This is a genomic window from Sphingobium sp. Leaf26, from assembly GCF_001421665.1.
Lineage (GTDB): Bacteria > Pseudomonadota > Alphaproteobacteria > Sphingomonadales > Sphingomonadaceae > Sphingobium.
This window is the reverse complement of sequence record NZ_LMKV01000028.1, coordinates 281,048-338,718: the sequence shown is the minus strand read 5'-3', so window position 1 is coordinate 338,718 and position 57,671 is coordinate 281,048. Positions and strand designations below refer to the sequence as shown.

Annotated in this window: 48 protein-coding genes and 1 pseudogene (1 of these 49 cut by a window edge); 19 read left to right on the top strand and 30 right to left on the bottom strand. The window is 61.3% G+C overall.

Going from position 1 to position 57,671, the window contains the following annotated elements; genetic code table 11:
* Positions 1 to 306: 306 nt before the first annotated feature.
* The 6 genes and pseudogenes from ligD to ASE85_RS17260 form a co-directional block, all read right to left on the bottom strand.
* Complete coding sequence (gene ligD / locus ASE85_RS17295) at positions 307 to 2,811, bottom strand: DNA ligase D (RefSeq protein ID WP_056691184.1); 2,505 nt, start codon at positions 2,809 to 2,811, stop codon at positions 307 to 309.
* A complete protein-coding gene (gene ku, locus ASE85_RS17290; protein ID WP_056691180.1) occupies positions 2,811 to 3,683 on the bottom strand; it encodes a non-homologous end joining protein Ku in 873 nt (290 codons plus the stop codon). The genes ligD and ku overlap by 1 nt, the downstream gene beginning before the upstream one ends.
* Before the next feature lie 78 nt (positions 3,684 to 3,761).
* On the bottom strand, positions 3,762 to 5,978 hold the full coding sequence (locus ASE85_RS17285) for an amylo-alpha-1,6-glucosidase (protein WP_056691177.1): 2,217 nt from the start codon (positions 5,976 to 5,978) through the stop codon (positions 3,762 to 3,764).
* Between the two features lie 8 nt (positions 5,979 to 5,986).
* Positions 5,987 to 7,081, bottom strand: coding sequence for a glycosyltransferase family 4 protein (locus tag ASE85_RS17280; RefSeq protein WP_056691174.1), 1,095 nt, complete (start codon positions 7,079 to 7,081; stop codon positions 5,987 to 5,989).
* Between the two features lie 621 nt (positions 7,082 to 7,702).
* Positions 7,703 to 8,659 carry a hypothetical protein gene (locus ASE85_RS17275; RefSeq protein WP_056691171.1) on the bottom strand — a complete coding sequence of 319 codons (957 nt, stop codon included), beginning with the start codon at positions 8,657 to 8,659 and terminating at the stop codon, positions 7,703 to 7,705.
* 1,242 nt (positions 8,660 to 9,901) lie between these two features.
* Positions 9,902 to 10,288: pseudogene (locus ASE85_RS17260) on the bottom strand (hypothetical protein); the annotation flags it as partial.
* A gap of 33 nt (positions 10,289 to 10,321) precedes the next feature.
* Between ASE85_RS17260 and ASE85_RS17255 the strand changes: the two are divergent.
* On the top strand, positions 10,322 to 11,032 hold the full coding sequence (locus ASE85_RS17255; RefSeq protein ID WP_056691157.1) for an IS6 family transposase: 711 nt from the start codon (positions 10,322 to 10,324) through the stop codon (positions 11,030 to 11,032).
* 213 nt (positions 11,033 to 11,245) lie between these two features.
* Here ASE85_RS17255 and ASE85_RS17250 read toward each other — a convergent pair whose 3' ends face one another.
* The 5 genes from ASE85_RS17250 to ASE85_RS17230 form a co-directional block, all read right to left on the bottom strand.
* Positions 11,246 to 12,559 (bottom strand): oligogalacturonate lyase family protein, encoded by a 1,314-nt coding sequence (locus tag ASE85_RS17250; RefSeq protein ID WP_056691349.1) that lies wholly within the window; start codon positions 12,557 to 12,559, stop codon positions 11,246 to 11,248.
* Between the two features lie 16 nt (positions 12,560 to 12,575).
* A complete protein-coding gene (locus tag ASE85_RS17245) occupies positions 12,576 to 15,278 on the bottom strand; it encodes an exo-rhamnogalacturonan lyase family protein (RefSeq protein ID WP_056691154.1) in 2,703 nt (900 codons plus the stop codon).
* Positions 15,279 to 15,300: 22 nt separating this feature from the next.
* Positions 15,301 to 15,966, bottom strand: a complete 666-nt coding sequence (locus tag ASE85_RS17240; RefSeq protein WP_056691345.1) for a DUF6250 domain-containing protein — start codon at positions 15,964 to 15,966, stop codon at positions 15,301 to 15,303.
* A gap of 26 nt (positions 15,967 to 15,992) precedes the next feature.
* Positions 15,993 to 18,713 (bottom strand): TonB-dependent receptor, encoded by a 2,721-nt coding sequence (locus ASE85_RS17235; protein ID WP_056691151.1) that lies wholly within the window; start codon positions 18,711 to 18,713, stop codon positions 15,993 to 15,995.
* Between the two features lie 429 nt (positions 18,714 to 19,142).
* Positions 19,143 to 20,045 carry a LysR family transcriptional regulator gene (locus tag ASE85_RS17230; RefSeq protein ID WP_056691147.1) on the bottom strand — a complete coding sequence of 301 codons (903 nt, stop codon included), beginning with the start codon at positions 20,043 to 20,045 and terminating at the stop codon, positions 19,143 to 19,145.
* Between the two features lie 115 nt (positions 20,046 to 20,160).
* Between ASE85_RS17230 and ASE85_RS17225 the strand changes: the two genes are divergently transcribed.
* The 8 genes from ASE85_RS17225 to ASE85_RS23185 all read left to right on the top strand — a co-directional run bounded on the left by ASE85_RS17225 (position 20,161) and on the right by ASE85_RS23185 (position 26,297).
* Positions 20,161 to 20,961 carry a type 1 glutamine amidotransferase domain-containing protein gene (locus ASE85_RS17225; RefSeq protein ID WP_056691342.1) on the top strand — a complete coding sequence of 267 codons (801 nt, stop codon included), beginning with the start codon at positions 20,161 to 20,163 and terminating at the stop codon, positions 20,959 to 20,961.
* The gene (locus ASE85_RS17220; RefSeq protein ID WP_235523595.1) at positions 20,958 to 21,326 is read left to right on the top strand and encodes a putative quinol monooxygenase; all 369 of its coding nucleotides are present in this window, start codon (positions 20,958 to 20,960) and stop codon (positions 21,324 to 21,326) included. Before ASE85_RS17225 ends, ASE85_RS17220 begins: the two co-directional genes overlap by 4 nt.
* A gap of 10 nt (positions 21,327 to 21,336) precedes the next feature.
* On the top strand, positions 21,337 to 21,471 hold the full coding sequence (locus ASE85_RS24235) for a hypothetical protein (protein WP_268795137.1): 135 nt from the start codon (positions 21,337 to 21,339) through the stop codon (positions 21,469 to 21,471).
* Between the two features lie 122 nt (positions 21,472 to 21,593).
* Entirely contained in the window at positions 21,594 to 22,742 is a 1,149-nt protein-coding gene (locus ASE85_RS17215; protein ID WP_235523594.1) for an alkene reductase, read from the top strand.
* Between the two features lie 50 nt (positions 22,743 to 22,792).
* Positions 22,793 to 23,551 carry an alpha/beta fold hydrolase gene (locus ASE85_RS17210; RefSeq protein WP_056691142.1) on the top strand — a complete coding sequence of 253 codons (759 nt, stop codon included), beginning with the start codon at positions 22,793 to 22,795 and terminating at the stop codon, positions 23,549 to 23,551.
* Positions 23,552 to 23,606: 55 nt separating this feature from the next.
* Positions 23,607 to 24,347 carry an SDR family oxidoreductase gene (locus ASE85_RS17205; protein WP_056691139.1) on the top strand — a complete coding sequence of 247 codons (741 nt, stop codon included), beginning with the start codon at positions 23,607 to 23,609 and terminating at the stop codon, positions 24,345 to 24,347.
* Between the two features lie 39 nt (positions 24,348 to 24,386).
* On the top strand, positions 24,387 to 25,802 hold the full coding sequence (locus ASE85_RS17200; RefSeq protein ID WP_056691135.1) for an NAD-dependent succinate-semialdehyde dehydrogenase: 1,416 nt from the start codon (positions 24,387 to 24,389) through the stop codon (positions 25,800 to 25,802).
* Positions 25,803 to 26,111: 309 nt separating this feature from the next.
* Positions 26,112 to 26,297, top strand: coding sequence for a hypothetical protein (locus ASE85_RS23185; protein ID WP_156358405.1), 186 nt, complete (start codon positions 26,112 to 26,114; stop codon positions 26,295 to 26,297).
* Positions 26,298 to 26,301: 4 nt separating this feature from the next.
* Here ASE85_RS23185 and ASE85_RS17195 read toward each other — a convergent pair whose 3' ends face one another.
* Together ASE85_RS17195 and ASE85_RS17190 are read right to left on the bottom strand one after the other, a co-directional pair.
* Complete coding sequence (locus ASE85_RS17195; RefSeq protein WP_056691133.1) at positions 26,302 to 27,288, bottom strand: MBL fold metallo-hydrolase; 987 nt, start codon at positions 27,286 to 27,288, stop codon at positions 26,302 to 26,304.
* Between the two features lies 1 nt (position 27,289).
* Positions 27,290 to 27,916 (bottom strand): TetR/AcrR family transcriptional regulator, encoded by a 627-nt coding sequence (locus ASE85_RS17190; protein ID WP_082462897.1) that lies wholly within the window; start codon positions 27,914 to 27,916, stop codon positions 27,290 to 27,292.
* Positions 27,917 to 28,023: 107 nt separating this feature from the next.
* Between ASE85_RS17190 and ASE85_RS17185 the strand changes: the two genes are divergently transcribed.
* Positions 28,024 to 29,001, top strand: coding sequence for an NAD-dependent epimerase/dehydratase family protein (locus ASE85_RS17185; protein ID WP_056691128.1), 978 nt, complete (start codon positions 28,024 to 28,026; stop codon positions 28,999 to 29,001).
* Here ASE85_RS17185 and ASE85_RS23180 read toward each other — a convergent pair.
* Positions 28,968 to 29,141 carry a hypothetical protein gene (locus tag ASE85_RS23180; protein WP_156358404.1) on the bottom strand — a complete coding sequence of 58 codons (174 nt, stop codon included), beginning with the start codon at positions 29,139 to 29,141 and terminating at the stop codon, positions 28,968 to 28,970. The genes ASE85_RS17185 and ASE85_RS23180 overlap by 34 nt on opposite strands.
* 41 nt (positions 29,142 to 29,182) lie before the next feature.
* Between ASE85_RS23180 and ASE85_RS22640 the strand changes: the two genes are divergently transcribed.
* Positions 29,183 to 29,671, top strand: a complete 489-nt coding sequence (locus ASE85_RS22640; protein ID WP_162237479.1) for an SDR family NAD(P)-dependent oxidoreductase — start codon at positions 29,183 to 29,185, stop codon at positions 29,669 to 29,671.
* 584 nt (positions 29,672 to 30,255) lie between these two features.
* Here ASE85_RS22640 and ASE85_RS17175 read toward each other — a convergent pair.
* Both ASE85_RS17175 and ASE85_RS23590 read right to left on the bottom strand, forming a co-directional pair.
* Entirely contained in the window at positions 30,256 to 30,834 is a 579-nt protein-coding gene (locus ASE85_RS17175; RefSeq protein WP_200928394.1) for a hypothetical protein, read from the bottom strand.
* A 72-nt stretch (positions 30,835 to 30,906) separates the two neighbouring features.
* Entirely contained in the window at positions 30,907 to 31,113 is a 207-nt protein-coding gene (locus ASE85_RS23590) for an SDR family oxidoreductase (RefSeq protein WP_200928393.1), read from the bottom strand.
* A gap of 61 nt (positions 31,114 to 31,174) precedes the next feature.
* On the opposite strand from ASE85_RS23590, the gene ASE85_RS22635 reads away from it, so the two are divergent.
* The gene (locus ASE85_RS22635; RefSeq protein WP_327196630.1) at positions 31,175 to 32,173 is read left to right on the top strand and encodes an AraC family transcriptional regulator; all 999 of its coding nucleotides are present in this window, start codon (positions 31,175 to 31,177) and stop codon (positions 32,171 to 32,173) included.
* On the opposite strand, the gene ASE85_RS17165 is transcribed toward ASE85_RS22635, so the two are convergent.
* Positions 32,104 to 33,000 (bottom strand): LysR substrate-binding domain-containing protein, encoded by an 897-nt coding sequence (locus ASE85_RS17165; RefSeq protein ID WP_056691336.1) that lies wholly within the window; start codon positions 32,998 to 33,000, stop codon positions 32,104 to 32,106. The two genes, ASE85_RS22635 and ASE85_RS17165, sit on opposite strands and share 70 nt — an antisense overlap.
* 110 nt (positions 33,001 to 33,110) lie before the next feature.
* Here ASE85_RS17165 and ASE85_RS17160 point away from each other — a divergent pair, with 110 nt between their 5' ends.
* Both ASE85_RS17160 and ASE85_RS17155 read left to right on the top strand, forming a co-directional pair.
* Positions 33,111 to 34,256: an alkene reductase gene (locus ASE85_RS17160; protein ID WP_056691120.1), complete on the top strand. Its 1,146-nt coding sequence runs from the start codon at positions 33,111 to 33,113 to the stop codon at positions 34,254 to 34,256.
* Between the two features lie 73 nt (positions 34,257 to 34,329).
* Positions 34,330 to 35,532, top strand: a complete 1,203-nt coding sequence (locus tag ASE85_RS17155; RefSeq protein ID WP_056691117.1) for an MFS transporter — start codon at positions 34,330 to 34,332, stop codon at positions 35,530 to 35,532.
* Here ASE85_RS17155 and ASE85_RS23175 read toward each other — a convergent pair.
* Entirely contained in the window at positions 35,454 to 35,906 is a 453-nt protein-coding gene (locus ASE85_RS23175; RefSeq protein WP_156358403.1) for a hypothetical protein, read from the bottom strand. The two genes, ASE85_RS17155 and ASE85_RS23175, sit on opposite strands and share 79 nt — an antisense overlap.
* Before the next feature lie 407 nt (positions 35,907 to 36,313).
* Here ASE85_RS23175 and ASE85_RS17150 point away from each other — a divergent pair, with 407 nt between their 5' ends.
* Positions 36,314 to 36,586: a hypothetical protein gene (locus ASE85_RS17150; RefSeq protein ID WP_056691114.1), complete on the top strand. Its 273-nt coding sequence runs from the start codon at positions 36,314 to 36,316 to the stop codon at positions 36,584 to 36,586.
* A gap of 7 nt (positions 36,587 to 36,593) precedes the next feature.
* Here the strand turns inward: ASE85_RS17150 and ASE85_RS23170 are convergent, their stop codons facing one another.
* Positions 36,594 to 36,941, bottom strand: coding sequence for a hypothetical protein (locus ASE85_RS23170; protein WP_156358402.1), 348 nt, complete (start codon positions 36,939 to 36,941; stop codon positions 36,594 to 36,596).
* A 275-nt stretch (positions 36,942 to 37,216) separates the two neighbouring features.
* Between ASE85_RS23170 and ASE85_RS17145 the strand changes: the two genes are divergently transcribed.
* A complete protein-coding gene (locus ASE85_RS17145) occupies positions 37,217 to 37,462 on the top strand; it encodes a helix-turn-helix domain-containing protein (RefSeq protein WP_056691333.1) in 246 nt (81 codons plus the stop codon).
* Positions 37,463 to 37,507: 45 nt separating this feature from the next.
* On the opposite strand, the gene ASE85_RS17140 is transcribed toward ASE85_RS17145, so the two are convergent.
* From ASE85_RS17140 to ASE85_RS17120, 5 genes are all read right to left on the bottom strand, one after another.
* The gene (locus ASE85_RS17140) at positions 37,508 to 39,064 is read right to left on the bottom strand and encodes a site-specific integrase (RefSeq protein WP_082462893.1); all 1,557 of its coding nucleotides are present in this window, start codon (positions 39,062 to 39,064) and stop codon (positions 37,508 to 37,510) included.
* Between the two features lie 397 nt (positions 39,065 to 39,461).
* Positions 39,462 to 40,601, bottom strand: coding sequence for a DUF3800 domain-containing protein (locus ASE85_RS17135; RefSeq protein WP_056691108.1), 1,140 nt, complete (start codon positions 40,599 to 40,601; stop codon positions 39,462 to 39,464).
* 90 nt (positions 40,602 to 40,691) lie between these two features.
* Positions 40,692 to 43,418 (bottom strand): DEAD/DEAH box helicase, encoded by a 2,727-nt coding sequence (locus tag ASE85_RS17130; RefSeq protein ID WP_056691105.1) that lies wholly within the window; start codon positions 43,416 to 43,418, stop codon positions 40,692 to 40,694.
* A 36-nt stretch (positions 43,419 to 43,454) separates the two neighbouring features.
* Positions 43,455 to 46,094 (bottom strand): tetratricopeptide repeat protein, encoded by a 2,640-nt coding sequence (locus ASE85_RS17125; protein WP_056691102.1) that lies wholly within the window; start codon positions 46,092 to 46,094, stop codon positions 43,455 to 43,457.
* A complete protein-coding gene (locus ASE85_RS17120; protein WP_056691099.1) occupies positions 46,067 to 47,266 on the bottom strand; it encodes a hypothetical protein in 1,200 nt (399 codons plus the stop codon). The genes ASE85_RS17125 and ASE85_RS17120 overlap by 28 nt, the downstream gene beginning before the upstream one ends.
* Positions 47,267 to 47,544: 278 nt before the next feature.
* Between ASE85_RS17120 and ASE85_RS17115 the strand changes: the two genes are divergently transcribed.
* From ASE85_RS17115 to tnpC, 3 genes are read left to right on the top strand one after another with little or no spacing between them, the layout of a single operon-like run.
* Positions 47,545 to 47,928 (top strand): transposase, encoded by a 384-nt coding sequence (locus ASE85_RS17115; protein WP_056691096.1) that lies wholly within the window; start codon positions 47,545 to 47,547, stop codon positions 47,926 to 47,928.
* Entirely contained in the window at positions 47,925 to 48,272 is a 348-nt protein-coding gene (tnpB, locus tag ASE85_RS17110; RefSeq protein WP_006957496.1) for an IS66 family insertion sequence element accessory protein TnpB, read from the top strand. Before ASE85_RS17115 ends, tnpB begins: the two co-directional genes overlap by 4 nt.
* Before the next feature lie 24 nt (positions 48,273 to 48,296).
* Positions 48,297 to 49,886: an IS66 family transposase gene (gene tnpC, locus ASE85_RS17105; protein ID WP_443018542.1), complete on the top strand. Its 1,590-nt coding sequence runs from the start codon at positions 48,297 to 48,299 to the stop codon at positions 49,884 to 49,886.
* A gap of 60 nt (positions 49,887 to 49,946) precedes the next feature.
* Here the strand turns inward: tnpC and ASE85_RS23165 are convergent, their stop codons facing one another.
* The 6 genes from ASE85_RS23165 to ASE85_RS17080 form a co-directional block, all read right to left on the bottom strand.
* Positions 49,947 to 51,155 (bottom strand): hypothetical protein, encoded by a 1,209-nt coding sequence (locus ASE85_RS23165; protein WP_156358401.1) that lies wholly within the window; start codon positions 51,153 to 51,155, stop codon positions 49,947 to 49,949.
* A complete protein-coding gene (locus ASE85_RS17100; RefSeq protein ID WP_235523593.1) occupies positions 51,152 to 52,726 on the bottom strand; it encodes an AAA family ATPase in 1,575 nt (524 codons plus the stop codon). The genes ASE85_RS23165 and ASE85_RS17100 overlap by 4 nt, the downstream gene beginning before the upstream one ends.
* Before the next feature lie 83 nt (positions 52,727 to 52,809).
* The gene (locus ASE85_RS17095) at positions 52,810 to 54,318 is read right to left on the bottom strand and encodes a DNA cytosine methyltransferase (protein ID WP_200928391.1); all 1,509 of its coding nucleotides are present in this window, start codon (positions 54,316 to 54,318) and stop codon (positions 52,810 to 52,812) included.
* Positions 54,319 to 54,336: 18 nt separating this feature from the next.
* Positions 54,337 to 56,301 (bottom strand): relaxase/mobilization nuclease RlxS, encoded by a 1,965-nt coding sequence (gene rlxS, locus ASE85_RS17090; RefSeq protein ID WP_056691326.1) that lies wholly within the window; start codon positions 56,299 to 56,301, stop codon positions 54,337 to 54,339.
* Positions 56,302 to 56,552: 251 nt separating this feature from the next.
* Complete coding sequence (locus ASE85_RS17085; RefSeq protein WP_235523592.1) at positions 56,553 to 56,924, bottom strand: hypothetical protein; 372 nt, start codon at positions 56,922 to 56,924, stop codon at positions 56,553 to 56,555.
* Positions 56,925 to 57,156: 232 nt separating this feature from the next.
* Positions 57,157 to 57,671 carry the 3' portion of a lytic transglycosylase domain-containing protein gene (locus ASE85_RS17080; protein ID WP_056691083.1) on the bottom strand. 121 nt of this gene lie beyond the right edge of the window, so only the last 515 of its 636 coding nucleotides appear in the window; its start codon lies beyond the right edge, outside the window; it ends in the stop codon at positions 57,157 to 57,159.

The window sequence follows — 57,671 nt, the reverse complement described above, 5'->3', positions numbered from 1 at the left end:
AGCGATTGTGGGCTTCGGCAGTGTAGTCACATCAGTGATGCGGTCAACGTCACGGCTTTTGCGCGCTATTGATATACGGCGGCCCTAGGAAACGCCTCTGGCGTGGCAACGTCATGAATTGAGCGCTTTGCCACCCGGATGGTTTGCACGAGGCGAATGGCAGTTCCCAGCACGAGCGGTCGTTCACGGCCCGGCCAGTGAACGTCGCAAGTTGGTCGACACCTGCCAGATTGCGGACCGTCCGAACCTGGAGCGCTGAAAACGGGTGCTGAGCGTCTTACAAGGGTCGATTGCGTCGGATTCGGGTTAAATTTCAGGCAGAGCCTGCGTTGCGAACCCCCAGCCTTTTAGCCCTGCATTTCGCTTCAGCAGTGTTTCGATATCCTCGATCGAGAAGGGATGGGCGTCCTTCATTTTGCCCAATTCGTCCCAGCCGATCGGGACGGCGACGGGTGCGCCGGGGCGGGCGCGGGCGGAATAGGGAAGGATGGCGGTACTGCCGCGCTGGTTGCGCAGCCAGTCGATGAAGATGCGATCCTTGCGCTTGGCCTTGCTCATCGTCGCGATGAAGCGTTCAGGCTCGGCGGCGCTCAAGGCCTGGGCGAAGCGGGACGCGAAATCCTTGTGTGTGTCCCAGTCGTGGCCGGGTGTCAGCGGCACGACGACATGCACGCCCTTGCCACCCGAAAGCATAGCGAAGGAGACAAGGCCGATATCCGTGAGATGATCGCGTATATCGATAGCTGCCCGCTTCACCGTATCGAAGTCCAGCCCCTCGTCGGGGTCGAGGTCGAAGACCATCCGGTCGGGCTGTTCCACATCGTCGGTTCTGCTGGCCCAGCCATGAAATTCTATCGTCCCCATCTGGACGCAGGAAAGCAGGCCGTCGGTGTTCTCGACATAGATATAATCTTCTGATCCGCCATCCTTTTCCCGGATCGGCACCTGACGCACCGCCTTGCCGAAGGCGCCGCTGTCATGTTTCTGGAAAAAGCATTTCTTCGCACGCCCCTGCGGGCAGCGGACCAGGCTGATCGGCCGATTGGAGACGAAAGGCAGCATCAGCGGCGCCATGCGCATATAATAGTCCGCCAACTCCCCCTTGGTCTGGCCGCTTTCGGGGAAGATGATGCGATCACGGTTGCTGATCTTGACTGCGCTTTGGGGAGCGGGGACCGGTGCGGGCTTTTCAGGTTTCACCGTCCCGGCCGGCTTGTCTGCGCGCAGGCCAAGAAAGCTGCCATGACGGACGCGACCATCGCCGGTAAATTCGGCGAAGGAGATTTCGGCAACAAGCTTGGGCTTGATCCAGTTCACCCCGCGCGCCTCCGCGCTCGGTACGCCGGCTGTGGGCTTGTCCGTAGCCAGCGAGGCCATCGCCTTGGCCAGTTCGTCCATCGTCGCGCTGTCGAAGCCCGTCCCGACCTTGCCTTTGTAGGTCAGCGTCCTGCCTTCATGCTGCGCCAGCAGCAGGGATGCAAAAGGGCGTCCCTTGGCATTGCTCTTTGTCCACCCGACAAAAACAAACTCCTGCCGCCGGGTGCATTTGACCTTCACCCAATTGCGCGTCCGAGCGCTACGATAGGGCGCGTCGGCCCGCTTGGAGATGATGCCTTCCTGCCCCGCCTCGCAGAGTGACCGGAACAATGTCTCGCCGGCACCCAGAATATGATCGGAGACATGGATAGGCGGCTCGGCCATGTTTAGCAGCGCGGCGAGTCGCTCCTTGCGTTCGATGGTGGTCAGCCCTTTAAGATCCTGTCCGTCGAGCGAAAGGAGATCGAAGGCGAACAGGTGCAGAGGCTGTTCCGCATCCTCCTGACCCTGCCCACGCTTCAGCATGGTCTGGAGCGTCGAGAAATCGGGATTGCCGTTCCCGTCCAGCGCCACCACTTCGCCATCTATCAGGCAAGGGGGCAGGTCGAGCGCCGCGATCGCCTTTGTCAGCGGCGTAAATTTTTCGGTCCAGTCCAAGCCATTGCGCGTAAAGAGCGTCACCTTGTCTCCGCGCGCGGCGATCAGCGCGCGATAACCGTCATATTTGATCTCGTGCAGCCAATCATTCCCGGTCGGCACTGCATCGACTAAAGTGGCCAGTTGTGGTTTCACGAAGTGGGGCAAGGCCGTGGCGCCCGCCTTCCGCTTGCCGCCGACCTTGGCATTATGATCCTTCGCCGCCGCCATCTTGGCCACGAAGCTTTTGCCTTCCACCCCGGCGAGGGACTGTTCGCCGCCTTTGCCAGCTTCGATCTGCGCCATGGAACGATCCGTTAGCACGCTGGTCAGCGCACGCTCGACCAGCGCGTCACCCGATCCGGCCTCCTTGTCTTCGATCTTGCGCAACAGCCAATTCTCGCGCTTCTCCTTGGGACGCCCTTTCATCCGCACCAGCAGCCACTCTCCCTTCATCCGCTCTCCATGCAGGATGAAATGCAGGTGTCCGTCTTTCATGTCGGCGGCGCTCTTGCCCGCAATCGGTTCCCATGTCCCGCGATCCCACAGCATCACCGTGCCGCCGCCATATTCTCCCTTGGGAATCGATCCCTCGAACGTGCCATAGTCGAGCGGATGATCCTCAGTCCGCACTGCCAGCCTTTTGTCGGCCGGGTCGATGCTTGGCCCCTTTGTGACGGCCCAGCTTTTGAGGACGCCATCAATCTCCAACCGGAAATCCCAATGCAGCCGGGTCGCTGCATGTTTCTGTACGACGAAGCTGTTGCCCTTGCCTTTCGCAACCTGGCCCTTGGGTTCGCGGGTGCGGGCGAAATCGCGTTTCGCGTTATAGGTGGCAAGGGCGTCCTTGCTGGCCATCAGGCACTCTTGCGCTTTGCTGGGGTCACCTTCCTACTTTTCGTTCCCTTCGGATCGACCGTTTTCGACGTCGCGCTCTGGCCCGCCCCTGCGGATTTTTTCAGCGCGGCCATCAGGTCGATGACATTGCCCGCCTTTCGCCCCGCAGGTTCATCATCGACATCCTCAATGATCCGCTTGCCCTTGGCCTTTTTCTTCTTCTCGATCAGGCGGTGGAGCGCATCGACATAACGGTCGTGAAATTCCTCCGGCTTGAAGGGCGCGGTGCGCTTGTCGATGATGCTGACGGCCAGTTCCAGCATGTCGGGATCAGCCTCTTCGCCCGGAAGTCCGCGAAAATAGCTCTGCGCCTTCGTCACCTCGTCGGCATAGCGCAGCACTTCCAACACCAGCCCGCGCCCGCACGGCTTCAACGACACCAATTGCTCGCGCCCTCGCACTGACAATTGACCGAGGCCGACTTTCTTCGTTTCCCGCAATGCGTCGCGCAGCACGGCATAGGCTTCCTCAGCCAGATCGTCGGCGGGCAGGACGAAATAGGGCTTCTCATAATAAAGCACATCGATCGCATCGGCATCGACAAATTGGACGAGATCCAGCGTCTTGCGGCTCTCAATCTTGACCGACTCAATCTCATCCTGCTCCAGCAGGACATAATTGCCTCTGGAAATCTCATAACCTTTGAAGATCTCGTCCCGGTCGACCGGACCGACTCCGCTTACCACCTTGTCATAATGTATCGGTTTGCCCGTCGGCTCGTGGATCTGGCGAAAGGATATGGCAGGGCCGGATTTGGTAGCCGGGTAAATTTCGACCGGAATCGAAACCAGCGCCAGCTTGATTTGACCCTGCCAATATGCGCGTGCGGACATGAACGACCTCCGCCCTATCAGCGTATGGCCACAAGGTTGGTTCCCATCATGGGGTTTGTACAAGGGCGCGCATTGAAATCAGGCGATCGTTGCTATTCGAGCGTTGCTGCCATGCGGCATCGGCTTGACGACGGCCTGATCGCCTATCCGGTCAAACGCGATATCGACCTTCGCGGCGCCGATGCCCAGCCTCCTTATGGTGAGGCTTTGGAGGAAATGCGGCAGGGTGGGTTTGTGGAACGAGATTTGCGCCGCCGGGACGTCAAACCACAGTCCGAGACTCGATTGGATCAGTGCCAGCGGCGCGGCGGCTGACCATGCCTGCGGACTACAGGCAACCGGATAGAAGGTCGGCCCCTGAGAGCGGCGACGCGGGAAGCCGCAAAACAGTTCGGGCAGGCGCATCATGTCGACATAGGTGGCCGCGGCGAACAGCCCCTCGAATATCTGGGCAGCTTCGCGCTGATAGCCATAGCGGGAAAAACCACCCGCAATCAGGGCATTGTCATGCGGCCAGATCGACCCATTATGATAGCTCATGGGATTATACCGCTTTTCGGTCGAAGCGATCGTCCGTACGCCCCAGCCAGAAAAGGAGGCTGGTGCCATTAGCGTACGCACCACGGCTTCGGCGCGCTCCTCGCGTGCCAGCCCGGTGTAGAGGACGTGCCCGGCGTTGGAGGACCGCACCCGGCACGGCTGCTTATCGCCATCAAGCGCCAGCACATAGGTGCCAAGTGTCGCGTCGAAAAAGGCAGCGTCGAACCGGTCGATCAACTGCGCGGCACGATCCCGATAGACCGCTGCGCGTTCATCTTCGCCAACTGCGCCAAATAGCGCCTCAGCCGCTTTCCACGCGCCGTACACATAGGCCTGAACCTCTACGAGAGCGATGGGGCCGCGTGCGATGCTGCCGTCAGCATGGAAGATGGAATCATGGCTGTCCTTCCAGCCCTGATTTTGCAGGCCCTGGTCGGTCAGGCGACCATATTCGACAAATCCGTCGCCATCGCGGTCGCCATGCGTGTCGATCCAACTGAGCGCCGCATCGATATTCGGCAGGATCCTTTGCAGAAATGCAATGTCGCCAGTGCGTTCCAGATAGGCACCCGCCAGCATCACGAACAATGGGGTGGAATCGATGCTGCCATAATAATGACGGAACGGTACTTCGCCCAACTCGGCCATTTCCCCATGGCGCACCTCATGCAATATTTTCCCCGGTTCGGCGTCGGCCGCCGGATCAAAGCTGGTTGCCTGGTGCGCGGCCAGATAGCCCAGAACGCCACGGCTGATCGCCGGGTCCATCCATAGGGTTTCGAGCGCCGTGATGATCGCGTCACGCCCGAATATCGTGCTGAACCAGGGGATGCCGGCATAGGGATAGGGGCCAAATTCGGTATCGGTGGACAGCATGGATATGTCCGCGACGGATCGACGCGTGACTTCGTTGAACAGATCGTTGGACGAATGCAGGGCTGCCGCCCGCTTGCGCGCGGCCCCGAGCGCATGCATCGCTTCGCGCAGAGACTTAAGAAACTGCTTGGGCAGTGCATCACTGGTTTCCACCCGGCCGCAGCCTATGCGGGTGAACAGCGCGCAGCGCTGGCCAGGCAGCACCGTAACGTCGAAGCGTGCATAGCTGTCCGTAAGTTCGCTGGGTACAGGATCAAAATGCAGATGGGTCTGTCGTTCACGATCGTCTCGTCCAAGATAGCCCAATAGCACATCTGCCGTCCCGACCTGCGCCTCGCGCATGGCTCCGTGACGCAAGCGCGTCATGCCACGTATCTCGAACAGGTCGGCAAAGTCCGCCGCAAAGCTCAGGTCGATTCTAATCTGGCGCGCTTCGGTATCGAAATTGCGGATTGTGATCCGTTCGTACAGGGCATCCTTCCACAGGAAGCGGGTGCGGCGCAGGTGGATCAGGTCATGCTCCACGGCAACCTTGCCATCCTCCCCGAAGAAATCGGGATTGGCGAGATCGCATGTCAGCATGGCATTGTCGTCGCGCAGCGCCGAACTCAGCAGGATGGGCCGCATCCCGTTGATCGTAAGATACAGGTGCGAGAGATAGCGCGTGTCCCGATGGTATAGACCCTCCGGGCTGCCCGGTCCGGAAATCGCGTCACCGCTATGGTCGAACACGGCAAAGCTGTCGCCATGTTTGAGCGTGCGTGGCCTGCGTTCATGGAGCGAGGCGGTCGCAGGGATGAAGAACTGGGTCTGCCCCTGGGAGAGCGCCTGCCCGCCTGCAATGCCGTGCAGTTCGGGCTGGGGCTGGATCAGCGTCATGGCGGCTCCTATGCGACTATCTGAAGTTCGGCATCTTCTCCGCGCCGACGGCGCAGCCGGGCAGCGTCGGTGCGCGCGCCGGGCAGATCACGATATAGCGCGACATAGTCAGTCGCCATGCGCTCCGCCGTGAAGCGTGCGTCAAATGCGCCGCGCACCCGTGCGCGGTCCAGATGCGACAAGGCAGCGACTGCCGCCACCGCTTCATCTTCACTTTCGACGATATAGCCAGAGACGCCGTGCTGGATGACTTCGGGAACCGAACCGCAGCGGAAAGCGATGACCGGCGTCGCGCAGGCCATCGCTTCGATCATCACCAGACCGAAGGGTTCGGGCCAGTCGATGGGGAACAGCAAAGCGCTCGCCTGCCCCAGAAACTGGGCCTTTTGCTGCTCGTTAATCTCGCCAATATATTCGACATTGGGATAGCGATCGACCAGCGGGGCGATTTCGTCTTGCCAGTAGGCCCGGTCGACATTGTCGATCTTGGCCGCGATCTTGAGTTTCCGGCCCGATCGTGCAGCAATTCGTATCGCCCGATCGGGCCGCTTTTCGGGAGATATACGGCCCAAAAACGCCAGATAATTCTCGCCCGCGCTCAATCGTGGTGTCAGCAGGTCAGCGGGCAGGCCATGATAGATAGTCCCACCCCAATTGACCGGGGGCATGGTGAATCGTTGATGGTCGGAAATCGACACCAGACTATGATCGGGAAATGCGCGATAGAAAGGCGGCAGATCGGGCAGATCTAGCCGACCATGCAGCGTTGTAACGGTACGTCCGATAAAGTTTTGAACCATTGGCAGATGCAGCATGTCGATGTGGAAGTGCAGCGCGTCGAACTCGTCGGCGCGACGGCGTACCTCTTCCAGCATGACCATATGATAGGGAATGGTATCGACCACGGCAGGATTGAGCCGAAGCGCCATCTCGGTGATCGGCACCAGTTCAGCGCTCGTTTGAGAATCACCACTGGCAAACAGTGTGACATCATGACCCTGACGAACAAGCTCTTCGGTCAGATAAGAAACAATACGCTCGGTGCCGCCGTATAATTTGGGCGGCACGCTTTCAGCCAAGGGGGCAATTTGCGCGATCTTCATGCAGGCGGTCCTCTCAATCGAGTGGAGCCCTCCGTTCCCCGACCAGCGGCAGGCTGCATCGGTATAAGCGTTCAGACACCGTCTGGTTTCATCAGCGGGAAACGCTTCGTCTCAAATGCTTGTGGCCATATCTTTGCTGGAGAGCATAGATGAAACATCATCCCGTCCAGTGATGTCTCATCCACCATATGGCCAGCCTTACGCCGCAAGAGGTCGGCAACAGAACGAGCCTTGTCTGCGCAGCTGGCCGGACTTCGTGGCGGACTAAGCCACTCAAAACTTTGCTCAACCATGTCTGCGCATCAGGTCAAATGCTGGACATGACAGATGCGTATTAGCGTAACGCTGCCCGGCGGGTGGGCGTTAAACGGGGCAGATCGGCAAAAGTGGAGGTCCCACTGCGGTAGATGGACGGAGAGTTGAACGCGGCTGCCCGAACCGGACCTTCCAAAGCCGAGCAATCAAGATCTTGGGCTGAACGGCTGCAAAGGGTCGATAGCAGGGTGTCCCTTGTGCCTCTAATCTGACATAGCGCACATCAGAACCGCTGATCCTCGTATTCGCAGAGCCCAGAGGACCAGGTCAGTGCGATGTGGCCATCTCACCCGAGGCCAGCGATCGCTATTTTGTGGCGCTCTCCGATAATTGAAGCCCACAGCCCTTGAGCACGGACACGACCAGCTTCGGCTTATCGGCAGCATCCGCCAGGGCCACCATCTTCTCGCCCATTTGCATGCAAACTGCTTTGTTGGCGGGATTGGTGCTGTCTTTTACACCCTGCGCCATTTGCTGCGCCGCAACTCCTGTCGCAAAAACCTTGCCCAGCCCGAGCGTCGCCCCGTCACTCTTCCCACCTGCGCTGCCGTTGAAACTGCCGTAGAGCGACAAAGCATCCTGTTTGGCGTCCCCGGAACTCAAGTGCTTCTCTTCGATCAGGCGCTTACGGTCGGCTAGCGCCGCGTCGATGCGCTGATTGGCCGTTTCGATTTCACCAGATAGCGTTTTGCTGCGGGCGTTGAGCACGATGATATCGAGCGCGTTGAGCGATGCTAATTCAGTAATCAACACAGTTTTGCGGCCTTTGTCATTCTCCGAAAGAACCCGAGGGCCGTCCGTGACCGGGTCGTGTGCTGGATTTTTCAAGGCTTCCAGCTCGGCTTCCTTATCTTTCTTCGACTTCATCTGGTCTATCAAGTCATTCACACCCGCCAACTCGGTCTGCTTAGCGTTGCGTTCAAGCTTGGCTGTTTCGATGCTTTTTTCGAGTTCGTCGATTTGCCGTTCGCTGGCTTGAGATTTGCCCGTAATATTGTTCTGGCCAGTGATGACTTGAACCTCGTGCAGCCTCGCGTCGCATTGACCCGTTTTGGCGCAGCGCTTGGCGACAGCTACGGGCACGAATGCAGAGTCCAGCGCTTTGAAGCCAATGTTGACGTCGAGGCCTGGACTGTCGGGGGTTCCTGCCGCGACGGTGACGCCAAACTGGTTTTTCGAAGCATAAACAAGTGGTGCCTGCTCCATGGGATAGCAGCCGGCCGACAAAAAACACATGGCGACAGCCATTATCTTGCTATTCATTTAGACCCCCCGTTTATCGCGCAAATACTAGAATTCCCCGCCAACAACTTGTTCCAGAAGTCCTTTTCGCGTTGTCCGCCAGATGGGTTGAACAGGACGACGCGACAGTCTTCAGCACCGCGCACGATGGCGACTTGTTCGGAGCGGTACCCCAAGGTGGCGCCACCTTGGCCGGGCACTAATCCAAAGCCTTTGAGCCTGTACGCAACGATTGGGGCGTCGGGCCGAGCATTAATTGACAAGATGCCAAAGCGGCTCACCGTCACACCCTCGGCGCCTTCAACGTGAATCATCGTACAACCGCTGCAAAGCAGCGACAACGCAGTCGCAAAGCGAGTAGTCAAACTTGACATGTGGCCCCCACCATCCCGCAAACATAAGCAACGAGACATGTAGGTTAAATATGTACCCCTATAAATACCCTAAGTGCAATAGATTAATTATGCGAGATATGATTCGCAGTATAAAATGCTTCACATAGGTACGGCATCCGAAACTCACAACTCTGTATTTGGGCGTACGCAACGCCGCTAATTGAACGGCACGTTTTTGCATTTCTCCGCTGCTCACTCAAAGTCTGGTGTAGGGGGCGTAATTAGCCGGCTGCTATCAGCGTGGCGAATGGCGGGTGCCGGCGTGAGCGAACATTCCCACTACCGCTTCGGCACGGCATATGTTGGTCGCGAACTCCTTGTGAGTTCTCCGTTGGCGATCAGCAACTTTCGCCTTCGCCTTCCACAGTCGGCCGGCTCCGTGCTTTCGAAAGCCGACGTGCCCATTAAAAAAAACCCGCCGGAGCGAACACTACGACGGGGCCGAAGTTCAGGGAGGCTGTCGCTCCAAAGGGGAAGAGTGACAGAGGCTGATAGAGCGCTGACGCACACCCTTTCAATGGCCCGTTGTTGGCGCAATCGGCCATGCCGCCCGTTCATGGGCATCACCCCCCGCCCAGCAGTTCCCTCTCCTGCCCCCGCCAACCAGGCACGACCACACCTCTGGCCAGCAATGCGGCGCTGCTCAGACCGGCCGACTGCTCGCCGCGCAAGATGGCGTCGGACACCTGCTCGCGCTCGCACAGGCGGGTGATGTTGATCTCGCCCTGCCTAATCTCCGCCCACCAGCGATGTGCCTGGACGATAAGCTTCGTCAGCGCCGGATCGACCCGGCGAGAGGCATGCTGGCCATTGCTCTGGATCAGCCGCATCGCCCGGCCCGACCGGGTCAGGCGGATGGCGGAAGTGNGGCGTCGGACACCTGCTCGCGCTCGCACAGGCGGGGGATGTTGATCTCGCCCTGCCTAATCTCCGCCCACCAGCGATGTGCCTGGACGATAAGCTTCGTCAGCGCCGGATCGACCCGGCGAGAGGCATGCTGGCCATTGCTCTGGATCAGCCGCATCGCCCGGCCCGACCGGGTCAGGCGGATGGCGGAAGTTAGGGTCAGTTCGGCTGCGGCGTCGAGGTCTGCGTCGATGTTGAGCAACGCCGCTATCTGGATGAGCGAACAGAGGATCGTTACCCTCCCCTTCTCAACCTGCGCCCTGATCGCGATGTCCCGGACCGGTTCATGGCCCCCGAGCCGGATGCGAGCGGCAACTTCGGCGGACCGCTGTTCGATATGCGCCAGCATAGCGGGCTGTCAAAGCAAGCGGTATCGGCAGGCATGACAAAGCCCGCTGGCAACCCGTTCCGCTATTTCAATTCGTCGCCCGAGGTGATCCGCCGCGTCGTGATGATGTACGTCCGCTTCCCCTTGTCTCTGCGGAATGTCGAAGACTTGCTGTTCGAGCGCGGTATCGACATCTGCCATGAAACGGTGCGGCTCTGGTGGAAAAGATTTGGTCCGCTGTTTGCGGGCGATATCCGCAGGCAGCGGATCAGCCGCATTAAGGGCTTTCGTCACTGGCGCTGGCATCTTGATGAGATGTACGTCAAGATCAACGGCGAGATGGTCTACCTCTGGCGTGCCGTTGATCATGAGGGCGAAATCCTCGAGAGCTACGTCACGAAGACCCGCGACAGGAAGGCCGCTCTGATCTTCATGAAGAAGGCGCTCAAGCGGCATGGCTCACCTGAAGCGATCACCACCGACGGGCTGAGATCCTACGGCGCGGCGATGAACGAACTTGGCAATCGCGAGAAGCAGGAGGTCGGTCGCTGGGCGAACAACAGGGTGGAGAACAGCCACGTCTCCTTCCGACGACGAGAGCGCGCAATGCTGCGCTTCAGACAGATGAAGGCACTACAAAAATTCGCCTCCGTCCATGCCAACCTGCACAACCACTTCTCGCTCGAGCGTCACCTCATAGATCGAAAAACATTCAAGGAGAGACGCTCTGCCGCTCTGGCAGAGTGGCGGGTAGTCGCGAACTAGCCCCCTACCCGTCTCAGCCGGAATGCATCTGGTGGAGACGAGTTCGCATTAGACTGACAACACCCCTCGGAATCATATCGAAACCCGATCGTCCACCATTACGAAACCGTTCTGACACAGCCTCTAAGAGAATCAATGCTTGCCATCACCGCAAAATGGTGAATTTTCAACCGCCATGCGAACTTCAATGTTGACCTTCCGATAGGGTCTATTTCATCTTGTAACACGAGCGGCATAGACCTGATTACTGCCGTCCATGTTGGACCGGAATATCATCCACTTGCGGTCCGGCGTGAAGGTGATGTTCGGTTCTAGCCGATAGTCGTGGCGCCGCATGTCGACGATCTTTTCTGTCTCGACCGTGCCCGGCGCAATCAGATTGGCGGCATTGTCGGCATGGATGCCCGCGACATCGGGAATTGCCTTTGGTGTGAAGAGATAGAGATATTTGCCATCAGGGGCATGGGCGACCATTTCGCTGTCACCGCCATCGCCAGAAAAGCGCTTCATGTCCGGCGACTGATTATAATGGACCGACCACATGTTGCGGTCGACATGATACCATGCCCGCTTGCCGGTCGCGATCTCATATCCCGCCAGCCAGAATACTTCGCCGCGCGGCGTCTGAAGATCGTACCAGATCCATTTGCCGTCAGGCGAGAAGAACTCGTGTCCGGCAATTTCCATGTTCATGGTGCGCTTATGCACCTGCCTCTGGTCGCTGCCATCGGTGCGGATCGTCCAGATGCGGTCGACCTTGTGCCACGGACCTTCATGGCAATACATGATCAGGCCGGGGTCGGTGGGCGAAAACTGGACATGGTTGAGCCAGTCGGTGGAGGCGACCACAACCTTGCGCACGCCGGTGCGGATATCGACGGTGAAAATCTCCATCGGGATCTTCGCCTCCAGCCGTTCATTGAGGCGCACTTCCTTCGCCTCGGCAAAGCTCAGCGCTTTGCCATCCGGACCGTTGGCGGCATAATTGGCCTGACCGAACTGCTGCTTGATTTCCGGTGCCTTGCCCTTCGCGGTGCCATCGGGCTGGAGCGGCTTGTCGCTCGCCGCCCATTGACCCAGCAACAGCGTTTCGTCGGCATTGATCGACCCGATTGATCCCTGCGCCACGGTCGCGATCCTGCGGACCTTGCCGCTGTCGATGTCGGCGGCGAAGATCGTGGTCGCCCCCGCCCCGTCATCGCGGCGACGACCGGAATAATAGACGCTGCGGGTCTTGCGGCCGGTAAAGAGAAGTTGCAGTTCCGCGCCCTTGACCAGCGGCCTGACGCTCCAGTCCGCCAGGGTCACGACGCTGATCCCCTCAGGCGTGGAGATGACCATCTTGTCGCCCTGCGGCGTATAGCCGTTCTGGTGGAAATAGAGGCTGGCCGCGCCGCCGGGCTGGTCCGTGATCTGGACTATCTCATGCCCCGTCAGCGCGTCGGTCCATTGTCTCACCGGCTTTGCCATCGCCGTGCCGCCCCAAGCCAGCGCCACGAGCGCCAGAGCCGAAATGCTGTTTTTCATCCGCTGATCCTTTTCGTCAGTCTTGCGCTGGCAACGCATCGGGGATGAGCGCCAGATTCTCGATCGCGGCAAGCCCCCATTGCGCTGCGGCATTGGTGGACACATCCGGCCATTCGACCGTGGGCGCGACGACCTTCGCCCCCGTCAGCGTCACGCGCGGGTCGCCCTTGGAAAGGCCCTGACCTGCTTCTCCCGACAGAAATTCCTCCCAGGCCCGGCGTGCCGTTGCTGCGTCTCCCGTCTCGCGGGCCAGGTAGGCAGTCAGGCGCGAATGGCCTTCCTTCAGATTGCGGCCCTTATATGGCTCAGGAAATTCCGCTTCCCATTCCGCCTTGGGGGCATTGAACCAGCGGCAATAATCCAGCCATGCCTTGCGATAATGCGGCACGTCCAGCAACTGTAGTAGTTCCGCATTGACCTCCAACGCGCCGAACACGGCATTCAGGTGCGATAGGCTGATCTTGTCCCCCGTCCCCATGAAGCGCCCGGTCGCCAGATCATAGGGCGCGCTGCCCGCCAGCCAGCCACGCTTCAGCCGACCGATACTGTCCATGCCCGCCACCAGCCGATCGCGCCATTTCCGCTCGCCCGTCCGCTCCCATTCGGTAAGCCAGGCCGATGCAAGGGAACACCACATGGTGCCGAAGCTGAGGTCGATCACGCCATCGGGCAGCGGTTTGCGGTCCGCGCCCGGCACCTTGCGGCCGATTTCGACATGGCGCAGCGCCTGATCGGAATCGAGCAGGTCGCGCATCAGGTCGCCGACCCGCTCATCGGCGGTCAGATAATAATAGATGCGGCGATAGATGGCGTTGCTGACGCGCGGTTGCTTGCTGCTGTCGCTCCAGTGCTGGACGCCATGACGCGTGCCCAGCCCCTTGAAGCGCCCCATATGATAGACGTCGACTTCGCCGGTGTGGCGCGTCATCGCCTCGGCAAAGCGGAACAGTTTCGGATCGCCCGATCGCAACACACTCAACCACAGCCACAGGTCGGGCGACAATTCGCTATTATCCCAGGCATAGCCGCCAATGTCATAGCGCCATTGATGCCGGTCGGCATCATATGTGTGCATGACATCGCCATGGTTCCAGAAACCATACCAGCGGCGGCGATCCACTTCGCTTTCGTAAAAGGCAGCAAGATTGCTGATCTGATCCTCGATCCGTGCCTTCATCGGAGAGGAGCGGTCGGGCAGGCCCCACGGACCGAACACCCCCGCCACATGAATCCGCTCTGGCGTCGCCATGATCTGCGGCGGCACGGCGTTCGCCTGCGCCATGGCCGACAGACGCTCGGCCTCCGGCGTGGCGGCGCATACCCATAATGTCAGTTCGCTGGTACGCGCCACACCGGTCGCGCTGTCCCAGCCCGGTTCATAATCTTCATAGGTGATGGCCAGTCCTTCATTCTGGGCATCATAGCCTTCCATCCCCATCACCCCGCGATAGGGGCGCATGTCCATGGGCTTGGCGTCCGGCGACCAGAGCCACAGGCTGAGCGCCGCCGCGTCACCCGCCGCGCCGCGAATATCGATCTGGGCGGGGTGCCGCTGCCAGAAATAGCGCGCCGCCATCGCCACGCCACCCTGTGGCGATCCGACATAGCCCAGCCCCAGTGCACGGGTGCCGGCGGTGGAATCGACCCAGGCATGGCCTGGCTCGGTGCGCTTGGCGATGGAAAAACCGTCAGCCGTAATCTGGCTGAGGGTGAAGTCTCCCCATGTCGGGATGCGATCCAGCAATGGGCGGACGCCGGGCGCGATGCTCTCCATCGCCACCGTCTTGCCGGCGATCTGCGCCGCGCGAGCCGCCGCCCCCGGATCGCGGCGCAGGCCGGTGAGCGGGCGGACGGCCTCGGAAAAGAGGTGGCCGTCGGCCGTCGCGATGCGGACATGCCGGTCGTGCGGCGCGGCGGCCATGGGCACGGTGGCGGTCAGGCCGATGCTGCTGACGAAATCCTTCGCCGGATCACCGTCGAAGACGAAGCTGTGTACGATGCGCAGATGGTCGCCGCCCGCATAGGCATAGAGGCGCAGGGTAAAGGGCAACATCGTTCGCCCTGCTGCTTCATGCACGCCGTCCAGCTTCACGACGGCACGGACCGGCCCCTTCTGTTCGACCGTCAGCTTGTCGATCCGACCGACAAGACCGGTGCTCCTGCCATCTTCCGGCGCATCGTCGACGCTGGCGACGAGGGAGAATGCGCCCATTACCTGCCGTTCACCCGACCATGCGCCGGCTATGGCGACCTGCCCCGAACGGGGGATGCGCCAGCGCGTCGTTCCGCTGACGATCTCCACCGCGTCGCCGCTTTCGCGGACCAGCACGGGGGTGGCGGGTGTCTGCGGTTTACCGGGCACGACCTCAAGCCCTGAGGGCTGTTCCACGCCCGCGGGAAGAGCGTGGGCCGACCATTTGAGCGACCCGTCCGGCCAGGTCGCCAGCGTCCAATGCTGCGACGCCATCGACGCACCATCCGTCCCGCGCAGGCTGAGCGGCGCGTTGGCCCGTACCGCGCCGCGCGGCCATGGCACGCCAAAGGTCTGGCCAAGGCTGAGCGCGGGGGCGTCGCCATCGATCCAGCGCAGCGGTGTCGGTGGCGCGCCGCGCACCGGGCGAGCAGCGGTTAGCACATCGACCGGCAACAGGGCGGCCGCTCCACCCAACAGGCCCAGACGCACCATGTCGCGCCGCTTGACCATCACATGTCCGTTCATGTCTTCATCCTTGGCAGGGCGTCTATGGTCGGCCGATAGAGAAATTGCGTAGCTGGACATGGCTTTGCGTCGTGCGCACGCCAAAATGTCCATGCCGATATGGCGCGTCGTCCGTCATGCTGAAAAGCGTGGCGCCGTCCCGTTCCACCGCTATACGCTGTCCGTCGGCGATCAACCGCAGACGAAACCATCGGTTCGGCTCCAGCATGTCTGCCGGGTCGACCCGATCATGCTCTGGCAGCAGCGGGCGTGCTCCTGCCTTGCCGACATAGCGGCGCATGCGCGTGGTCGTGTTGCGATTGCCGCCGATGCCGACATAGTAGGTGCGCAGAAGGTCATATTCCTCGAATACCCCGCTGCGCTGTCTGGCCAGCACCGATCCGCCCGGAACGCTATCATCGGTCGCCATCCAGAAGGCGTTGACGTCGCTGACATGATCATTCGGCCGACCGGCGGACACGGCCCGGACCTCATAATCGATTGCGGTCGGTCCGCTCAGGGCGGGCATGAACCACAATGTCAGCCCGGTCGGCGTATCGATATCCAGCACGCCGCCCTGCGCGGCGACCCGCGCATCGCCCGCCACCTCCAGCCGCCATTGGCCAAGGCCGTGACGGAAATCGTCGCGGTGGAGGATGCGGCCGGGCGCGCGCGCCGCCACTGGCAGGGCAGCCAGTGCGGCGATCATCGCCCGACGATCGAATCCGATCGGGATCACAGTTTCAGGCGGACGCCGCCATAGACCCTGCGTCCGAAGGTTTCGATGATGGTCCGGCGATAGACGCTGTTTGCATTCTCCTTGCGCGTGGCGTCGAGCAGATTGACGCCTTCTAGGAAGAAGGACACGCCCGGCATCACCGTGATGTTGAGCGATGCGTCAAGCTGGCCATAGGCTTCGCCGAACTCGGGATTATTGCCGCGGCCCTGCGCCACGATCAGATATTTGGACCGCCAGTTATAGGCGCCACGCAGGCTGACGACATCGTCTTCATAATAGGCCGACAGGTTGTAGCTGTGGCGGGACAACCCCTGGAACGGCAACGCGCCGCCCGTGAAGAAGTCCTTCCCTTCGTACCCGCTGTCCTTCGAATAGGTGTAGTTGGCGATCACACCCATCTGCTTGAGGACGGGCACATTGATGAAATCGAACGCCAGCTGCGCGCCGCTTTCGACACCGTTGATCGTCACCTTCTGCGTGCCGTTGGTGGGCACCAGGATATTGTAGGTGACGCCGGTGCCGTCGGTGAAGGCTTCCGTCGTATTCTGGATGAAGGAACTGATCTCCTTGCGGAAATAGGTGACGGACGCGAAGCTGGTTTTGTTGATATAATATTCCAGGCCCGCATCATATTGGCGCGCGCGGAACGGCTGAAGCCCCGGATTGCCCCGCGAACCCGACAGCCCCACGACGTCCAGCGTGAAGCGCGGCGCCAGTTGCTGCGGCAGCGGGCGAGCCATCACTTCTGTTGCGGTGACGCGCGCCTGCAACGTATCGGGGATCAGGTCCGCCTTCAGGTTGATCGACGGCAAGAATTCCGTGTTCTTGCTGCCATAAGACACCGGAGAGATGACCGGGAGCGCGCCGCCGCCCGGTGACGTGCTCTGGAAGCCCGACGTTTCGACCTTGGTATTGACGACGCGCGCGCCGATCACGCCGCTGACCGGCACGGGGCCGACGTCGAATGCGAAGGCCGCCTGCGCGAAGCCGGCGAAATTGCGTTCGCCGACTTCCCATGTGTCGGTGAACACCTGGCAAGTGCCGCCCGAACGCTCGGGACAACCGCCTGCCTCAAACGGATCGGGCACGCCGACCGCATCGGCCACGCCCTGTGTCATGTTGAGCCAGCCGGTATAGCCGTCCGAAAAGCCCAGATTCCCGGTATTGAAAAATTCCGACGTGCCAAGTGCCGCATTACCGCCGACAATGCTTTGAATACGGGACTGGACTGCGGCGTCGGAGAAACCGTTGAGGGTCGTCGTCCGCGTGAAGAATTTGCTGTCCACGGTAAGGTCGCGATACTGGCCGCCAACCTTGAACGATGTGAAGACGCCGCCGTCCGGCTTATATTCGGCGTCCAGCTTCGCCATCTTTTCCGACTGTTCGTCATACCGCGGACGGCGCAGGACGGTCAGCTGGTTGATGCCGGAAATCGTGGTCGGATCATTGGGCAGGATGATTTTGGGCGCCTGCTGGCCGTTGCCGTAATCGACTTCCAGCCATGGCATCCCGACGACTGCAGCCGTCGCGTTGATCTCGTTATTATAGGCCTTGGCCTTGGAATAAGAGATTTTCGGCGTCAGCGTCAGATTGCCGGTCGTCCATTCGGCACCCAGCGCCAGATTGTAGGTGGTGCGGCGGATGTCGCCCAGAATATTGCGATAGGATACGCCAAGCTGGCTGGTCCGCGCCAGCGCGGGGTTATTGACCATGCGCAGATATTGGACGGTATTGTCCGGGCCGACGATGGTGTTGGCGGCATCGATGATCCCGCCGCTGGTGCCGGTCTGAAGATATTGCGACGTGACCGACTGGTTCGACCGGGTCCAGTTGCTTTCCAGATAGGCCTTGAAGTCGTCGCTGGGCCGCCATTCCAGGATGCCGTTCAGTGCATAGCGGCGGGTTTCGAGACGATCGATCACGTAACGCGGAATATCCGGGATGAAATCCCTTACCCCATCGCCGTCGATGTCCCTGCTTTGCACCCATCCGGTGGTGCGCGCCTGATGTGCCTCGACATTGCGGTTTTCGAAGGTGCCGGACACCAACAGACCCAACGTACCGTTGGCAAAAGTGTCGCTGCCGATCAGCGCCAGGCGCGGGTCCATATGGTCGCCGATATCGGAGTAGATGGCCTGCGCCGACCCTGCGAGATAGGGCTTCCCGCCATTGTCGAACGGTCGGCGCGTGATGACGCGCACAGTGCCGCCAACGCCGCCTTCGGTCATGTCGGCGGTGGCCGATTTCACCACTTCCAGACGATTGACGAATTCGGAGGGCAGATCACGGAAATCGACGTCGCGGCCGCCGCCCACAGTAGTGGACAGGGCAGTGGTGCCATTGATTTCGACGCGGTTCAGCGACGGATCGGCGCCGCGAATGGTGACGCCAGCGCCTTCACCGCCACTACGGTTGATCTGTACGCCAGTAACGCGCTGCAAGGCTTCCCCGACATTCTTGTCGGGAAACTTGCCGATATCCTCTGCCGAAATGGCGTCCAGCACCTGCGGCGCGTTGCGCTTGGCGGTCAAGGCGCCCTGAAGACTGCTGCGGATGCCGGTCACGACGATGTCGGCGGCTTCCCCATCCTTGGCCTTGGAGGCATTTGCCTCAGCCCGGTCGGATGCGGACGAGTCTTGCGCAGCAGCGGCCGTCGACGCGACAGCGAGCAGGCCAAGGTAAGAAATCGAAGCCAGTTTGGCACAACGCAGACGCATCAGCTTCCTCTCCTGTTCCACATATTGATACTATGTTGCTTTATATGGAGATATCGCGCCGGAGCTCGATGGGCAAGCGTAAAATCCCCCTAAATGGGATACAGTTTCAAATTGAGATATTTAAGCTCAGCGGGGTACAAAAGTTGACAACTTGCGCTTGGCGCACCTGCGGATTCAACCCGTGCCAAAGGCAGGTTAGGATATGATGGACTATTCGAACGGCTCGGCAGAATAGCTGACGGTCTGCACTTGGGGAGCGAAAATTAATTGCTCATCGGCCGACTGGGGTCGACATCGGTAGACGGGAAGTGGGACTTTGCCGTCATTCCCACCATGATCGGCGGATGTCGGCTTCCGCTAAGAGCCGACACCCGCACGATTAGCCGTCCCATTGACCAGACTGGAGAGGAGCGCGGGGAGGGGGCAACCCTAGGCCGACAACTCCCGCACGATCTCGGCGACCAGCCCTCTCAACCAGCGATGGGCCGGGTCCTGTCGGTATCGCACATGCCAGGCCATCTCGACCGGGAACGTGCCCAGATCTACCGGTGCGGGAAGGATCTTCAGGCGATGATCCTGTTGCAGCCGCCTGCAGATCAAAGACGGAAGCGTTGCACAGTAGTCGGTGACGGCCACCATCTCGGCGACAGCGAAGAAGTTGGTCACCGAGATCGCCACCTCGCGCTTGAGCTGCTGCTGTGCGAGCGCCTGGAACAGCCCCGCGCGCATCCGCCCTGGCGGTATGATATTGACGTGCTTGAGAGCCTCGAACTGCACGCGGGTCATCGCATCGCCGACAGTAGGATGATCCGCCCGCACGGCACAGGCAAGGCTCTCGTCCATCAGGTGCTGGACGACGAGATTGTCGGGGGGATCGACAATGCGGCCGAGCACCAGCGCGGTGGTGCCTGACACGATGCCGGTCTCGACCAGATCGTTGCCATAGGGCGTCAGCCGAAGCTTGATGCCGGGCGCGACCTGCTGAAGCCGGGCGACGATAGCGGGGACGAGCACGAACTCGACGTAGCCGTTGGGCGCTATCGTGAACACCCGCTCCGCCTTGGCGGGATCAAAGCCCTGCTGGCCCAGCACCGTATCATCGAGCTTCGCCAGCGCATCGGCGATCGCAGGTGCGAGTTCCAGTGCGACGGCCGTGGGCTGAATCCCGTACCGCTCGCGGATGAACAGTTGATCCTGCAGCATCAGGCGCAGCCGCGAGAGCGCGTTGGATAGCGCCGGTTGCGTCATCCCGACGCGCTCGGCCGCGCGCGTCACGCTGCGCTCCTCCATCAGAGCGACGAAGATCGGGAGCAGGTTGAGGTCGTAGCGCATACAGACATGCTCTAGAGCGTATATCTGAAATCAAGACAATAAACTTCTGGAATATGTCGGAATGGGCCACTTTCCACTCGTCCGCAGCGAATGCGGTGAGACAATGGAGGCTCAGATGACCAATATGCAAGTGCTCTTCCTCGGATCCAACGCCACGCAGATCGAACTGCGTGGCGGCGGCACGGCCACGATCGGCCAGTATCTGAACGAGACGGTGGTGCCCGCAATGGCGCTGATCCAGGCTGGCTACGATGTCGTGCTCGCCACGCCCGACGGCACCAAGCCGCACATCGACGAAGCATCGGATACGGTGCAGCATTTCGGGAGCGACCAAGCCGCCTATGAGCGCGCCCGGCACTTCTTTGCTGAGCACCCGGCCATGAACGAGGTTCGCACCTTGGCCTCGGTCATCGAACAGGGTCTGGACAAGTTTGCAGGCGTGTTCGTCCCCGGCGGCCACGCTCCGGCGGTCGACCTGATGCAGAGCGGCGAGGCGGGCGCCATCCTGCGCCACTTCCATGCGGCGGCCAAGGCGACCGGTCTGCTCTGCCATGGCCCCGTCGCGGTCGTTGCCGCCCTCGCCGACCCGGCAGCATACAGGGCGGCCCTGATCGAGGGCGACGACGCCAAGGCGGCCGGCCTTGCCAAGGACTGGATCTATGCGGGCTACCGCATGACGGTCTTCTCGGCGAGCGAGGAGAAGATCGCCGAAGAGCACCTGCTGAAGGGCGAACTATACTTCGACATGCCCAAGGCCCTGCGGCTGGCAGGCGGCGAGGTTTCGGCCGCTTCTGAAGATTTCGCCGCCAACGTGGTCGTCGATCGCGAACTGATCACCGGCCAGAACCCGGCCTCCGATCACGCCGTCGCGAAGGCCATGATCGCAGCGCTCGGCGGCCCGCAGACGGCGGCATGAGCACGCGCATGACAGGTGGCGCGCTGCGGATGCGCGCCACCAAGCCCACCCATTCATCAAGGATTACCCGTATGACCAACCCTGTGAAGATCGTCGCCGTCCTGACCGCCCGTTCTGGCGCGGCCGATCAGCTCCGTACCCTGCTGGACGGCATGATCGCGCCGAGCCGGGCGGAAGCGGGCAACTTGCGCTATGATCTCTGGCAGGATCAGAGCGAGCCCATGCGCTTCGTGCTGGACGAGCTCTACACCAACTCTGACGCGGTTGCCGCGCACCGCGCGACCCCGCACTTCCAGGCCTATCTCGCCGCGATCGGCGATCTTGCCGAGCGGACTGCCTTCGTCCTTGATCCCGTTTCGGCCTGAGGAGGCCGCGATGCGCAACCTGACGCACTGGATCGGCGCCGCGCTGCTCGCGCAGCCCTTCTATGCAGAGGAAATCCAGATGATCGGATTTCTGGCGCAGACATGGCGCTTCGGGTTACCGCAGCGCCTGCGATCAGGGCGTTAACCCCGCCAGCATCCAACGAGACCGCGACAGACCATCGCCTCCGTCCCGCGCTGCCGGACCGGAAGGAGCGACGCCGCGCGCCTGCGAAAGCCGCCGGCTGATCCACGCATTCCCAGGAGATCATGATGACCCGCCACCCCGCTCTGTTCACCCCTGTTCCGCTCGGCCGGCACAGCTTGCGCAACCGCATCGTGCTGCCGCCTCTGACCCGCCAGCGCGCCGCCCAGCCCGGAGACGTGCCGACCGCCCTGATGGCGCGCTATTATGCCCAGCGCGCCGGCGCGGGCTTTATGGTCAGCGAAGGCACGCAGATCGAGCCGCGCGGCCAGGGCTATGCGTGGACGCCCGGCATCTACAGCGAAGCCCAGATCGCAGGGTGGCGCGAAGTGACCGAGGCTGTCCATGCCGAAGGTGGCGTAATCTTCGCCCAACTCTGGCACGTCGGACGTGTTTCGCACGCCCAGTTGCACGGCGGCGCGCCGGTCGCCCCGTCGGCCATCCCGGCAGAGAGGGTCAAGGCCTTCATCGAAACAGCGCCCGGCACCGGCGAACTGGTCGCGCCATCTCCGCCCCGCGCGCTCGAGGTTGCCGAAATCCGCGAGCTGGTGTCGCTCTACGTCCAAGGCGCACGCAACGCGATCGCGGCCGGCTTCGACGGCGTCGAGATCCACGCCGCCAACGGCTATCTGGTCAACCAGTTCATCTCGGCGCACGCCAATCGACGCGAGGACGCTTATGGCGGCTCGATCGAGAACCGCTTGCGCTTCCTGCGCGAGATCGTCGCTGCGGTTTCCGACGCGATCGGTGCGGATCGGCTGGGCGTGCGCTTCACCCCGCTGTTCGAAAGCACCGATGTCGATCGCGTCTACATCGGGTTGGTCGAGCCCGATCCGCATCAGACCTATATTGCCGCGATCAAGCTGCTGGAAGAGTTCGGCGTCGCCTATCTCTCGATTGCGGAAGCGGATTGGGACAACGCGCCGGACCTCCCGTCCTCCTTCCGAGAGGCGGTTCGCGCGGCCTTCAGCGGGCGCATCCTCTATGCGGGCCGCTATACCGCGCAGCGTGCCGAGGATCTGATCGCTAGCGGTCTCGCCGATCTCGTCGCCTTCGGCCGACCGTTCATCGCCAATCCCGACTTGCCGGCGCGGATCGCCCATGACTGGCCGCTCAATCCGCTGCGTCCCGAGACGCTCTACGGCGGTGGGGCGGAAGGCCTCACCGACTATCCTGCCTACGTTCCGAGCGACGTCCGTTCGGTCACCGCCTGATCCTTACCACAGTTAGCCACTCGCAAGATCGGGTGCACCGGAGATGTACGATGAAGAATATCCATGCCTTACTGGGCGCCGCTGCGTTGATCGCATTCCCAGGCCTCGCCGCCGCCGCGCCTGCAACCCCCGCCGTGCACAACGTGGTCCTCGTCCATGGCGCCTTCGCGGACGGATCGGGCTGGCAGCCAGTCGCCGAGATCCTGGAGAAGGACGGCTACACCGTCAGCATCGTCCAGGAGCCCGAAACCTCGCTTGCCGACGACGTCACCGCGACAAACCGTATCCTCGACCGTGTTCAAGGCCGCGCCGTGCTGGTCGGTCATAGCTATGGCGGCGCGATCATCACCGAGGCAGGTAACAATCCGCACGTCGCGAGCCTGGTCTACGTCGCCGGCTTTGTGCCTGACGAGGGGGATACGATCCTCTCGCAGATCCAGAAGAACCCGCCCGCCGCGACGAGCATCGCACCGACCTCTGACGGCTATCTACTCGTCGACCCGGCCCGCTTTGCCGCCGATTTTGCCGCCGACCTGCCGTCTGCACAGTCCCATTTCATGGCAATCTCGCAAGTGCCGTGGAACAAGGCGATCCTGTCCACGCCCATCACCGCTCCGGCGTGGAAGTCGAAGCCGCCCTACGGGATCGTCGCGCAGCAGGACCGCATGATCAATCCCGAGCTCGAGCGCGCGATGTACCGCCATGCCGGCGCCAGCGTGACCGAGATCAAGGGCAGCCATGCCGTCTTCATCTCGCAGCCGCGCGCGGTGGCCAACGTGATCGAGCAGGCAGCGCGCGCAGGCCGCTGAGCGAACAGCGGGCGGTCGAAAACCGCCCGCAACTCCATGCAAAGAGGAAGACGACATGACTGACGGTATCGGAAACAAGGTCATTCTCATCACCGGCGGAAGCACCGGGATCGGCGCGGAGACCGCGCGCCTGCTCGCAAGCCGGGGCGCCAAGGTGGCGATCGCCGCGCGCCGCAAGGACAAGCTCGACACGGTTGTCGCCGAAATCGCGGCGGACGGCGGCGAGGCCCGCGCCTACACGCTCGACGTCACCGACAAGGCGCAAGTGGCAACGGTGGTGGCCGATGTCGTTGCTGATTTCGGCCGGCTGGACGTGCTCATCAACAATGCCGGGCTGATGCCGATCCGCCCCATGGCCGAGGCCAATACCGACGAGTGGGACGCGATGATCGACGTCAACCTCAAGGGCACGCTCTACGGAATCGCGGCGGCGCTTCCACGCTTCCTCGCCCAGAACAGCGGCCACATCATCAACCTGAGTTCGGTCGCGGGCATCAAGGTCTTCGCGCCGGGCGGCACGGTCTATTCCGGCACCAAGTTCGCGGTCAGCGCGATCACGGAAGGGCTGAGGCAGGAAGTGGGCGAGACGGTGCGCGTCACGTCCATCGAGCCCGGCGCAGTGGAAAGCGACCTCAAGCTCGGCACCTCGGGCACCGCGACCGATACGGTCATGGACTTCTACCGGCAGGCGATCCCGGCCAGTTCGGTCGCGCGCGCCATTGCCTATGCGATCGAGCAGCCCGCCAATGTCGACATCAACGCCATCGTTATCCGCCCCACTCGCCAGAATTTCTGACAGCCCTCGCAGCCCCGCCCCCGTCCTCAGGAGCCTACGATGACCGACACACTGACCAACGCCGCCCAGATCTTCGCATCCCAGGCCGTATCGCGCGACCCGGCCACCGACGCGCTGATCGCGCGCTATCCCTATCATAACCCTGATGAGGTCGAGGCTGTCCTCCAAGCCGGCGCCGCCGCTTACCGGCTGTGGCGGGACACCCCGATGACGGAGCGCATCGCCACTTATCACCGTCTTGCTGCTGCACTGCGCGAACGCTCGGAGACGCTGGCCGCCCTCATCACGTCCGAAATGGGCAAGCCGATCGAGGCGGCCCGCGCGGAAGTCGAGAAATGCGCCGCGACGATCGAATGGATCGCGGACAACGGGCCCGCTATCCTGGCCGACGAGCCCGTGTCGATCGAAGGGAGCGATCAGGTCCACGTGTCCTATCTGCCGATCGGCACGATCCTGGCCGTCATGCCCTGGAATTTCCCGCTATGGCAGGTCATCCGGGCGTCCGGGCCGATCATGTTCTCGGGCAACGGCTTCCTGCTCGAGCACGCGCCCAACGTGATGGGATCCGCCTTTGCCTTGCAGCAGGCCTATGAGGCGGCGGGCTTTCCCAAGGGGCTGTTCGCCAACCTCAGCACTGACAACGAGACGGTCGCACGCGTGATCGAGGATCCGCGCATCGCCGCCGTCACGCTGACCGGCAGCATGCGCGCGGGCGCAGTCGTGGCCGCCACCGCCGCGAAGGCGCTCAAGAAAAGCCTGCTCGAACTGGGCGGCAGCGATGCCTTCATCGTTCTGGCGGACGCAAACATCGATCTGGCGGTGGAGGCAGCGATCCAGGCCCGGTTCCAGAACACGGGCCAGGTCTGCCTCGCGGCCAAGCGCTTCATCCTGGAGCGACCCATCGCCGAAGCCTTCACGGCGAAGTTCGTGGCAGCCGCGCGCGACCTGAAGATGGGCGATCCGCGCGATCCCGCCACGAAGATCGGCCCCATGGCGCGCAAGGATCTTCGCGCGGAACTTCACGGCCAGGTCCAGCGCACCCTCGCACAAGGCGCGACGCTTCTGCTGGGTGGGTATGAGGTCGAGGGACCGGGAAACTTCTACGCCCCGACTGTCCTCGCCGATGTAGCCCCCGGAATGGCAGCGTTCGACGAGGAGACGTTCGGCCCAGTGGCGGCGCTGACGATCGCCGATGATCTTGAGCATGCCATCCTGCTCGCCAACACCAGCGACTATGGCCTGGGTGGCAATCTGTGGACCGCCGATGTCGCCAACGCGCAGCGGATCGCGCGTCGGCTCGAAACCGGCGGCGTGTTCATCAACGGCTTCAGCGCTTCCAATGCTCGCATCCCGGTCGGCGGTGTCAAGAAAAGCGGATACGGACGCGAACTGTCGCAATTCGGCCTGCGCGAGTTCACCAACGCCCAAACCGTCTGGGCGAAAGCCTATCGCTGAGGATCGCTAGCCGAACCGGCCGATCGGCCTGTTCGGCATCGCTCCGCGCCTGGATGGACATAGCGATATTGAGCGCGGCGGAATGAAGCGTCACGGGTTTTCCGAAGGCTCCGAACTGTGCGAAGGAGCGTCCGGCATGAGCAAGATGGGAAACCAATTCTCGCCTGAGTTCCGTGACCGCGCGGTGCGAATGGTCGGCGCGGAGTCGTGGGCCTTAACAACTGTTCGCGAGTTCCATCGTGATTGGCTGTCTCCGGATGAAGCGGTCGTTAGCAGCACCCGACGACCTCGCCGTGGCGCGCGCGCATCATGGCGCTGTTCTCCGCCGTGATGCAAGGGCACGGGATCGATGCCGACACAGCATTGCTGGAGTATCGCATGACCGTCGCCAGATCATTGACCGATGCGGCCGGACACCGCGGCGAGACAGATATCGCGCCGCTGGCACGCAGGATCGAGTTTGCCATGATGGCGGTAGCAACAGCCAGGCGATGAACGCTCAACCCGGAACGCGCACTACCTCCCCGGGCAGCATGGCCCGGAAGCGTTCGGGTGCAATCCCATCCGCTGCAAGCCCAACCGCCAATCGTTCGGCAGGATCGTCCCGCGCCTCGTCGGTCAGCTTGAACACGCCCCAATGCATGCCGACTGCCATCCGTGCGTCCAGATCGCGCATGATCTGGATCGCCTCCTCCGGGTTGACATGCTGGGCAGCCATGAACCAGCGGGGGTCATAAGCGCCGATTGGCAGAATGGCGAGGTCGGGCGGTCCGAACTTCTGTCGCAGCGCGCGGAAAATTGTGCCGGTGCCATATCCCGTGTCGCCGGCGAAATAGACCAGCTTTCCGCCCGCCCGGATCATGAAGCCACCCCAGAGCGCCATGCGGCGGTCGGCCGGTCCCCGGGAGGACCAGTGAAGGGCCGGGACGATGTGGATCTCTGCCTGCTGACCAATGGCGACCATATCGCCCCAATCGCCTGTCTCGACCCGTGCCGTGGAAATATGCCGCCGGATAATTGCGTCATTCCCGAGCGGCGTCACGATCAGTGGCGATTGACGGGCATGGATGTTGCGCAACGCGGCGATGTCGAGATGGTCATAGTGGTTGTGGGACAACAGAATGGCGTTGATTGGTGGTAGGTCGTCCAGTCGGATGCCCGGCTGCATGACCCGCTTGGGGCCTGCAAACCGAACCGGGCTTGCCCGGTGCGACCATAAGGGGTCGGTCAATAGGTTGATGCCCGCAATCTGGATAAGGACGGTCGCGTGGCCGACCATTGTGACGGTCAAGCCTTCAACGTGCGGTTCGGGCACGACCGGGGCGATCTCGACATGCTTTGGCCAAGGATTGTCGGGGGCCAAACGTCGCCAACGCAGGATGTCGCGCAGCCCCCGGTCCGTGTCGGGTTCACCGGGATTGAAAAAGCGCAGCCCGTCAAAATGGTCGCTGACAGGACCGCGATACCAAGGGTTGTGGCGCGGCATCTCAGATCTCTTTCATACTTCCATAGCGCACGCCGTTCTCGAATGCGCGGGCAAGCGTTGTGACGGTCGCGTGCAACATGGCTTCGACCGGGGCGTTTGCCGTGACGAGTTGCGCCACAAAGGCAGGATGCACATAGACTGTCACCGCATCGCGAACGACGCCCGCTGCGACATCGATGTCGTCGATATGCCACTCGCCCCGCCGTACCGCCTTATCGATCAACCGCGCGACGAGATTGGTGATCCGTTCGGCATAAGTGGTGACCATGTCGGGCCGATCCACGACGATGCGTCGATACAGATCGTGTATCTCGCGGTCGCCGACAAACCGATCACGCTTGCGTCGGTGTAGGTCGAAGAGCATCGCCATCAATTGCTCGGCGGGCGGGCCATCGTTTTCGATATACTGGGCCGCCAACTGAGTTTCGTCATCCATGGCCTCCTGGACGATCGCGTCCATCATAGCGCTCTTTGAGCGATAGAAGCGGTAAAGCGCGGCATGGCTCACGCCCAAGTCACGCGCGACGTCCGTTACGTTCGTCTTTGCCTCGCCAAACCGACGAATTTGCGCTTTCGCACTTTCTAGGATCGTCACTGCCGTCAGCGGCTGAAGAGCTGTTTCTCGCATGCCTCTTGCATAGACTGAACTCTAACGATCTACAAGTTACATATAATGGATATTGTAAGTTGAAATTTACGATGGCATATGCCGCTCGACTCATAAGGAGGCCGCAAATGGCAACTGCATTCGTAACCGGCGCCACAGGGCTGCTCGGTCGTCACTTGGTGGAACGGCTTGTTCAGCAGGGCTGGACTGTCCGCGCCCTGCACCGCAATCCCAGCGATGCCGCAAAGCTGCGCGCGATCGGCGCGGAGCCTTTTGCGGGCGACCTAGGAAATCCAGCTGCGCTCAGAAAGGCGATGGCAGGCGCAGATACCGTGTTTCACGCGGCCGCGCTGTTCACCATGTGGGCACCGGCGGAGGACTTTGAGAGCGCGAATGTCGGGGGCACCCGGAACATGCTGACGGCGGCTCAGGCAGAGCACGTCTCCAGCTTCGTCTACATCAGTGCCGCCGGCGTCGTGATGGGCGATGGCAAGCCAATGACGAACATCGCCGAGGACACGCCGCTCGCCTATCCCTCCTGCGCGCCCTATCTCGCGTCCAAGGCACGCGCACAGAAACTGGTTCTCGACGCAAACGAGGCCGGTGGCATGCGCACCGCGGCAATCCTGCCGCCCCTCATCTGGGGCGCGGGAATGCCGATGCTCGACAATTTGGTCGAGCAGGTGATGGCAGGCAGTTTTACCTGGCCTGCAGGCGGCAGCCAGATCATGTCGACCGCCCATGTCCACAATGTCTGCGCCTGCGCCATCCTGGCCGCCGAGAAATCACCGGGCGGCAGGGCCTATTTCGTAACCGACGGACAGAGTCAGTCGCTGCGTACCGTGATGACCGCGCTGGTCGGGACCAAGGATGTCGAGATCAAGGCCCGCAATGCGCCACTGGGAATTGCGTGGTTCATAGCGCGAGTGATGGAGTTGCTCTGGCGCACGTTCGGACGTTCAGGCGAACCGCCGTTGACCCGGCAGATGCTGCGGATGGTAGGCTATGACTTCACTATATCGGATCGCCGCGCGCGTGAGGAGCTAGGCTACGCCCCCGTCACAAGCTGGGCTCAGGGATTGGCCGCGATGCGCGCCGGCGCCTGAACCCACTTTTCCAAACGCGAAATATCGGAACAGACGATCATGACAAACTCATTCGATAGCGGAATCGGTGCGTCAGTCGTGACCGGCGCATACGCCGACATCGGGGCGACCATGCCGACCATCTCGCGCATCGCGGCCATGCCCTCCTTCTCGCGCCCGCCGCGCGGAAATACTTGAAAGCGTGGCCCAAGCGATCCGGGACGCACGTGGCGTCACCGTCGAGACATTGGCGGCTGACTTCGCCGACGCGTTGGACCTAACGCGCGTGACGGACAGGATCGGCGGCGATCCCCGGATCACCATGCTGGTGAACAATGCCGGCACGGCCACCTTTGCGCCTGTCGTCGAAACCTGCAACGCTGCGGCAGCGGCAATGATCAATGTCAACGTTACGGCCCTTGTGCAACTGATGCTGGCCTTGCTCCCGAGCTTCACCGCCCGTAACAGCGGCACGATCGTCAACATCGCGTCCGTCGCCGCGCTCGGCGAATTGCCGAGACTGCCCTCTACAGCGGTACAAAAGCTTTCATCCTCAGCTTCACGCGCGGGTTGTCGGGCGAACTGGCCAATAGGGACATCCGAATGCAGACTGTGCTGCCCGCGCCTGTCGCAACGGAGGGCTGGGACAAGGCCGGTCTGCCACTCGCCTCCCTTGATCCCGCCACGGTGATGTCGGTCGCCGATTGCGTGGACGCCGCCCTTGCCGGTCTCGACATAGGCGGAACGATCAAGGTCCCATCAGTGGAAGACCTGGCGCCCCTGCTTGCGGATTATGACTCCTCGCGCTTCGCACTGTTGGGCGCGGCGCAAAGCGGAGTGGCAGCTTCACGATACAAAGTAGGAGGTTGAGCGCGCTGCTATAATTGGCGTCGGAGAGCATGCGGTGTTGGGAGGGCATTATCAGGGCTTCGGAGAACGGAAGACTTAGGCGAAGGTGCTCGCTGCATCGAATGGCATCATTGGGTGCGCCGCCGCGAACGACTGGTTCCGGCGTAAGCCGACCTCCCAAAGCTGCATCGAAATGCCGGAAGTAGGTCGGGTGCCGCCGGCAGAGAAAGCCGCATCGTGGGACTCTGCGGTCATTTTTCGAGCAGGTCCCAAACGGCTGCTTCAGATTTAACTCGACATTCGCGAACTTCGCCGCGCGGCAGCGTTAAAAGAGCGCGACTGGCCGCTACGCGAAAGGGCAGCTTCTGCGAAGCGCGACGAAGTTTCGACGGCGGCCACCTCAAGGTCCGTCAGTGATCGCCGGTTTTAACGCCTCTTCCGCCCATGTACGGAAGCTCGTCGCACCGATGATGGCGGTTTCACGCGGGGCGACTTTGTCCATGCCTTCCTCCTTAGCGCGCAGCATATCGACATACCCTTGCGCGAACGCATCGGTGAGTCCGCGTGCCATCGCGGTGTCCTTGTACGCCTCGTAGGTCTGATGCTCGTACGCACCTCTCGACCGATGACGTCCGACACGATCGCCGCAAGATCGGCATAGGAGAGCTCCTCGGGACCGAGGACCGGCACATCTTCCTGTTCGGACCATGAGCGGTCGATCAGCAGGCCGGCAGCGGCAGCGCCCGTATCGCGGGTAGCCGTATGCGGCAGCTTCTTGTCGGGATCGATCGGGCCGAACATTTTGCCCTGACGGATCGCGCCGGCTTGCAGCAGCGCATTGTCCATGAAGCCCGGCAGAGCGAGCCCCCGCACGGCAGCGCCCGTCGTGCGCAACAAGTCGATCATGTGGATCGAACCGGTCGCGTTGCCGGCCCGCTCCTGCCACGGTGTATCGCGACCCAGCGTCGTTGCGGCGATGATGTGGCGCACGCCGTGCCGGCGCATCGCCGCTGCCCCCGGCCGGGCGAAGTCGACCGTTGCCGCCGCAGGCGTCGCCGCTGGCGTTGGGGGGCAAAGTCAGAACATCGCGTCCGCCCCCCGAAACGCGCGATCGACCACAGCGGCATCGGCGTGCGATCCTTCGACCACCTCGACCTGGTCAAGCACCTCCTGCGCAAGCTTCGAGGGATCGGGGACGATCAGACGCAGCACCTCCCCGGCATCGAGCAGATGCCGAACGACGTGGCGGCCGATGTTGCCCGTGGGCGTAGTGACGACGATCATGGGAACACTCCAGTTGGTCGCTGGCCGAGATAGTCGGATGCAGTAGAACGAGCTATATCCGATCGTCGCCCATTCCTTCGCCATCGTCCGGAAATGCCATGGCCCCCTCTCCGACATCCTTTCGATCCTCAAACCCGAAAGCTACCTCACGGCTGGCCTCGACGCCGGCGGCGCATGGGCGATCCGGTTCGGCAATCGTCCCGGAACGATCAAATGCCACGTCGTGACCGCCGGAACCTGCTGGCTAGCGGTCGACGGGATCGACGCCGTCCAGCTCGTCGCGGGAGATTGCATCATCCTGCCGAGCGGGCGGCCCTTCACGCTGGCAAGCGACCTGGCATTGGCTCCGGTCGACGCGCACGACGTTCTCAGCCAAGCCTGTCCTGGAGATGTCATCTTGCACAAGGGGGGAGGCAGCTTCGCGTTCCTTGGCACCCGCTTCGAGGTCGACGGGCTGAAGGCGGGTGCGCTGCTCGGAGCGCTGCCGCCGCTCATTCATCTCCACGAGATCGACGACCGCGATGCCATGCGCTGGTGCATCACGCAGTTGATGGCCGAGATGCGCGAAGGGAGACCGGGCGGCATGCTCGCCGCGCGGCATCTGGCGCATCTAATGCTTCTTCGCGCGTTTCGGCTTCATCTGTCGCGGCAGGCCGGCGACCGCGTCGGCCTGCTTTATGCGCTCGCGGATCCACATCTCGGAAAGGCGATCGAGGCGATGCATGCCGATCCCGCCTATCGCTGGACGCTGGCGGAACTGGCAAGCCGGGCCGGGTTGTCACGGTCGATCTTCGCGGAGCGGTTCCGCGCCAGGGTCGGCGAAACGCCGATTGGGTATTTGACACGGTGGCGCATGATGCTCGCAAGCGACCGCTTGGCAATCGGGCGGGAGTCGCTCGGGAGCATTGCAAATGCGCTCGGCTACGAGTCCGAAAATGCCTTCAACACGGCGTTCCGGCGGGTGATGGGCTGCTCACCGCGTCGTTATCCTCATTCGTCGAATATGTTTTCGGCCCAGCCAACCATGAAATCGACAAACGCGCGTGTCTTGGGTGCTTGAAAGCGGCCGGAGGGCCACAGAATGTTCCATGTTCCTCGTCGGTCGAGAAGTCCGTTAAGGACGACCTGCAACACCCCATCCCCGATATGCGATTGCACCATGAAGTCGGGGAAGGCGCCAATGCCAGCCCCCGCCAATGCCAAGTCGAGGAGCGGGTCGATGATGCTCGCGGTCAGGGTAGCAGGGACAATTGCCTCCGGTGCTCCCGCGATCGGCCAAGGTGCGACGCGTCCGGTCGACAGTCTTTGCCTTAGGCAGGCGTGTTCGAGCAGGTCGCCGGCGGTCTTCGGAGTCCCTGAGCGCTTGAGATAGCCTGGCGCGGCGACCAGCAGCCAGCGGAAGCGCCCGAGCTTGCGATGCTTCAGGCGACTGTCGGCAGGCTCGCCCGTGCGGATGACGGCGTCGAACCCTTCCTCGATCACATCCACCAGCCGGTCGCTGAAATCCAGGTCGAGTTCGATCTGCGGATGCAACGCCATGAATGTGGCAAGCGGCCGGGTGAGGACCGCACCGGTGAGCGGCAAGCTCAGACGCAAACGACCGCGCGGCTCGGCCGAGGCGTGCGCGATCTCGTTCTCGGCCTCCTCGAGCCCTTCGAGGAGGCTCCGTACTCGCGCTAGGAAAAGGCCACCCGGCTCGGTCAGCGAGATCGTGCGCGTGGTCCGATGAAAGAGTTGGACCGATAGCTGATCTTCGAGCCGGGCGATCGCCTTTCCCACTGCCGAAGAAGAGATGCCAAGCGCCTGCCCGGCGACCCTGAAGCTTCGCGTCTCGGCCGCTGCGGCAAAGGCCTGCAGTCCGCTCAAACTATCTACCTGGATTGTCATTGCCAACATTTGCTCCGCTATGATCGGAATTCCAGCCTTCTTATCCTAAAGCAGATCAATTGCTATCTGGGCGGCTTCAGCGGCGCGAGAAGCCGCGACCGGAGCACCCAATGTCGACCTTGTTCACGCCCTTTACCCTTGCTGGCCGCACCCTGCATAACCGCGTCGCGATGGCGCCGATGACGCGGTCGCGCGCGCCGCACGACATCGCCGACGAAACCATCGCGCTGTATTACGCGCAGCGCGCGACCGCGGGGCTGATCGTCAGCGAAGGCACGCCGATCTCGCGCGAAGGGCAGGGCTATCTTTTCAACCCCGGTATCTTCTCGCCTGCGCAGATCGCCGGATGGCGGCTGACGACGGAGTCGGTCCACGCAATCGGCGGCAGCATCTTCGCGCAGATCTGGCATGTCGGCCGCGTCTCGCATGCGTCGATCCAGGAGAACGGCCGCCCGCCCGTCAGCGGGACGTCCAAGCTCGCCAAGGGCGCGACCGCCTTCGGCTATGACGAGGCCGGCAAGCCCGGCTTCGTCGAGGCGCACGAACCACGAGCTTTGTCGACCGACGAGGTCGCGCGCGTTGTCGGAGATTTCGCCCAGGCAGCCGCCAACGCGGTGGAGGCCGGCTTCGATGGCGTCGAGATCCACGGCGCGAACGGCTATCTGCTCGAGCAGTTTCTGAACCCCGAGGTCAACGATCGCACCGACCGCTATGCGGCCGACACGATGGAAAACCGGCTGCGCTTCGCGCTCGAAGTGGTCGACGCGGTCATCGCGCGGATCGGGCGTGAGCGCGTCGGTATTCGCATCTCGCCTTACGGCCAGCTGTTCGACATGCCGCATTATGCCGACATGGACGAAACCTATACCGCCCTGGTCGCAGCGCTCGGCACGCGCGGCATCGCCTACGTCCATGTCATGGACCAGTCCGGCTATTCGATGAGCCACCCGCCGGGAGAGCCGAAAGCCAATAGCCTGGCCGATCGCCTCACGTGCCTGCTTGCCGCGTTTCGCCGCGATCTTCCGCAAACCGCGATCATCCTGGCGGGCGGCATGACCAAGGCGCGCGCTGAGGCGTTGCTCGCCGATGGCACGATCGATCTCGCCGCTTTTGGTCAGCCGTTCATAGCCAACCCTGATCTCGTTGCGCGCCTGCGCCATGACTGGCCGCTCGCGACACCCGACCGCGACACCTATTACGGCGGCGGGATCGCGGGCTTTGCCGATTATCCGGCCTACCGCCCGGCGGCTGACTGACTACAACGCGCTCGCTTCAAACCCCTCTCTTCGGCGTCGCTCCGCGGCGTCGCGCGACCCTTGGAGGTCTTCCATGACCACGACTACCCTAGCGCGTCCGATCCAGGCGCAACATCAAGCGCCAGCCGGCAGTGCGCTTGCGATTATCCTGCTCGCCATCTCGGCGTTCATCATCGTCACCACCGAGTTCATTATCGTCGGATTGCTTCCAAATCTGGCGCGCGACCTCGGGGTATCGATCGGGACGGCGGGCTGGCTGGTGACGCTGTTCGCCTTCACCGTGATGCTGTGCGGACCGGTCCTCACCGGTCTCGTCGCGCATTTCGATCGCAAACGACTGTTTGTCGTGCTGCTACTCGTCTTCGCCGGTTCTAATGCGCTGGCGGCCGCAGCACCCAATATCTGGATCCTCGGGCTTGGGCGCTTGCTGCCCGCGCTCGCGCTGCCGGTCTTCTGGGGCACGGCCAGCGAAACCGCAGGCGTGCTCGCTGGCCCCGAAAAAGCGGCCAAGGCCGTCGCCAACGTCTATATGGGTATCGCCGGCGCGATGGTGTTCGGTATCCCGCTCGGCACGCTTGCGGGCGACGCGTTCGGCTGGCGCGGGACGTTCTGGGGCCTGTCCGCGCTGTCTTTGCTGATGGCCGGGCTGCTCGCCTGGGTCATGCCGCGGATCGCCAAGCCAGTGAAGATCGAGCTCGGCGACCAGTTGCGCACGCTGAAGGATCGCGCCCTTCTCGGCAATCTCGTGCTGTCGATCGCGGTCTTCACCGCGATGTTCACCGCCTACACCTATCTCGCCGATCTGCTCGAGCGGATCGCCGGCATTCCGTCGAGCGCGGTCGGCTGGTGGCTGATGGGCTTCGGTGTGATCGGTCTCGGCGGCAACTGGCTGGGCGGGCGCTTGGTCGACCGCAGCCCGCTGGCCGCCACGCTGGCCGGAGTGGTGCTGCTCGCGATCGGCATGACCGCGACCTCGCCGCTCGCCGGCAATCACGTCTGGCTCGCCCTCGCACTCGGCGTCTGGGGCCTCGCCAATACCGCACTGTACCCGATCTGCCAGGTGCGTGTGATGCGAGCGGCAGGCCCCGCCCAGGCGCTTGCCGGCACGCTCAACGTGTCGATGGCGAATGCCGGCATCGGGCTTGGCGCCATCATCGGTGGTGCAGTGATCGAGACGATCGGCATCGCGCGCATCGGCTATGTCGCAAGCGCGATTGCCGTGGTCGCGATGCTGCTGGTTCCCGTCGTCGCGCGCCTGTCGCGCAAGGATGCCTGATCATGACCGACACGCCCTATGCGCTGTTTCAGGCTTTTAGGTGTCTTAAATCCCGTCCTCTGCTCAACGGACGCTGCCAGTTTCTCGTTACTCCAACCTAGTGCAGCAGGTTCAACCAAAAAAAAATCGACCATCTGATGAGCATAGTCATTAAAGTTTTTTGGGCGCTTCACAAAGGAATGAATTTCTGATGACAATCCAAACTTTGCTGCCGCAGGATTATTCGCCCGGTATTCCCTCTCAATGCGCTTGATGGCCTCAAGGACCTTGCGGCGTAATTCAGCACCGTGATCGACCGGCGCGACATTGACCGCTTTCCGCCTTTCCACTTCAGCAACCTCTGCGATTGCCTCGTTGAAATCAAAATCTTGCATGGCATTGAATTACAGCACGCATGGGCACGATGGAAGATATTCGCGTCCGCGACCGAACCCGTACCATGGGGCGAGAAATGAACTCAGGACACTCCACGGCCCGACTATGAGCAAGCCATCCAAGCACCCCCATATCGATCCGCGTTTCGCGCTCTACCAACAGCAACCCAGAGCAAACAAACTGGACGCGCGCCAGCGCCGCATATGCCATATCGATCCAGCCTTTCTGGAGGCGCTGGAGGCCCGTGTGAATGATCCACGAAGGCTTGCCGCCTTCCTTTTCCGGGATGCCTTCCTATATACGCCTGAGCGCCCCCTGCGACCGTTGCGGAGGCTTCCGGAGACGAACTCGCGACCGATCCTGCTACATCTGCCACCTCAACAGAGGGCGAGAGAACTTTGAACGAATGAAGGCCGGACTTTCGCCCAAGGTGAAGCAGAGCCGCGACGGCTATCTTGATATGCTGGATCGTCAACGCCGGGAGCGCGACGATGAGTTTATCACGAAGGAGTTTGGTCGAATTAAGGTTAAGCTGTTACCGACTGGTCGCCTAGAAGTCACCTACCCTGATGGGTATGTCGAGCCCGATTTAAGGAAAGCGTCAGGCCAACGTGTGTGGGAGTTGATGGAAATGCTCCCGGAACTGAAAGATGCCCTCATCTGGGCTGGTTGGTATTGACCTACCTTTATGGGAAGGATTTCAACCTTACTTGCAGATCAAGTTTACGTTTATGCAATTCTAAATCTAAGGTGCCTGCTGGAGGATTAATAATCGCCGATCCAGCCTTTTGTGGTTGATTCTCTGCAACAAAATCTTCCTGTGAATTTCGGATTTTTTTCCATTCCTCAATTTCGTATTGCTCAGCAGCAAGGTCTAATAGGATCAAATCAACGCCATTCAGGGCATATTGAAATCTATTCACTGTTAGCTCAGCAATCAGAATGCCCAGAGCGCCCTTACAGATAGTGTGCGCAATTAGACTGCTCCGATTATCTTCCATTCCCATAGCTAAAGAAACCGCAGCGACGGTCATGTAGTGCGGCGCTGGCCCCCTCTTGCCGGAGAAGTGATCGTTTTAGCTAACCCACGCATTTTCGATCAAAGAGTTAGCAAATTTAGACGGGCCGCCGGGAATGATAAACGGGACCGGCAATTGCTCGAACAATTTTTCCACGATGACAGCGGCCCTACTCTTTTGCGCAGTATCCCTAATCCATTTAATCATAACGGCCTCGCTAATGCGGACAATCAATCCAATGGGTCGTAAATACCGTGGTCATAAAATAGTCAAGCCACGATGGCTTGGCGGTGGCACGGATCGCAGGACATCATGACACAAAGGGGCAACTCGCCCAACTCGGCGTTGCGATCCGCAGCAAGCGGAAATTGGCAGGTCTATCGCAGGAGGCATTAGCCGATGCTGCTGGCATTGATCGCTCGCACATGGGCAAGATTGAACGCGGCGAACGGAACGTCACGTTCCTGAACCTAAGTCGCATCGCCGCCGCTATCCAGCTACGCCCTTCCGAACTTTTGACGGAAGCTGACCTGTAACGGCGTTCCTCGGTGGCAGGCATCATTCCGCCTGTTTGACACCCTCTACCTTTTAGGCGTCGGCAATTTTAGGCCGGGGATACGGAAGGAGGCGATTGCATCGACCAAGGCCCGCATGGATGGAGCCGCGCCATATTTGTCAGCGGCGTCTTTGCCCTCATGTCCTTGGAATTGACGGCACACACGTTCATTTATCCCGGCATCAACGGCCAGCGTTTTCCATGTGTGCCGGAAGGAGTGAAAGACCTTCGCCTTATCTTCTATCCCGCAGGCCCGCTTATACCGGCTGAACCACTGGCCCCATTTGTCGGTCAGCTTCATGCCGATGCCGATAGGCTGTAGGGCAGGAAAGACCCGTCCCGCCTGATCGGGCAGCTTTGCCACATAATCGACGAAGCCCATTTCTATCAGCTTGGGATGCAGCGGCACTAAGCGCCTGCTCGCCTCGTTCTTGATTTGATTGGGCAAGGCGTCATCGTCGCCTATGTCGGTAATGTCGATGCACCAAGCCTCTTGCCGCTGTTCGGCAGCGTCGATGTAGGCAACGCGCTTCACATCACTGACACGAAGCTGGCCGATTTCCTCCCGTCGCGCTCCCATGAAAAGCGCAATGAGCGGCATCCAGTATGCAGCCCCCCCATAGCCAGCCTTGGACCGCTTATCAGCCGTGTAGACTGGGCCAGAGAATAAGGCGTTCAGGTCATCAATGTTGAAATCCTTGCGCTTCTCGCCTCGCTCGCTGACAGCCATTTTCACATCGCGGGCCACGTTGACCGGAACAACATCCTCCTGTGCCGCCCACTCCAGTAGGGTGCGGAGGTAAGCCAGCCGGTCCCGCACGTTGATTTGCGACCGCCTAGGGTCAGCAATCAGCATCCGCTTGTAGGTCATTACATCGGCCTTGGTGATTTGCTCGACGGACTTCCGGCCTATCATGCTGTTGAACAGCTTGGCGTCTCGCCAATAGGCATCCTTGCCACGAGGCGACGACTTGCGCTCCGCAGCCCAGCCATCGACAATATCAGTGTCGAGAAAGACGCCTTTCCCTTTCCCGGCAGGCTTGCCTCCGTCGCAGTCCACGGCCTGATTTTGCGTGATTGATGCGCGCGCCAGCATCCGACCGACAAGCTGCTCACGCTCAATATCGGCCATTTCGCGTAGATGCAGGACCAACAGGCGACCGGCTCTTGCTATGTCGGCAGGAGAGGCATCGACCTCCCTACCCTCGGCCAAAGCATCCATGATCGGCTCCAGCGCCTCAATCTCGCTGTCCTGATCGCTTAGCGCCTGCCCCAGCAGGTCAGCCTGCTCTTGTTCCCATTCCCACTGCTCACGGTCCCGTCTTAGCTGTGCAGGGGATCGCGGCAACGATGGCGTCCGGGCTGGCTTGTCAGCAGCAGCTTTATCCCGGCGCGCTTGGTCCAGCAGCTTATGAGCGGCCTTGGTATGATCGGGGATAATTAGCTTGGCAGCGTCCCGGTCCTTTAGGCCTAGAGACATTTTGATTTCCCGCTTGCTACCCATAAACGGGCGCAACTCCGCAGGCACGCTCATGCGGAAATAATAGACGCCGTTAGGTGCTTTGTGCAGATAGGAACACATGGCTTCGTCCTTCGTACGTTTGTACTAGACGCTTGTAAAAAAGCCTGCAATTCCAATGTTTTCTAGGGATTTCAAGCCCCTGGAAAAAGTGGTGCCCAGAAGAGCTTTCTGGGGCGCCGTCTAAGCGGTTGATTTCTCAATCAAATCATAGGCTTGAGAAGTCGCCGCAGGCATCAATAGCACGATCTGGATTCGTGGAAAAGGCTGGACGTGAATGGACGGGGCGGTTCCAGTCCTTTTCGGCATCGGGCTCATGGGAGCATTATCTCCCACTAACGGAAAGATAACGGGGGGCAGGCGCTTTGTCAGCGACATCACCACGACACGGCGAACTGCCTTTTGATGCTCCGCATTATGCCGGCGTCGCGACCAGGTCCTCTGGCAGTTCTTGCCGACGTCACTCCTCTTCAAAAGCGCTCATCTCGACTTGCCGTCGCCGTTCAAGATCATCCCGCAGAAGAAGAGCCTGTCCGATATAAGGCGCCGGGATATCGAGCTGGTCGAAGTGATCCAGAAAGGCTTCGAGTGCGGTCCCCACTCCCGCGAAGGAGAAATCATCCTGGACCGCGCGACCGTAGACATAATCCAGGAGGCGCTGGCAATTTTCCGGGAGACCGTCGCCACGCAATGCGCGCACGAAGAGCCAAAGAATGACATCGATTGTTTGAATGCCCGCACTTTCCTTCGCGGTCGAGATTTCGAGGCGACTTCCGAACACTTTGCGCAGGACCATCTTCTCCCCGAGGGGCAATCGGACGACATCAGGCAGCGCATTCGAATACATCTGATGCCAATCTTTGATGTTCTGCGCGAATTGCTGCTGCCGATCATGGCGGATCACGTCGACCGGCCGGCCCCAAGCGTTGGACTGCATCTCGATCCCCGCCAGCAAATTGCCGAAGCCGACCATATTCGGACTATGTCCGCGCCGGCCCGCTGCGTCAGAGTAGACAAATTCGAGGGCCTCGGGATGGTCCGCCGCCCAAGCGAGTGCCTCGGCAATCACCTCGCGCGAGCGTTCGTCGGGAATTAGACCGACGCGCGCATTCAGTTCACGACAGAAATCCGCCATCTTCGCGCGGGCGCGGTCCGGTCGCGCATCCATCAGCGCATCCCAGAATGTGGCGCCGATCGTGTCGTCGAGCAGCGAAGCGACCTTGAAGGCCATCAGCAACCGCAGCGGTCGAAGATTGTAAATGTGCCAAGGCACCGCCTTGTTCTCGAACGAATCGAAGATCGTGTCGAACACCTTAGTGGCGAGGATATAGCGCTTTTCGACGCGCGCGAGCGCGAAGCGCGGCCCCGCCTTACGGATGACCTTCAACAGATCGGGCGCGATCGGCTCAAGCCGGCCGAGCCCCAACTGGTTGGCGTGGATCTCGTCCGAGCCTAACGACCGGGCGATCGTTCGGATTTCCCCTTCGAAGCGGACGTCGTAATCGGAGCGAGTGAGCAATGCCGCAGTGGCGAACAGAGGCTGTGCTTCGTCCAGGAGCTTGACGCCGGTATTTCCGGTCTCATCGACATAGGCGTACATACGATATTTTCCTGTCCGCTGAAGAACGCGCTAGCCTGAGTGCGGGGATCGACCCTCTTAGGGATTAGGTCACGGCGCTCACTCCAGCCATCACTTGGCTGCAAGGATTTCATAGGAGGCGATGCCCGCGAGCCTATCGAGTTCGGTTACGCCTGGCGCTTCGAGCCAGGCGACGAACTGCGCAGGGGTCGTCTCACCCGCCAACACACGCAAGACGCCCTCAATGAAGACCTCGTGTTCGATGAGCGTTACGTCGAACGCACCCTGCGCCTTCTTGCGCGAATGCTCGTCGAACCTTGGCTTGCCGAGGGTCAGACGATGCATGGACTTATCGTAATCGACCGCCTTCTGCAGGATCGCGAAAGAAGCTTCCTTGGCCAGAACCGGTGGCCGCTTCGTCGTCGTCTTGCATTCGATCAGGATCGCGTGATCCCCCAAAGTCAGGAGGAGGTCCGGCGCATTTTGCTGCCGACCATCGTCGAGCTGGCGCACCGTCCAAGACGGCTCTCGCGCGAGCAGCGCAATCATCGCATCCTCATAGTCCGTGCCCAGCGCCTCATTGCACTGCTCGACCAATTCGGCGACACCAAGGCGTTGAGCGAGTTGGCGATGCACTTCGCGGAACTTGTCTTGGCGCAGGCCGATCGATGCCGCCACCGCCTTCAACAAGGCCGTCATCCGCTTCTCGCCCCCGACCGCCTGCTGGACCTTGTCCTTGGCGGCGCTGAGCAGCTGGTCGAAAGTCTCGATGCCCTGGCGAAGAAGCGCGACGGCACGCTGACGGCCAAAGCCAGGCACATTCTCGCGTTGTGCGACGCGCAGGATATCGAGTGCCTCAATCGGCGTGCCCCACTGGATCTGCCGAGCAAGCATCTGCAACTTGTTGGTCAAGCCTTGCGAGAAGCCGAGGTCGGGTACGCTCGCGATGCGGCGCAGGCCATCGAAAACCCATGCGATGTCGGTGGCTAGGCGATGAAGCTGTCCGGCGGGCAGATTGGTCTTTCGCCGAATTTCGCGTTCAGAGGCGCCAGCTGCGAACAGCACGAGGGCATGGGCGCCCTGATTGACCTGGCGGTTGGTCGGGTCGATCGGCGCAAGCAGCGGGTAAGCGCGTAGGAAACCGATAGAATCTACCGGCGCCCGGCCGCTTGGCCACGGCAGAAAGCGCGACGGCGTGTCTCCTACAAACTCGTCGCACGATGCCGCCCAATGCAACAATCCCGGCAGATGTGCGTCGAAGTCGGCGTCGATCGCAGCGGCGCGGGTCCGCATCATCGTAAGAAAGGCGATGGCGGTCGTCGGCAACAGCCCGGATTGGGCGACCGCCTTGCCGACGGGGGTCGCGAAAAGCACATCGAACTCGTCGTCGATCAAGTCGGCGGCAATCAGCCAGTCGACCGCCTGCGCGGCTGTATCAATCAGCGGTTGGAGTTTGTGCGGATTGCGTTCGCGGATCTGGTGCCACAACAGGCTGAGGCGGAAAAAGTCTGCCAGGGCTTCGCGCTGGGCGACCACACCGTGAGCGATCAGCGCGAGCACGCTCCGGCGCATCGACAGGTCGACGAGCCGCGAGGGAACGCGGTCATTCTCCGGCCTGACAATGCTCGCGGCGTGGGATCGTTCAGCTTGGTTCTTGGGGACGAGAACCGCGTAGCCATCGGGGTGAAGGCCAAGCCGCCCCGCGCGCCCGGACATGTTGCGGTAATCGGCGCGGGTCAGCATCGTGCCTTTGCGGTCGCCATACTCATAAGTGAGCTTTGCGAATACAACCGAACGAAACGGAAAGTTCACTCCAGCGGCCAGCGTCGATGTCGCAAAACAGACGGAAAAGGCCGAAGTGACAAATCCATCCTCGAGTACCTGACGCTCTTGTGCGGTCAGGTCCGCGGAGTGGAAGGCGACCTGGCGTCGCGCGAGTTCCTGCAACTCTTCGGACGCTTCTGTGGGCTCGGAGAACAACGCAAGCTGTTCGGCGATCGCGATCCCCTGCGCTGTTTGTTGCTGGGCACGCGCGAAGCGCTTCGCGAGATCGACCGTCTCGTTGCGCGATTCGGTGAATACCAGCACTGGCCCGCGGCCAAGCGCGATGAGCTTGCGGGCGACTTCGACAGGATCCTGCGGAATATGTTCGTCTTCGAGACAGGGCGCTGCGTCTTCCTGCCCAAAGCGGATTTCATAGGCCGTGCCGCCGGACCAGACCTGCTGGATGAGATCGACGTCGCGGTCCTGGCAACCGACAAGAGTGCAACCCAGCCATTCGGCCAATTCCTCGGGATTGCCGACGGTGGCGGTCAGGCCCACCAACTGCCGTACGCCTTCGCGCTTGAAGATCGTGCAAAGCGTTTCGATGTTGGGACCGCGGCCAGGCTCTCCGATAATCTGGAGTTCGTCAGCCACGATCACGGAGGTCGCGACCTCCAGTTGCCCCGAAAGCAGCATAGCCAGAGCTTTTTCATAGGTAGCGATCAACAAACGCGCGCGCGCTTCGCCTTCGTCCCGGTCGCCGGTACTCAGCGCGACGGAGACAGTGGCTCCCAAGCGCTGCTGAAAGTCGACATATTTCTGATCGGCGAGCGCTCGATGGGAGACGAGATAGAGGCAACGATCGCCGCGCGCGAGACCGGCCAGGATGGCGATCTCGCCGACTAGCGTCTTGCCCGAGGACGTCGGCGCGCAAGCAAGGAGGCTGCGACCGTCCGCGAGGCCCGCCTCGATTGCCATACTCTGAATGCCCGTGAAATGACGGATGCCCCACCCGCGCAGTGTTTGCGCAAGATCATCTGTCCAGCCGGGCGCTACCATCGTATCGACGTTCATACTCAGTTCCCTTTTTGCTTTCCTGTCAGACGACCATCATTCACCGGTCATGCGATGTTGCTGAGAATTGCGCGTGGCGATGGCGTCGATGATGGCGCGAACTGCGTCGCCCACATCGGGATCGGCCTGCTCGATCAGGCTTTCGTCGCTTCCCGCCTGTATGTAATTGGCGGCGAGCTCGATCGCTTGGCGCCGCGGCGCGGACAGGCCCTGCGTTTCGCGCGCGGCCTCTTCGGTCAGATCCTTGAGAAGCGGCACCGCCGAGGCGCTTTCGAGAAGCCCGCCCAGCAGGAAGGTCGCACTATCCTCGAAAGGCGTGAGACTAGCGCGTGCGCGCAGGCCATCAAGCAAAGCTCGCCCGCGTTCGAAGGCGACTTGCCGTCCCTCCTGAGCATCGACCACGCCGAGTGCCGCCCCGCACCGCGTGAGCACCGCTTCGCACAACCGGCCCATATGTTGCGCGGGCCGCTCGTCGAGTAACGGCCAAACAGCCGCCACGTCGCCGCCCAGGATGTGCAGATAGGCAAGCTGCCCGGCGCTCCAAATGATCTGTCCCTGAAAATTCACCGAGCGCGATTGTTCGAAGGCTTCACGACTAAATTCGCGCGCTCGATCGAAGTCCTGCATGCAAATGAAGGTGATGGATATGGAGGATAGCGTCTTGATCTGCTGGCGCGGATTTTTGATTTCCCGCCACAAACCAAGTGCGGTCTCGTCATGCGCCAAGGCATCGCGGAATTCCTTGAGCTGCCGATAGGAGGCCGCCATCCAGCTATGGTTAAGCGCAACACTGAACCGCTTGGTGCTGTGCTTCTTGAGAAGCTGGATTGCGCGTCGATGCGACTGGATCGACTCGCGAAATCTGCCGCTCTCGCGCCGGGTCAGCCCTATTCCGCCAAGCACCCAGGCCTCGCCGACGTCGTCGTCGAGCAGCTGCCAGATTTCCTGCGCCCGGATATAGGCATCGACGGCGTCGCTGTGTCGCCCCATCTTGCGCAGGCTTTCACCGACTTCACCCCAGAGCGACGCCACGCGGTCCTTCGCGCCTTGCTTGGACCAGAGTTCGATCGCCAGCTTCGAGTAGTACAATGCGTCGTCGTACTGGAGTGCGCCTCTAAAATCCTGCGCCAGCTGGCTTAACACCCACGCTATCGTTTGCGGTTGATCACGCTCGCGCCAGATTTCCAGCGCCTCGCGGTGGGCTTCGATGGCGACCGGATAGCGCCCCTCCTTCGCTGCCGAAACACCGATCTGGCCGAGGATAAGGGCTGTGCCGATCTCGTCTTGCTCTGCGCGCGCAACCGTCAGCGCCTTGTTGAACTGCGCTAGGGCGAGCCTATGATTGTTTTCGACCGTTGCGGCCAATGCGCGAATTGCGTCGCCGTTGTTCGTCTTGGCCGCCCAGGAGCCAAGGTCGCCGCCGCCGGCTGCGAGATAGGCGCGAATGAACTCGCATCCCTCTTCCTCGCGTCCATCTTCGAACAGCGCGAGCGCCTGGCGACGGTTTTCCTCGGCGGAGAAGAAGCCGTCCAGCAGCTCCGCCATCCCGGCGAGCGGGCTGTAATTATCGTGGAGCAGATAGCGCTTGCGGTAATATTGGACGAAGAGGCGATCGGCTACCTGATAGAGGAAATCGCGACCGCCGGTACGCTTCTTGCCGACCACGAGATGGCGCTCGCGCAGCCACGCGAAATGCTGGGCGATGCGATTCTGGGTTGTGCCGACGCGGACGGCGAGGTCGCTCTGCGAACAGGGTTCTGACAAACGGATCAGCGCGTCAAACAGGGTCTTAGTGCGCGGCGGCATCTGATCGATGACCGCCTGATAATAAGGCGTTAGATCGTCGACCAGTTTGTCGAGCAACGCCGCTGCGCTGAGCGGATCATTCTCGATGAGCAAGTTGGCAAGCGCGACCACCATACGCGGCGCGCCGCCCGTGAATTGCGACAGCGCTCTGATCTTGCCGCGGTCGAGCATTTCCGGTTCCCGGCCCTCCAGTACCGCGCGGCGCTCGAAATAGAGGAGATGGTCCTCTTCGGTCCACGGCAGCAGACTGAATTTGGCGAAGGCGTGGAACAGCCGTTGCTCATAGTCCTGATCGAACTGCGCGGAGGTCGCCGTCGCCAAAATGGCTAGATGTTCGCTCTCGGCCAATAAGGCACGCAGCTTCGATTGGTCGGAAGGTTCTTCGAAGACCTGGGTGATGAGATCGTCGAAATTCTCGATGACGACGATTTGGATGATCTTGGGATCGAAGCCCGCCAGCGCAGCATCCAGATTCGCGCGCGCCGCTTCCCAGGCGCCCGGCGGGTCGTCGAGGAACTGCCCCGCAACGCTGTCGGCTGGCGCACCGGTCAGTCCGCGGGTGATTTCGCGCAGAAGGCTGGCGGGCGTTGAGACGTTGCGCTGTTCTTCGGGCAAGATCGTGACCCGCGCCGGCCGCGCCTCGTCAGCGATGGCAAGCTGAACCGCGCGGGCAAAGAAGGATTTCCCGAACCCACGCGGCGCCGTGACCAGAACTTGCTGCCGGATGCCTGGGCCGCCGGTCAAGGCTTCGACCACTGCTGAAATTAGGCGATCCCGGCCGGTGGAGAGCAAGCGGACCTGGCTGTCCGCCATAGCATGGGGGTTGAAGCGCGATATTTCCATCACACGCCCCCCCGCGCGCGACGCCATGTCTTAAGCAGGTTTTGGACTAACCGGAAGCCAGAGCTCTTGAGGTCGGTACGAATGAACTCGGCCAGTTCAAGCCGCCGGGTAACCCGTAGCGGATCCTGTCCAGCTGCCTCGCAGATCGTGTTGATCTCGGCATTGGTAATTTTGCCGTCCGCGCGTGACGCCATGGTGTTGAGCACCGTTTCAGCTGTCTTGCGTAAGTCCCCGTCAAACCGCCGCTCCAGCCGCTCGTCGAACTGTTGGTAGAAGGATGCGAAGATTTGGGGCTGGACCTGGTTCTCGAATATCTCGGCGATCACCTCTGGGGTCGCATGCTCCTCAACCCGCAGAAAGTTCATCGCGGTCTGAATAAAAAAAGGAAAATGGTCCGGCAGCTCGCCGAGGAGCGCCGTGGTAGAGGCCTCATTCCAATCTCCGAGGCCAGCCACGCCGGCCAACGCTTCCGTGAAGGCGACCGCTTCGGTTTCGCTCAGCGGTTGCAAATCGATCCGGGTCAGGTCGTTAATGACCAACCCCTCGATCTTGAGGTCTTCCAGGAAGGCTTCGATGCTGACCGAGCCTGCGACCGCCATGGCAAGCCCCGCATTGCGCCAGGCACGCAACGTTGCCAGCACCAAGCGGATATCATCTACGTTTTCCGTGCGCCGATGCATGTTCTCTAGGAAGAAGGGCAATTCGTCGATGAGGAGAACTATGCGCGTACCTCCATTGAGGTGCTCGCGCGCAAGCATCTCCACGCTCGCCTTGAGCGGTTCCCAGTAGTCGCGGATATCCTTGTCGAACTCCACGCCGGCTTCGAAACCACCACCGCCTGCATTGGCGGAGCGGATTCGGCGCTGGATCGCATCCATGAGCTTTCCGGGCAGACGCTTGGCGCCATCCCAAAAGCCCCGCAGTTGCTGGAGCTTGTTTTGCGGCAGCGCGTTGAGGAACGCAGTGAAGAATTCGCTAATCGACTGAAGTTCCTGCACGTCGATATAAAGCGACGTTACACCGCCGTCTTCCTCAAGTTGACGGCGCGTTTCAATGAGCAGCGAGCTTTTGCCGATACGACGCCACCCTTTGACGAGCAGGCTGCTGCCATCGAGAAGCGAGCGCTTCGCGAGACGAACCTCCCGATCGCGGAACATGAAATCCTGACCCTTTACCGGCGGGCCCGCTACGATTCGCATTGCAACCTCCTATGCTGTGATTTTGATATCAAAAAGTTTGATATCAAGCAAGATGGAATGCGGAGCGGTAGAAACAGGGCTGGCGGATGAACTCGATTTGATGACCGGAGGCGGCCTCTATTTGCCGGCCAATTTGTCCGTTAGTAAGCGGGGCCTGAGGGCCGCCTTGCGTGGTGCCCATTCACGGGGATGATTGCCGCTCTTTGAGCGAGGTGGCGGTGTCTGACGAGATCGAGGATTCAGCAAGCGAACGGGCGAGTAGTCATATGAGTAATCGTATGAGTAATCGGATCGAGGTCGTTAGCCGGGTGTCGGGCCGACGGCGCTGGACGGTGGAGCAGAAGCTGGCCGCGCTGCGGGATGCATTTGGTCCAGAAGGTTGCGTGCGCACGGCCTGTGAACGCCATGAGGTTGGCAGCGGCTCGATCTACACATGGCGGCGACAGGCGATGTCCGGCGAGCTGACCGGGGTGCGCAAGCCGATCGAGCCTGCATTTGCAGAGGTGCAGATCAGCGAGCAGCTGGCCTTGCCCGCCCCGACGGTTGCGGCGCGCAGCAACGGCGTGATCGGGATCGAGCTGCCATCGGGCATCAAAGTGAGTGTGGACGCCACGGTCGATGCCGATGCCCTGTCGCGGGTGATCGGCGTTCTGGCGCGATGATCCCGCTGCCGCCATCGACGCGGATATTCCTGGCCTGCGGCGCGACAGATATGCGCAAGGGTTTCGACGGCCTGGCGGTGATGACGCAGCAGGTCCTGGAGCAAAGCCCGCATTCCGGTGCGCTGTTCGCTTTCCGGGGCAAGCGGGGCGATCTGGTGAAGCTGCTCTGGTATGATGGCCAGGGCATGTGCCTGTTCTCCAAGCGGATGGACCGGGGGCGCTTCGTGTGGCCGTCGACCAAGACGGGGTCGGTGGTGATGACCGCAGCCCAGCTTTCGATGCTCTTGGAAGGCATCGACTGGCGGCGACCTGAACGCACATTCACCCCTTCATTGGCCGGATAAAACGCCCATTTTCCGGCGCTTTTACTGGCATTGCGACCACCGATCTGCTATATAATCGTGGTGTCGGACGCAGGCTTTTCCACCCCTGATAAAGACGCTCGGATCGCCGAGCTCGAAGCTGCATTGGCGGCTGCCCACGCCGATATTTCCGCCCGCGACATCCTGATCGATACGCTGCGCGTGCAGATTGCACGCCTCAAGCGGATGCAGTTCGGCAAGTCGTCCGAGAAGCTCGATACCCAGATCGCTCAGCTTGAGCTGGCGCTCGAAGAACTCGAAGGCGAGGCCATCGTCGCCGCCGCGCGTCGAGGCGATCCGATAGCCGTAGATCGGCCGTCGCCGGTTCGTGCGCTGCCTGCCCATCTGCCGCGTGAGGAGCAGCGGATCGAGCCCGAGCAGGGCAACTGCACCTGTCCGGACTGCGGCGGCGCGCTGCGGCCGCTGGGGCAGGATAGCGATGAGATGCTCGATGCCGTGCCTGTGCAGTGGCGCGTCATTCGGACCATCCGCCCCAAGTATAGCTGCCGGTCGTGCGAGAAGATCGTACAAGCGCCAGCACCGGTGAAGGCGATAGCCAGGGGCAAGGCGACCTTCGGCACCTTGGCCCATGTCGTCGTCTCCAAGTTCGACCATCATCTGCCGCTCTACCGTCAGGCTGAGATAATGGCGGCGCAGGGCATCGAGATCGATCGCTCGACGCTGGCAGGCTGGGTCGGCCAGGCATCCGTGCTGCTCGACCCGATCATCAGTCGTATCCGCGAGGTCGGCCTGACCGCCTCGAAGATCCACACCGACGATACGCCGGTGCCCATGCTCGATCCGGGTCGGGGTAAAACGGCGACTGGCAGGCTCTGGGCTTACGCCGTCGACGATCGCGGCTGCGGCGCCACGACCCCGCCGCTGGTCTGGTACGAGTTCACCACCGACCGGACCGGCGCGCATCCCCAACGCCAGCTGGTCAGTTTCACCTGCTATCTACAGGCCGATGGCTATGCCGGATACGACAAGCTCTACGACACCAACCGCGTCACCGAGGTCGCCTGCTGGGCGCATTTCCGGCGCAAGATCTTCGACATTCACGCTACCAAGTCCACCCCGCTCACCACTGATCTGCTGGAACGTATCGGTCAGCTCTATGAGATCGAGGCTGAGGTTCGCGGCCATCAGCCCGATATCCGACGACAAAGCCGCCAGGACCGAACCCAGCCATTGATCGACGATCTGCGCCAGGCGCTCGACGATGCAACGCGCCGTCTCTCACCCAAGTCCGAGATGGCAAAGGCGATCGCCTATGGCCGCAAACGCTGGGTCGCTCTGACGCGCTTCCTCGACGACGGCCGCCTGGAAATCGATAATAACATTGCGGAGCGCGCCATGCGCTGCGTGGCCCTAGGCCGCAAAAACTGGTTGTTCGCAGGCTCAAAAGCAGGCGGCGATCGGGCCGCTGCCATCTACTCGGTCATCGAGACTGCCAAGCTCAATGGCCTCGAACCGCAGGCCTACATCGCCGATGTCATAGCCAAGATCGCTGCTGACTGGCCTGCCGCTCGCTGGGATGAACTCATGCCTTGGAACTGGCAGCCAGATAATCAGGCAATCGCCGAAGCCGCCTGATCTGCGGCCTCCAGCCCACGCTTACGTCCGTTATGGATTGCAACAAATTGATTTAGCTCACTAAAGCACGGGATCCGCTTTCAAGCTGACGAAAAATTCGTCAACACAAGTCGCGAGGTGCTCGGGCGCACATGTGCCTACTGTGCCGAAAGCGAGCTTAGTCGAACTAGACGAGCCGACGACACCATCTGGCCCAACTACCATTGCCATGACCGTCGAGCACAATCGGGAAGCCAGCTCAGCTGCGTAACCCACCGCCTGATAATAGCCCGCTCGTGCAACAAATTCAGGGTTTCTCGAGTATTTGCACTCCAGAACAAGCGCTTCGCCCTCACCCGACAATAGTAACAAATCGGCGCCTAACGATCTGTCTTTCAGGGCTAGTCCCCTTGTGGCTTCGGCGTATGGTGCCCGTGTTCCTGACACACTCCATATGCCTGCGGCCTCAAACCAAAGGGACCAAACCTTTCCGGTGTTCTCTGTTATTCGAAACGCGGGACCAGTGCTCCTTGCACTGATTGGTCGTAACGACACAATCGAGCATCCTCGACCTCTCAAAGCTTGCAAAAGGACACCCAAGACACCGAGATGAAAGAGCCGCCATCGAATTTCATCATCTGGCATCAGCAGTTCATACGCCATGCGCTCGGGTGTTTCTTCCAACACCAACAATGACTCAGCGATGCGCGCCACATTACCCCAAGGTCGACCCGCACGCGCAACGGCCCGGAGATCATGCCGCGTTGGTCGAATAGAATCTGCTGAAAAAAGCGGATCGAAGTTCAGTAGGCGACTTGTCACATCGAGTTGTGCGCGAGCTGGCAAGTCTACTTCTGTAAAACTCTTTAAGGCGCCCAAGCGTACTCGAGCCAACCCCTGAAGCGTCCACTTCAACGTGGTCGACAAAAGCATATCCGTTGAACGCACCGATTGTCGGGCGGCAAATTCCTTGGGCGGCCAGCCGTGCCGGATACGAGTCGTGACCCAATCCGTGCCGGCTAAAGGGACATCTGCTGTGACGAAATGTTGGAGACGGATCGCCGGTAAGGCGTCCAGCCACGTTGCTAATCGAGATGGCAAGCTGATCAAGTCAGGCATCATTTGCTCAAAAAGCAACCGATGAGCTCGCGCCCGCAAGTCGTGCGCAGACCAAGCACGCTCATCCGCTTCGTCAATAGACGCAGCGAGGCCTTCAAATAGCTGCCCACGTCCGATCCACTTGCTCAATACTTCGGCAAGGCCGGCCTCTGGAATGGGCGCTGACGTCAAGCGAGAGATTCGATCATCGTCTCGATCCAACTCCATTCAGCATCGGAGAAGACGCCACTCTGCTGAGCGCGATCACGCAACCCGTCGCGATCAGATGGTTCGAGTTGAGCGAGCCATGTGCCGATGTGAACGACATATGCCTCGGCAAGCAGTTCCTCGCTCAGTGTATTGTCAGCGATGTTGGCGCTCTCGTCTCGGAGAGCGATTGCCGATGCAAGGTAGCCGCACATCGCAAGGAATAGGGCCGGACCCAAAACGGTTGCAGGACTTGCATGATGCGCAGCATACAGCCTCGCAACAGCCTGCCGCAAATCTGCAGAGAGTCTTGATGCTCGCTCGCCGAGCACTTCGACAAACAGATCCGGCGTCAACGCGGGCACCGGCACACGAACAAACCGCCTACCGAGCGCCTGACCGAAACGGAAGACCCGCTGGGCATCTAACGCATTGTACGTTCCCAGCAGGCGCCAATTCGCGCCCGCTTTATAGCGTATTGCGCGCTGTTCTTCACCTTCGCTTACGCTCGAAGCACCCGCGGTCCAACCAAGTAGAATTTCCCGTGCGCCATTACCGCTGTGTTCCGAACCAATGGCCACCGTTCCGCCTGAAAGCCACGTCAAGAGGCCACCGAAGATGCGATCCATGTCAGCTCGGTTTGCTTCGTCGAGAATGAGCCAGCGATCATCAGCAATTGCGCGAACAACCCAACCCGGGCGGAATCGAATTTGCCCATCAACGATCGTGTCGCCGCCCACCAGATCACGCGCCGTCCAACTTTCGTCTGGCGTTGCCCATAGCGGATCGTGGAATACGCCTCCCTCAGGTACGAACTGAGGATCGCCCGAAAGTGTTCGGACGGCTTTGGAAAGCAGCGCCGTTTTACCGGTCCCGGGTGGACCGACCAATATTACCGCCGGCGAGGACCGAATCGCGGTAAGGATCATCCGCCAAGAGCGGCTATCAATCCTGATGTCGTCACCGCTAAACTCGTCGAGCGGAACCGTGAGAACCGCAGGATTGGGATCGCCAACTGCCACGGTCGGTGTGGCTGCGAGGCGTTTCTTGACAGCCTCGACGATGCTCGCGACCGGCGCTGCCTCTGTCGCGCTTCTGACCGCCTTCAAACCGACGATCAACGCGTCTCCGTCGAGAGGTGGCAAGTCGCCCGCCCAAACATCATTACCGCTCACATTGGCGTACATCGTGATCGTGCGATGCTCGAAATTTGGCGTGAGCGAAAAACTAGAACTGCCGGAGGCGGGAATCTCTCGTTTCGCCGCTTCCTTCGCGAACGCGCCGAATAGTGTAGCTGCCGCTACGACTAAGAAGCGGCTCTGATTGTAATCGAACACGAGCAGCAGCGGATTGCGATCAAATAGTGCGCCGTCGCTTTGAGCAATCGCTTGACCGAGTGCTTCAGCTCTTGTGGCTGGCCTATTGCTTGCGTTCAAGATGAGGGTGAATGCGACTGCCTCGAAACCCTGCTGCCCTGGCTCATCTATGCGAATGCGGTACAGCGGGTTGGGGCTACGACTGAGTTCAATGCCGAGATCATTCGCAAGATCGCGCATCGAGATCTTCTCGATGTTGATCCGCGGATCACTGGCTGAAAGCGCCTCTAGGCGTTCTTGGAGAGCACTGTCATTTGCCACGATCAGGCACGCACCGAGCTTGAGCGATCCGACGCTTTGGCCGGCAGATCCCGATAGTAACGGTCGAGAACACCCGCGACCTCCTTCGCTACTGCTGCGGCCATCAAGGTAGGCACTGCGTTACCGCAAAGTTTGTACTGGTCCACCTGACCGCCAAAGAACTGGTAGGTGTCAGGGAACGACTGAATTCGCGCTGCCTCACGGACTGATATCAGTCGCTGCTGGCGGATGTCATAATGGATGAACGTCCCCCAGTGCGGATCGGGTTTCGTCAGTAGCGTTCCGGAAATCTCGTCTGGCCGGAGCCGGCCATACCGCTTGGTGTGATCTTTACGTTGTGCACGCTGCATACCCGGTGGGAGAAGCTCGTGCGGAATGGATCGCCAGTCTCCGCCAGCAGGAATGTGTTTGACGCGTTCAATATTTGGCTGAGCCAAAGCACGACACCAGTGATTGCTTAGCACTGATGCGCCATCTCGCGCCCAGAGTTGATAATCGGACTGTGGTCGCTTCGCCTTGGAGTAGGAGGCCAGATCCGATCCGCCACCGTTGGTGAGCTGAGGCAAATCGCTCATAGCCTCTGCAATTGTAATCGGATCACAAAGGTTCGGGCCGATCTGCGGCACGCCCGGCTGATTAAGCCTCTTCCGAAAGCCAATAGCATGATGAAAAGTATGAGCTCGCCCACCTTTGAAGTGCGCTTGGGCGAGTGAATAGTGGCGAGGGATGGGAAGCTCAACAATTCCAGCTCTGTCGGCAACATCGCGACGCGTGCCAACAAGTACGACGCGGAAGCGATCCTGAGGCACACCGTAGTGCGCGGCATTAACAATCTTGAATGCCACTTCGTACCCGGGGCACCCCTTAGTCGGACGGCCGATCATGTTGACTAATTCGTCGAAAAAGCGACCGCCTTCTAGCGAGTACATTCCCGGCACATTCTCCAAGACGAAGACCTTAGGCGCGAGGCCCTGAAGAATGCGAACATAATGCCGGAACAGAAAGTTGCGCGGATCCTCAGCAGAACGCGTGTGGGAGTTGACCGAATATCCCTGACACGGGGGGCCGCCGAGGAGGACGTCCAGCTCGCCTTGCTCGAGCGGTTCAGCCGATGTGCCAGCCGTCTGACGAAGCAATGTATCCACGTTGATGTCTTCGACCGAGCCGCTTACCGCCACAATCTCTCCTTTTTTGCCGTTCGAAGCAGCATAAAGAGGATCAAAGTTCATGAGAAAATTATGCAAAGCGAGTGGCCAAATATCGTTGGCAAAGCGCGGATCGAACCCGTGCGCGTGGAACCCGCTGGACAGTCCACCGGCGCCACAAAAAAGCTCGCCTGAGATGAAGCGACGCGGCGCATCGGAAACTGTCTGCATATTTTCTCCCCGCCAAGCCGAATTGCACGCTGCAAATGCTAGCGAACCCCCTAGCAACCGCAATCGAATTTGAGAAGCATTTGTTCTCAAATTGTTCCACTCGCTCCACAGTTCAGCGTCGGTGCGCTCGAACAACACCCTGTCCGATGGAGCTCAGCCGATCGACGGTCCCGATCGGCCGCGTCCGAACTGCCAGCTGATCCCGTCCGCCCGCATGATGCCGGACGCTGCCTTGCCGATGTTTCGCTCAAGAACGTCACGCCAGGGTACGAGGGTAAAATCCCGCGACCGCTCGACCAGCGCGTAGCTGCCCCCTTCGAGGTCGACCCGGCGGGCAATCACTCCCTCGATCCGGTCGCCCGTGCTGGCGGGTGCGAACGCCTTACCGACATCCTGCGCGAGCCGGTCGCCAGCCTGGCGCAGTTCACGCTGGCGTAGCTTATACATCGTTCCTTCCCGAAGGCGAAGCGTGGCGCCGTCCAGGGCAGCCAGCTGCTGCTCCACCAGCCATTGCCGGCGTGCCGCCAGAGCGGTCCGGACCTCACGCCCGAAACCAGCATCGCGCACGGCGCTTCCCGCGCTTCCATCCAGCTCCCTGTCGAGCCATGTCGGGGCATCCTTCACCGCGAGTTCGGCGACGGGCGTGCGTGACATGACAGACACCGCCACTGGCCGATCGCGCTGCTGCCGAGCGGCATATGCCTCGGCGCGCGCAAGATGATCTTCGGTTATGGTCCAGTTCCCATCCTCCGATCGCTCTGGCCCCACGCCCGCCCGTCGCATGGCCTCCAGCCGCCGGACATGGCTCGCGGCATAGGCTTCGCTGGCCTGCGGATCACCCGCCAGATGGATGTCGATCGAATAACGGCCGCCATTGGCCCGGGCGACGGCATCGACCGTTCGGTCAGCCTGCGTCACGCCAAGCCTGCTTGGTTCGATCCGCACCGTCGCATTTTCAGGCACGTACGGCACCGCATCGGCCCGGCCGATATCGAGATAGTGGACCCGCCCATCGATGCCATCGACCATCATATAATGGCGGTCGCGATGCTCGTCGGAAAAGCCACGCTGAATCACCCGTCCGACGATCGGTTCTCGAAGGTCATTTGACACGACCTGCTCGACGCCAGCACGGTCAAGCCTGCGGGCGGTCAACTCACGCTGCATGAGGCGGATGATGTCGCCGCGCTCACCCATCCGGCGCAGCGTTTCCTCCAGCCCCTCAGCGAGTCTGTAGCGTCCGCCACCGACATCGTCGGCCAGGTCCATCGCCTTCAGTTTGCGAAGCCGGCCTGCCGCCACCGATTGCTGGAAGGGATCGTTGTCGGCCGGTGATGCCGTGCGATCGACGCCCATGCGGCGCAGCAGGCGACGGTCGATTGCTGTCAGCCGTTCCTGGTCGACATCATGGCGCAGCCGCGCCTCGATCTCATGGTCCGTACGAGGGCCGAGGTCGAGCGTCACAAGCTCGGACGCGCGCTCGCGAAGCCCGTGCGAAATATACTCCCGCGCGATGACCAGATTGTCGCCCTGGTCATCGACCCCGCGCAGCACGATGTGGGTATGCGGACGCTCGGTGTTGAAGTGGTCGACCGCGACCCAGTCCAGCTTCGTGCCAAGGTCCTGCTCGACCTGGGTCATCAGTCGCCGGACATAGGGCTTGAGATCGGGATATTCCGCGCCGTCTTCGGCGGAGACGATGAAGCGAAACTGATGGCGATCGCCGGCGGTCCGCTTCAGGAAATCACCGCTATTTGCACGGTCGGTTTCGGGACCGTAAAGTTCGCCTGGCAAGCCCTCGCGGGTCACCCCGTCGCGCTGGATGTAGCGCATGTGCGCGCGGGCGGCCTGACCGCCCTTTCCAGCCAAGCGAATCAGGCTCGCCTTCACTACCGCACGGCGTCCGCGAAATCCCGCGAGCCGGTCGCGGCTCGACAGCAATCGCCCCATGCTCGCGCCGCGCCCGATCCGACTGCCGTCGAACCGTCGCGAGCGGACTCCGGTCTTCGTGCCCGCGAGGCGCGCAGCAGCGCGGATGCGTCCCCCATATTTGACGATCTTCTTGCCATCCTTGCCGCGCTGGCTGCCGAGCCGGGGGGTGAAATCGTCGTCAGACATCACACCGTGCTCCGGTCTCGCGATTTCGGGCAGAAAATGGCTGATTTCGGCCATTCCGGCCCTGACTGTCTCGCGGTCGCGATTGCCTGTCTCGTGAAAAAAGGATGTGCAGACAGGGACTTGGCAGGGGTCGCGAGACACTGCCTTTATCTTGTTTCCCCTCCCTTCCCTCCCACTCACCCCCAAGGCTCAAAAAAAGGGGAGAGACGAGCGCCTTGCGACGCCGCCTCTCCCCGCGAATTGCGCTGCGATCAGTGCGCATGGAGCATCGCGTCCCTTGCCCTGACCCGTGACGTGAACTGGCGGCATCCCACCATCCCGTGGGCCTGGCCATCGCCATCCACGATCATGGTTGCACAGAACCATTTCCCGTCGAGCCGCCCGCAAATCGCGATCCGGTCGAGTTCGAATTCCTCGCCATCGGTGCGTTCGTAGGCGCCGATCCAGCGCTCCTCGATCCGAGCATCCCAGCAAAAGTCCGCTTCCTCAGCCTCCAGAAACCGGTGCGCCAAGGCTTCGCCAGCACCCCGACCGAATTCCAGTTCAAGGCCAGAAACCAGCGCTGCCATCACGCGATCAACGGCATTCGCCGACGCCGTTCCGATGCTTTGATACATGCCCATTAAAACCTCCAAGCTTCGCGTTCCCATCATCGAGAACGGCGTTCGAAGGACGGCTGGCGGAGCGGCTGTCAGGGCCGCGGAGCGAAGCGCCGCGCCGCGAAGCGGACGTGGGGGGAACCGATTTTCGAAGAAAATTGGGGGGCACCCGCGGGCCTTGATAGCCGCTCCGCCAGCCGTCATACTGGGTCTATCGAGACGAGCTTCCTTCCTCTCGTTGGCACACGACCTCACGTCATCGCCCCTGCGACAGCGCAACAAAGAGTGACCCCTGGGCCGACGCATCAGGGCTATCGACGAGCGGCGATGCTAGTACTCTTCGTACAGCAAAAAGCCTCTCCACTGGCCGCGCTGCTGCCGAGGCCTGATCACTCCCTTTTGCTTCCGGCGCGACACTGGCGAGATAGCCGATGGTCTCGCGCGGCAGTCTTGTGCGACCGGCAAGATAGTCGGCATAGCGCCACGGTCCGGCATTGTAGGCCGCGAAAAGACCAGGATAGCCGAAGCGATCGTACATCAGGCGAAGGTAGAATGTGCCCGCGAGGATGTTATCGCGCGGGTCATCCGGATCGGCGCCAAGGCCAAGTCTGGCGCGCATGTCCGACCAGGTCGCAGGCATGACCTGCATGAGCCCGATCGCGCCCGCCGACGACCGGATCGGCCTTCCGCCCTGGGAAGTGCGGCCCCGGCTTTCGGCTTGCATGACGCGCTCGATCCAGGCCGCCGGGACGCCGAAACGCAGCGACGCCT

What these genes read in the sequence shown, in the direction of transcription:
- ligD (WP_056691184.1), bottom strand. Translation starts at nt 2,811, where the DNA reads ATGGCCAGCAAGGACGCCCTTGCCACCTATAACGCGAAACGCGATTTC.
- ku (WP_056691180.1), bottom strand. Translation starts at nt 3,683, where the DNA reads ATGTCCGCACGCGCATATTGGCAGGGTCAAATCAAGCTGGCGCTGGTT.
- ASE85_RS17285 (WP_056691177.1), bottom strand. Translation starts at nt 5,978, where the DNA reads ATGACGCTGATCCAGCCCCAGCCCGAACTGCACGGCATTGCAGGCGGG.
- ASE85_RS17280 (WP_056691174.1), bottom strand. Translation starts at nt 7,081, where the DNA reads ATGAAGATCGCGCAAATTGCCCCCTTGGCTGAAAGCGTGCCGCCCAAA.
- ASE85_RS17275 (WP_056691171.1), bottom strand. Translation starts at nt 8,659, where the DNA reads ATGAATAGCAAGATAATGGCTGTCGCCATGTGTTTTTTGTCGGCCGGC.
- ASE85_RS17255 (WP_056691157.1), top strand. Translation starts at nt 10,322, where the DNA reads ATGACAAAGCCCGCTGGCAACCCGTTCCGCTATTTCAATTCGTCGCCC.
- ASE85_RS17250 (WP_056691349.1), bottom strand. Translation starts at nt 12,559, where the DNA reads ATGAAAAACAGCATTTCGGCTCTGGCGCTCGTGGCGCTGGCTTGGGGC.
- ASE85_RS17245 (WP_056691154.1), bottom strand. Translation starts at nt 15,278, where the DNA reads ATGAACGGACATGTGATGGTCAAGCGGCGCGACATGGTGCGTCTGGGC.
- ASE85_RS17240 (WP_056691345.1), bottom strand. Translation starts at nt 15,966, where the DNA reads ATGATCGCCGCACTGGCTGCCCTGCCAGTGGCGGCGCGCGCGCCCGGC.
- ASE85_RS17235 (WP_056691151.1), bottom strand. Translation starts at nt 18,713, where the DNA reads ATGCGTCTGCGTTGTGCCAAACTGGCTTCGATTTCTTACCTTGGCCTG.
- ASE85_RS17230 (WP_056691147.1), bottom strand. Translation starts at nt 20,045, where the DNA reads ATGCGCTACGACCTCAACCTGCTCCCGATCTTCGTCGCTCTGATGGAG.
- ASE85_RS17225 (WP_056691342.1), top strand. Translation starts at nt 20,161, where the DNA reads ATGACCAATATGCAAGTGCTCTTCCTCGGATCCAACGCCACGCAGATC.
- ASE85_RS17220 (WP_235523595.1), top strand. Translation starts at nt 20,958, where the DNA reads ATGAGCACGCGCATGACAGGTGGCGCGCTGCGGATGCGCGCCACCAAG.
- ASE85_RS24235 (WP_268795137.1), top strand. Translation starts at nt 21,337, where the DNA reads ATGCGCAACCTGACGCACTGGATCGGCGCCGCGCTGCTCGCGCAGCCC.
- ASE85_RS17215 (WP_235523594.1), top strand. Translation starts at nt 21,594, where the DNA reads ATGATGACCCGCCACCCCGCTCTGTTCACCCCTGTTCCGCTCGGCCGG.
- ASE85_RS17210 (WP_056691142.1), top strand. Translation starts at nt 22,793, where the DNA reads ATGAAGAATATCCATGCCTTACTGGGCGCCGCTGCGTTGATCGCATTC.
- ASE85_RS17205 (WP_056691139.1), top strand. Translation starts at nt 23,607, where the DNA reads ATGACTGACGGTATCGGAAACAAGGTCATTCTCATCACCGGCGGAAGC.
- ASE85_RS17200 (WP_056691135.1), top strand. Translation starts at nt 24,387, where the DNA reads ATGACCGACACACTGACCAACGCCGCCCAGATCTTCGCATCCCAGGCC.
- ASE85_RS23185 (WP_156358405.1), top strand. Translation starts at nt 26,112, where the DNA reads ATGGCGCTGTTCTCCGCCGTGATGCAAGGGCACGGGATCGATGCCGAC.
- ASE85_RS17195 (WP_056691133.1), bottom strand. Translation starts at nt 27,288, where the DNA reads ATGCCGCGCCACAACCCTTGGTATCGCGGTCCTGTCAGCGACCATTTT.
- ASE85_RS17190 (WP_082462897.1), bottom strand. Translation starts at nt 27,916, where the DNA reads ATGCGAGAAACAGCTCTTCAGCCGCTGACGGCAGTGACGATCCTAGAA.
- ASE85_RS17185 (WP_056691128.1), top strand. Translation starts at nt 28,024, where the DNA reads ATGGCAACTGCATTCGTAACCGGCGCCACAGGGCTGCTCGGTCGTCAC.
- ASE85_RS23180 (WP_156358404.1), bottom strand. Translation starts at nt 29,141, where the DNA reads ATGGCCGCGATGCGCGAGATGGTCGGCATGGTCGCCCCGATGTCGGCG.
- ASE85_RS17175 (WP_200928394.1), bottom strand. Translation starts at nt 30,834, where the DNA reads ATGCGCCGGCACGGCGTGCGCCACATCATCGCCGCAACGACGCTGGGT.
- ASE85_RS23590 (WP_200928393.1), bottom strand. Translation starts at nt 31,113, where the DNA reads ATGATCGTCGTCACTACGCCCACGGGCAACATCGGCCGCCACGTCGTT.
- ASE85_RS17165 (WP_056691336.1), bottom strand. Translation starts at nt 33,000, where the DNA reads ATGACAATCCAGGTAGATAGTTTGAGCGGACTGCAGGCCTTTGCCGCA.
- ASE85_RS17160 (WP_056691120.1), top strand. Translation starts at nt 33,111, where the DNA reads ATGTCGACCTTGTTCACGCCCTTTACCCTTGCTGGCCGCACCCTGCAT.
- ASE85_RS17155 (WP_056691117.1), top strand. Translation starts at nt 34,330, where the DNA reads ATGACCACGACTACCCTAGCGCGTCCGATCCAGGCGCAACATCAAGCG.
- ASE85_RS23175 (WP_156358403.1), bottom strand. Translation starts at nt 35,906, where the DNA reads ATGCAAGATTTTGATTTCAACGAGGCAATCGCAGAGGTTGCTGAAGTG.
- ASE85_RS17150 (WP_056691114.1), top strand. Translation starts at nt 36,314, where the DNA reads ATGAAGGCCGGACTTTCGCCCAAGGTGAAGCAGAGCCGCGACGGCTAT.
- ASE85_RS23170 (WP_156358402.1), bottom strand. Translation starts at nt 36,941, where the DNA reads ATGACCGTCGCTGCGGTTTCTTTAGCTATGGGAATGGAAGATAATCGG.
- ASE85_RS17140 (WP_082462893.1), bottom strand. Translation starts at nt 39,064, where the DNA reads ATGTGTTCCTATCTGCACAAAGCACCTAACGGCGTCTATTATTTCCGC.
- ASE85_RS17135 (WP_056691108.1), bottom strand. Translation starts at nt 40,601, where the DNA reads ATGTACGCCTATGTCGATGAGACCGGAAATACCGGCGTCAAGCTCCTG.
- ASE85_RS17130 (WP_056691105.1), bottom strand. Translation starts at nt 43,418, where the DNA reads ATGAACGTCGATACGATGGTAGCGCCCGGCTGGACAGATGATCTTGCG.
- ASE85_RS17125 (WP_056691102.1), bottom strand. Translation starts at nt 46,094, where the DNA reads ATGGCGTCGCGCGCGGGGGGGCGTGTGATGGAAATATCGCGCTTCAAC.
- ASE85_RS17120 (WP_056691099.1), bottom strand. Translation starts at nt 47,266, where the DNA reads ATGCGAATCGTAGCGGGCCCGCCGGTAAAGGGTCAGGATTTCATGTTC.
- ASE85_RS17115 (WP_056691096.1), top strand. Translation starts at nt 47,545, where the DNA reads ATGAGTAATCGGATCGAGGTCGTTAGCCGGGTGTCGGGCCGACGGCGC.
- tnpB (WP_006957496.1), top strand. Translation starts at nt 47,925, where the DNA reads ATGATCCCGCTGCCGCCATCGACGCGGATATTCCTGGCCTGCGGCGCG.
- ASE85_RS17100 (WP_235523593.1), bottom strand. Translation starts at nt 52,726, where the DNA reads ATGCGCGATCTTGCGAATGATCTCGGCATTGAACTCAGTCGTAGCCCC.
- rlxS (WP_056691326.1), bottom strand. Translation starts at nt 56,301, where the DNA reads ATGTCTGACGACGATTTCACCCCCCGGCTCGGCAGCCAGCGCGGCAAG.
- ASE85_RS17085 (WP_235523592.1), bottom strand. Translation starts at nt 56,924, where the DNA reads ATGGGCATGTATCAAAGCATCGGAACGGCGTCGGCGAATGCCGTTGAT.